Raw genomic sequence first — 57,671 nt, forward strand, 5'->3', positions numbered from 1 at the left:
CGAGCAAAGCTCGCCCTTGACATCCCCAAAGGTAGTGGTTCTGAATTAAGAATATCTATAAACACCAGGAAAGGAGGACCTAACTTAAGTCAGCCAAAAATTTGTCTTGACAATGGGGAGCACCGTAATGTTCCACTGCTTGAGATAAAATGTCAACAACAAAGTCTATATCATTTTCCGTATTTTCATTTCCAAATGTAAATCTCAATGAACTAAGTGCAACTTCTTGTGGTAAGTTCATGGCCAAAAGTACATGTGATGGCCTCAGTGATGCGCAACTACATGCGGAACCACTGGAAACATAAATTCCCCTTTCATCTAAAAATGACAATAGGTTTTTTGCATTTACAAGTTCAAATGAAATATTCGCATTGCCAGGAAGCCTTTTGGTAGGATGGCCGTTTATCCTTACATCAGGTATTTTCTGTGATACTAGATTAACAAATCGATCCCTCAGCGCTTTAATCACCTTGTTATTCTTATCCATATCCTTTGAGGTGATTTCTATTGCCTTTCCAAACCCCACAATACCGGCTACATTTTCAGTTCCGGCTCTCTTGTCCTTTTCTTGGGAACCCCCATGCATAATTTTATCAATATTAGTACGATTCTTAATGAAAAGCGCCCCAATGCCTTTCGGACCATATATTTTATGTGCAGATAGAGAAAGCAAATCTATATTAAGATCTTTGATATCTATAGGTATATGGCCTATTGCTTGTACCGCATCCGTATGAAAATATACATTCTTTTCTTCCGCAATTTGCCCTATTTCTTGGATAGGCTGAATAGTTCCGACTTCATTGTTGGCATACATAACGGATATAAGAATGGTATTTTTCTTAATGGAAGCTTTCAGTTGAGCGATTGATATCATTCCGTACTCATTTACCGGAAGATAGGTAACTTCAAAGCCATTTTGTTCCAGAAACTTACATGAATGAATTACCGCAGGATGCTCAATGGCTGAAGTAATGATATGGTTTCCTCTGGAGTGGTTTGCTAGAGCAACTCCTTTAATAGCCCAATTATCAGATTCTGTTCCCCCTGATGTAAAAAAAATCTCTTCCGCTTGACAGTTTAAGGAACTGGCTATTTTAGCGCGCGCGTTTTCAATAGCTGTTTTACTTTCGTTCCCTAGATTATAAACGCTGGAAGCGTTCCCGAAAAATTCCTTGAGGTATGGATACATTTCTGCAAGAACTTCTTTTTTAACATATGTCGTCGCCGCGTGATCTAAATAAATATATCTATTCATAACAAAATTACTCCATTCTCAAAAGTTTTTATTATTAGTAAAGATAAAAAATTGTTTAATTTGTAAACACGTATTCAGGCATAAACAAAAAAATTTTTTACAAAATCTGTTGCAAAAACCTTATCTCATTGTCTTATATAGAGAGAAAGGATAGGTAAGTGCAATAAATGATATAAATATATGGAAATTATTTACAAGAAACAAATTGCCATAAGACCGCCATTCTTAATGTGGCAATGGATGCCAATATTTTGCTGAAAGCAAATTTTTAAGCCTTTCACGAAGAAGGAAATCGGTATGCTTCTGTGAAAGAATGGCGATGTAAAAAATGAGTAAACGGCGGAAGTTTCTCACATCTATAGGAAACGCAAAGGAGGATGTTAATAAATGCATAATAAAAAAATCTATATCTTAACAACAATTTGCCTTATAGCTCTTCTATTAAGCGGTTGCAACAATAATCCAGCTAAGGGAAAAGATCCGGCAAATAAATCAGCAGAAAAGTCCCCAATACTCTTGAACGCTGAAATAGCAGATGCCAAATTTTCTTTTCTTGACGATAAGGTTGTTTGGATAGGGCTAAATGTTGACAAACAAGATTCGCCCTCTACGTTACTATTTTCTTCCTCCGATCATGGCCAAACATGGTCGAGTACTCAGTTAGATGATTATAGTATTGTATCAATGCAGTTTGTTGATCGTGAACATGGTTGGGCGATTGGGAATGTGAAATCCCAGTCTGCAGAAAAAGCTTATTGTATCTTAGCTACCCAAGACGGCGGCAACAATTGGGTAAAAAAATACGAAACGTTACAAGCTTCGAGAATATCACCTTGTCAGATTCAATTCTTGAACACCAATGATGGGTTTGCCAGATTCAATAACGAACTACTCAGTACAACCGATGGTGGTGAATCCTGGAAACAAATTTGGTCCATAGAGGACCTTATGTCAGTCGATTTTAAAGACAACAAGGAAGGATGGGCATCGAGCAGAAATTCTATCTGGCATACGATTGATGGTGGCAATACCTGGAACAAAGAATGGTCAGTACCCGAAAATATTAAAAAAAGGCTTGAACCAATCAGCAGCAAGGTTATCATTAATTCAACTTCGGAGGGGTGGGCTTTGTTTTCCAGCGAGGGGACAATGTCGCAATCTTCAAAGATTGTTTTGCACAAGGATCAATCTAATCACTGGACAATCGAGAGCGGTTATTACATGGCTGAACCTTCTTTTTCCAGAAATCCTGCTCCCTCTGAAGCCGGTGATCTTTTCCCCATAAGCGGCACAAGCGCTTTTCTGATAGCTTATACACCATCCACATATCCAGTTACTGTACTGAAAACAAACGATCAAGGTAAAACATGGTCAAAAATAATGAATGAGTCAAAACCGAAAGGTTTTCCTGTCATGCTGCCTGGAGATCTCGCCAGAATTAATTTTGTCAATGAGCAACTGGGCTGGGGTGTTATTGTTAATACATCACAGAGTAATAAATTAAACATTGTGAGAACCGAAGATGGTGGGGCAAATTGGAGAACTATCCTGCAAAAATAATAAGCGCCCTGCGGGACGCTCGGGCGCTTATTAATCACCAAAAACTTCTTAATATTATGGTGTTATTAGATGGTTTAACAAGCTAGACTGATTTGGATTGATTTCGTCCAGATCCATATTATTGCAATATGCAGCGAACTGCCAGAGCAGAACAGGTGTTGAAATTGAATAGGAAGGGGTATGCATGCTTGAGTACGTATCCCAGTCAGGTAAGCTGTAACAACCAGATCCGAACCATCCGGCTATCCATAATCCGTTGCATCCCATTCCATAGTCATTGAGTGCTTTTTCAAGTGCCTTGAAAGTAGCAGTATCGCTCCGCGAGGCATAAATGCAAGGGGTTACATAGTCCGAAGTGGACATGATTCCCCGCGCCCATCCAAAATAGTATTCGGCTGAGAGCGGAGTGCCATATTCAACGTCTAAGAAGAAATATGCACCAGCACTGGGTATCTTCGATGATCCAAATGTTAATATGAGATCATTGACGTTTTTTACACCATCGGAATAGCCCTGTTGTTCTGTTCCACCAACGTTGGCTGTTTGACGAGCTATTGGTAAAACCTTGATTCCTGCATTACGCAGGAGACTGCTTTCGGCACTGGCACTATACTCGCAGTCTGAACCTGTAGTATAATCCGTAAAGTATCGTCCCCAAAACGCTGGATTCCTGCCGAATTGGTTATAAGCGTTTGTTATCATTGTACTTGTTACACGGCTGCAACTATCGACACCAGGTAAGCCTGTTGCCATTGTTATCCACCTTCTCCTTAAATTATTCATTTGACTTGCAAGTCTGCTTAATTAAGGAGATCATAAGTCTCAATTTGTAAACCGCATCCTTAAAATTTTTTCAAAAAACATGTTGCATATAGACCGTGATTATTGTCTTATCTTATTGAAAGTAAAGTATTCCATAAACAGAAAGGATGTTGAATATGGTTAAGAAGCTTACTGTTATTTTATTCGCAATCGTTTTTACAACGTTTGGAGCTTGTTGGGCAATAGCTGAAGAGCAAGTTCCAGCCATGACCCTTAATGGTGAGCCGCTGCATTTTGTCAACAATGTCCATCCCATAATCCAAAATGGTTCAATATTAGTGCCCCTACGCCAATTTACGGAAATACTAGGGGGGCAGATAAACTGGAACAGCTCTACCAATACGGTTGATATTGAAATACCGCATGCTATCGCCAGCAATCCTCAAAACAGAGTATTCCTGTATCCTTTTGAATACAGCAAAGCGGCCTACCAAGGATTTATTTTGGAATCCAACGGGCAACGAAAGTATTTTGATTGGGAAAATACAGCTAACCCGTCCTTTATCCCTCAGCTTGAATGTTTGGATATAAATTATGATGATAAGAATGAAATTGTTGTGATTTTATGCAAAGGGACCGGTACTGGTGTAGCCCAATACGAAATTCATATTTTGGATATGGAAACGTTTGAAGAAATACCGGTGGAAAATCCACTGGATTATATTAACCAAGAGGTACGTACCTCGATAACCAAAACCTCCACCGAACTTTTAATAGACATAAAGATAGGCGACAATGAGTCACATCTGTGCAGACGCGAACTTCCCGTTTCCGCTAATGAGAATATTTATTTTGGAAATATTATTCGCTACGAGACAGAAGGGCCAAATATTTATTGCACTGTAGCCGGCCAGTATTCTCCAGCGGGCTTTGTGGGCGATTTCAGAGTATATTATGAATATGACCCAGCAACCAATGAAATGAAGGCTTCTAAAGTTGTATTTGAAGAGTATGATATATAATAAAAAAAAGGGCGTGTCGCAAAACGTTGATTAGAAAACGTAGGGCGACACGCTCCTTTTTGTTTGAAACAGACAAAACATTAGATCTACACGGGTTAATTTCACCATTTGAACCCTGTTTTGGGCACAACAAAAACAAGGGAAGGTCTTTTCCCTGTGAATAACTTTGCGGTTTTGGTCAGGCCGCTTGGGGAAAATGTAAATATGCTCCGCAGCGGTTGGATTGGATCTTGTTGTGGAGTTTGTTTATGTTAAATGCACTGGCCAGCAACAGGAACTCCTGTCTGCACTTTTACCTGGCCTCGCAGGAGAAAACGCCGAAAGCTCATGTCCTGTTTCAGAACGCCGAAGGCACCCTCGACTTGAATGGAACGGTTTACCCGTAAAAGAATGCCTTCGTCGGTATTGATCCGGGCTTCCATCTCCATACGTTGTCTCTGAAAGTTCTTAGAGACATAAAGGTTCTTACTGCGCTCCTCCAGCGGTGTCTTGCTTGCTCCTTTGATGCACTTGGTCTTATGCGGACATCCATCGCAGTGGGTACAGGAATATACGGTGGTCACGAGGGGGTATCCGGTCTTTGATTTGGTTTTTTTCTCATACGCAGCCTGGATCGGATAACCTGCGTGACAGATGTAGGCGTCATTTTCGGCATCGTAAGGCATGTTCTCCCGTTTGCCGATGTCGCTTTTGTATTTCCTGGTCTTGGCCTGGTCATGGTTGGCGGGCTTGATGAAGGCCATCTGTCCGTTCTCCTCGCACCAGGTATAGTTTTCTTCACTCTCGAATCCTGCATTTTACGGCAAAAGACGGCTTCTGGCATCTGCCAGTCGCCGCCTTTTGCTGTTTTTTGGGGCTGTTAGTGCAACAGCCCCTTCTGCAGTGGGCTATACCATCATCGGCATGCCTGGTTCTCCGACCCCGGGGAAGCCCTGCGTAGCTCGCCATATCGCTACACAGGATGTGGTTTTCCGGACTTTCGACGCCGTCAACCTTCCCGGTTTACTCTTTTCGAGGCTCAGTCACTTTCAGGCCTACTACCTGACTGTCTACGCTTAGTGTCTGCGATTACTCCCAGACACCCAAGACTCGCTATTGGTGACTCGGTTGGTGTCTTTCCAAGCAGGATTTCCACCTGCTAAACTTCACAACCTGGGCTTGGTCGCACCGAAAGTTGAGTTAATTATTTGAATAGCGTTTACAAATCACTTATCTTGATCTCTTTAGTAAGTAGGTTTGCAAGCCAACATTATTAAAGTGGGTGAGACTTTATCGAATACTCAGCGCAGGGTCCCAGCTGATCGGCAGAGCCCAACCCACAGGAAGACGCAAAAAACGAGATGAAAGGGGGTAATTCCAATGTTTCTGTAAATGCGCTCATACACAGCAGCTTTATAACACTTTCATCATTATCCAAATAATAAAGAAAGGAGAATTTCAATGAAAAAATCTATAAAAGCAGTCATGGCTCTGACCATGGTCATTACCATTCTGTCCGCAGGTACGGCTTTCGCTGCTCAAAGTTTTTCTAGGCCTACTCTGCAAAACGGCACCCTTAGTGGACTAACGGATTGCGGAGCTCCCGGCTCGCCTAATCTTAGTTACTCAGAAACAGCTCTATCGTCCCCTACCTCAAGCTCCTATATCAGAGCAACTCACCAAGTGGTAGATTATTATACGGGAGCTACTGTTGCGACACCAAGTCCTGATTCCGGGTTTGGGAAGAGTTACGTTTCGTCATATGTCTTTTTGAGCCCTGGAAGATACTCTTCTTTCGGTGCGCATGATTTCTATAACGGCTCTGAGACAATTGCCGAATATACGAATTATTACGGATTTTACGTCTATTAGCATTTATGTTGTCTGGCAGGAACGCGCGTTGCGCGTTCCTGCCAAACAACCAAAAAAGAAGATATTCCAGAAATGGTTCATTGCTACACCCCATGGAGAGATGTATAGCTTTGCTATATTTAGATTTACCTACACACTGCGTTGTTTGTGTACAAATCTTCCTGTCTTACGTATTGTCTATTAAAACAAAACCTACTTGCAATTTACTCGGGGACAAGTGTGGACATTTTGGTTAATCATATCGCATAGATAATCCAGCATACAAAAATCTTTATAATTTGAAAGGAATGACCATTAACATGAGAAAGATAGTAGTATCTCTGGTGATGAGCATCTTATTTTTGTTTTCATCTTGCGCGAAGGAACCCATTCCGTCGGAATCACTGCCGACGGGTATAGATCCCCTTGATACTTCGGTGAGTAGTAATTATGGTCAATTATCGGCAATAGGAAAACCACTGCCGGAGGGTATGATATTGCGTGAAAGGGTAAACTATCCGCATACCTTGGGATACGATATATACAACGGCGAGCCTATCGAGGTTTCACTCGAAGTCTTAGCAAGCAAAACTCCAATTTACACAGAGGGTTACATGGTTTTTGTCGAGGGTATACCTATACTTTCCAGAATTAAGGTAGACGGTGTTATGCGCGAAAAAGAGAAATATATGCACATTGTTCATCATCGCGAGGAAACCACGACAAATGTGAATTTGTATTTTGAGCCGCTTGGATTTCAAGAGGGAGAAATTGTGGAGTTTTATATTGCGTATATATTTACTCCCTCCTATATTCCATACGAGTATTATCCTTTATATGGAAACACGCATAAGATAATGAGATCTCCTTCGAGCCCTGTTAAAATAAAAAGAGGAAGCGATTCCACAACGGAAAAAACGGCATTGTTCCCCTCAAGAATATATGATATTCCTAATGAAATATATAAAATGTATGAGTATGAAGACGGGACGAATTATTTAGACACAAACCCAATTGTCGAATTATGCGATGGTAGCGGGAGTCAGATTGTACAACAAATGGGTGCGAAAGGCTATACAGATTTAAAGATCAAACTATATGGAGGAAATTCAACCCAATATAGAATTACACTATTAATCGACCAACAGCCGGTTTTGGTATCGGGTAAAGACTATCTTGAGGTTACGCTTGAGAAAGGCACGACGGTAGAATTTGATTTTACGATAGACATATCTGAACTTGATAGAAAAAATACAATTATGGCAGTTGCTGTTCCTTTTGGAGATACATTTCAGAGGTATATTACACATTCTGATCCGGTGTTGCTGATAAATCTGGACAAACCACAAGCAGAAGAGGACATCGTCCCATCTGATTATAAATATGCTGAAGGAGACGACTGAGCCAGTTGTGATTTGAAGCCCGTCACACCAAATATTTGTTTGATATCTTTGGCTATGCATGCGAGCCGAGCTGAATCTTGCTAAACCACTGATTCCATGGATAGGTAGACTATATAATCCCGTCGTCTACCACATTGAGGGCAAGGAGGTTATTGAGACTTCTGTTCAACCAGTCTGCAACGTACGTCCGGCTTCGCTATCAACAGCTCCCATTCGTAGTTATTATTCTACGAATGGGAGCTTCTTGCAATGGTCGTTTTTTACGACGCAGTGCAATATGACCGCAGGCTTTCTGATTGTTATACTAAAACTAAGCAGAAACTGCTTGTGGGGATCAACCGTTTTTTAAATGCCTAGGAGTATCGAGTAGACGACCAATGAACGGCAATATTTTTTTGATTGCCTGTTGACAAACTTGGATTACGGGTGTAATATCATGTTAGACTTACAGATGTAGTCAAGGGAGGCGATATATTGTGATTCCGAAAATATCGGAAGCAGAACTTGAGGTCATGAAGATTCTTTGGGAAAGAGGGACCGCTACTAGTACGCAAATTATTGATGTATTGTTGAAAACAACGGACTGGAAGCCCAAAACCATACAGACTCTGATAACAAGACTTGTATCTAAGGCTGCGGTCGCGGCAGACAAGACAAACCCCAAGATGTTCTTATACCGTGCGGAGGTAAGTCGTGAACAGTACATGGCAGCAGAGAACCAATCGTTTTTGCGGCGGGTGTATGACAACTCCATGAAAATGATGCTTGCCACTTTTGTTCGAGAGCAAAAACTCACAGATGAAGATTTTGCAGACTTACAAGCCCTGCTTAAAAGCGAGAAAAAAATATGAGTGCGCTATGGAATGCCGTTCTAACAGCATCACTTTATGGCGGAGTTGTCGGGCTTATACTACTTGCAGTCAAACAGGCACTATTCGGTAAAATCAGCGCAAAATGGCAGCTTGGCTTGTGGATGATTCTTATACTAAAATTGGTTATCCCTATTGGCCCATCAAGCGAATTAAGCCTGTTTAATTGGATACCACAACACCCCGTTACGCCGATTGTTTCCTATACGCCGCCTGTATCCATCCCCGACGACATTATCACACATGAAAACGTGATGCAAACAACCCCAGAATTGGTGGTTGAATATCCATCACCAAAATCCGACACCCCTATAATATCGGTGTTGCCATATGTGTGGTTGGGCGGCGCAATGCTCACATTATGCTGGTTCTTTCTCGGTTCACTATTCTTGCGCCGAAAACTTAGGACATCAAGCCATGCTGCCGATAGCCGGATTATAAGAATATTCCATCAATGCGCAGATGAATTGAATCTCCGGCGCATGCCTGATATCATAACACAAGATACTGTAAAAACACCGTCGTTGTTCGGTCTGTTACGACCGGTGATTCTGCTTGGCGAAAACATCAATGACATGAACGATGAGCATATACGGTATATATTGTTACATGAACTATTGCACTATAAACGCCGCGATAATATTCTTAACATCTTACTCGTCGTTTTACAATCAATACACTGGTTCAATCCCGTTCTCTGGTTCTGCTTTTATAAAATACGAGAGGATATGGAGCAAGCGAACGACCATGCCACTTTACACTATATCAACTCTACGGAACATACATACTACGCCGATGCGCTTTTAGCGGTACTTAGATATGTGTCTTGGTTATCGCCACCTCTTTTGAACGCAATAGGCAGTAAGAAAGTTTTGACAAGGAGGATTCAGATGATTAAGCTAAATGGATTACTAAATCGGAGAAAAAGAGTTATTTCAACATTATGTATTGTTCTTGGTGCATCTTTATGTGCGGTCTTGTTAACCGGAGCGATGGAGAAATCGATTTTTGATTCCACAGTACTCAATGAACAGGACTATATAGTGCCGCAAACGGATGATAGCCTACAATCGTCTGTTGATTTATCGGGTGAAGAATCTTCCTCGCCGGAAATGAGTGCGCCAAACGATAGCAATATCGACGGGAAATATCTGTGGCCTGTAACGGGGTATAATCATATTTCCGCTGCATATGGTTCATCCATGCATCCCATAAAGAAGGAAATGGTGTTTCATAACGGGATTGATATTCCGGCACCTGAAGGCACACCTGTACTTGCCGCCGATAAGGGAACAGTCGTCGAGATAGGAGATAATGAAACAGATGGTAATTATGTCATTTTGAATCACGGCGGCGATATTCAGACTTTTTACTCGCAATTGTTTGGATTTGCAGAAGGACTTGCAGAGGGCGATACCGTGCAACAAGGCGACGTTATCGGCTATGTTGGCTCGACCGGCGAATCAACAGGCAATCATCTACACTTTGAGTTGAGCGTCGATGGTGAGAGTGTTAACCCGACGAGCGTTTTTGCATCGGAGGATTGATTTTTCCGCAGTGTCACGGATGGTGTGTTTACCTAATAACCATTCTTGGAGACATTCTGGCGACGTGGTAGTTGTTAAATATGTGTGGGTTCCGTGAAAATGCGGAGCCCACATTTTTTTATGGACTACCCACAACTATATTTTACGGCAAAAAACGGCTTCTGGCATCTGCCAATCGCCGCCTTTTGCTGTTTTTGGGGCTGTTAGTGCAACAGCCCCTTTTTAAATGATTTAGTAGCCTGCAACTCTGAAGAAAGTATGGTCTTGAAGAACAACCTTTTCGACTACATTTTTCCAACCAGTGCCGAAACCATTGTATTGTTCTACACCCTCGCTTATCCTGGAATGGTTGTTATAATAAGTATTTGTGTTGAACCATAAGCAAGTCCCAATGGGGTTATACTGGGTAGTATGGTTTTGCGCAATATATAAGCTAGAAGTCCATCCATACTCAGTGGTATTAGGGCAACGAGCAGCATAAGTATACATTCCTGCAAAACCGCCTGACAATATTACTCCTGCAAATGTATTTCCCCCAAATTCAGATAAGTTCTTTGCAATACGGTTTTTGACAACCCAGCAGACACCTTGCCTTCCCACATATTCTTGGTTCCCTGCCTCTGAATACATAACTCGGGCCAGTAGATCAACGCTATCTTTCCCATTAAATTCCGATAGTCCGGATTGATCTGTTAAACAATCACCATAGGCCATTTTAAATTCCCCTTTCCAACTTTTTTTAACACATGCATGCATTTGTTAAATAAAGAGAAAGGGAAGTCTTATTTGTAAACCTGGCATCATAATTTTTTATCAGTATCTTCGATTTTTACGAGGACATCTTTCAAATGGTATTTCCTAATGCAACAGCAAGTATAAATATTTTTTAGCAAATACCTGTAAATACGGACTCAAAACTTTTTTTGTAATCGCTCAATAGAATGCCGCTTACATTTTGCTTCAAATGAGACAGTATATAAGCTAGAAAATAAAAGTTCTTTTGTCCTCCTGTGTAATGCTTGTTTGCAACCATTTTTCTAATTTTTGCAAAGCTCGTTTTTTCGTCTGATTGACTGCTTGTCTACTAATTCCATAAATATCTGCGGTTTCGGTTACGGTATAGTCCAATAGATAGATCATTTTAATTATTGATAATTCAGATTGGGTCAGCAATTTTTCAAAACCTGTTATTTCAAGTTTTAAATATGGGTCAGAGGTAGTTGACGCAGCTTCAGCATAATAAAGTTGACCCTCACTAAGGGCCGAATATGGTATATAATTGCGAAGTTTCTTTAAGGATATTAGCCTTCTTATATAGCTGCTGCGGATAGATGTGCATATGTAGGAAACGAGGAATTTTTCGTTTGGTCCGCGTATACGATCAAGCCGAATATTATGGAGAAGCTCGATAAAATCTAAAAGAAGGTCGTTATATGCATCGTCATAATAAAGCTTTTTGGCATATTTTTTTAATAACGGGTTGAATTTCTTTATGAGCGTTAAAGTTGCCTCGCTATCGCCTGCCTGTGATTGGTTAATCAGTTCCTCAATCATTAGGCATACCACCCTTCGACTGCTAAAGAGATGGAATGCCTGATTTTGTAAACATTAAAAATATTTTTTTTGCATCAGTTTCACCTTCCCAAATAGAAAAAAGAACAGGAAATGCAGCAAATAAACTGCTTATCCTGCCCTGTTACATTCTTTTTGGAGAGATGATGCTTTTCTATATTTTAGGGAAAGCAATTCATTGCTAGCAATAAATAAAAAGGGTTGATTTTATTTGGCATAAATAGAATCACTCCGCACTTGATTTTGTTGGCATGGTTATTAATGCCAAAATTTTCCTTTGTGTATTTAAAAGACAATTTAATAAAGATTTTGCAACACTTCATTTTTAAATTTTTATCCCACTGCAAAAGGGGTTGCCTGATAATTCTCCGGATCATTGCGGTTGGCATGGCCAAAGGCAAAAAAGCCCGACTGGAAAAAATAATCGGGCGCGGAAGCGTGTATTTCTTAATGAGTGATGTGTGTATGTAATCTCATGGCCGTAAGAGTCCCGTAAAACGTCAAGGCTTTTTGATAGAGCAGAAGCAGATTATCAAAAAAATAGACACTGCATCCTCCCTAGGCCGCCGTGTCCGGAAATATTTTGCCTGTGCCATTGATATAATAGGATTTATAAAACTACACAGTGTATGACACCACATCGTTTAGATTTTGTGATGCGCATTGTAAAATGACAAAGGGTGATATGACTATGTCAATGCGCAACACAAAAAAGTTATATGATTTTAAGGCTTTCGGTCAAGTCATAAAATCAGCACGGGAAAACAAAGGATGGACACGAGAGGTATTAGCCGGAAAAGTTAATCTTGCCCCTAGGTACATCATGTCAATTGAGAACAAGGGACAGCACCCGAGTTTTCAGGTTTTTTATGAGCTTGTCACTCTTTTCAATATTTCGGTAGACCAGTTTTTCTTTCCTGATACCGGGGCTGAAAAAAGCACACGCCGCAGACAGCTTGAAAAACAATTGGACGAATTGGACGACAAAGACCTTATCATCATAGAGGCTACCGCAAAGGGAATAATCAAAACAAAGGAAGCGGAAAAATAAAAGACCTCCGCTTCCTTTGCTGTCAGCCTAGAAAAGCTCACCGGCAACCGATGGGCTTTTATAGACAGACAAAATAAAAAGGCCCGCCATGGGGCAAGCGCTCCCGTGGCGGGCCTACCCGAAACAGGATTTTGACGTTTCGTTTCCAGTCTACAGCGCAAGTCAGACAATCCTTACCATGCCGCCGTATAATTGGAGAAGTACAGCAGGGGGTCAACCCTTGTACCGTCGATAAAAATTTCAAAGTGCAGGTGCGGGCCTGTGGACAGTCCCGTGCTGCCCACGAAGCCGATGGTCTGGCCCTGCTTCACCGTCTGCCCGGTGCTGGCGCTCATTTGGCTCATGTGGGCGTAAAGGGTCATATTGCCGTTGCCGTGGTCAATGATGAGATAGTTTCCATAGCCGCCCGCGTCGTAAGCGGCGGTTGTGACCACGCCGTCCGCAACAGCCAAGATCGCCGTTCCGTATCCCGCCCCGATGTCAATGCCGCTGTGGGTTTTGTAGACGCCCAGGATGGGGTGCAGCCTGGTGCCAAAAAAGGAAGTTACATAGTCGCTGGCGGCGCTGGGCCAGATATAAAGGCCCTCCGCAATAACCTCCGTCCCGTCCCCCAGGTGTCTGAAACCCGTGATCAGGGCTATAAAATACTGGTCATAGTCGCCGCTCAGAAGGTCCTCCAGTACTTCCCTCTGGTCGCCGTTAAAGCGGTAGATTTCCGCCTGCTCCCCTGCGGTTCGCTGGGTGATGATGATATGCAGAATGCGCTCGTACCACGTTCCCCCGTCGCTGTCGGTATGTGCCACGGTTTCTATCCAGTGGTCAATCTCCGTCATATCCCAAAACACTTCCCGGATGAGGTCAACACGGGTCTGGTCGATGGTGACAACATCCGTGCCGTCGTCGGTCAGGGCGGTTTTAACGGCGAACACGGCCAGAATATCTATCCAGATATTGCCCCGGCTGCCGCCGGTGCCGACGTACTGAACATCCAGCGTGTCCCAGGTGTTGTCGTTCTTGATTTCCTCTATCCGCTGGTTGTATTCCTCATTCACTTCCTGTATCACCACGGAGACGGGCGTTACTCCCGCGTCCTTGTTCTCATCGGAAAAGAGAAGGCCAAAGGGAGACGCGAATAGGGCGGACACGGCGATAATAATCAGGAACAGGGCAAGGACGGCTCCGCCTGAGCCCACCACGGCGATCAGTCCTTTGGTCAGCGCGGCGGCGGTTTTGACGGTCAGCTTTGCCATATGAATCGTGAGTTTGGCGGCGGCCCTTGCTGTCTGCGCTGACCGTTGCGCCGCTTTAGCGGTGGTCTGTGCGGTTTTAGCCGCCGTTTGAGAGGTTCTTACCCCGGTCTTGGCAGTTTGCCCGGCGGTCTTAACCGATTTTTGCGCCGTTTTAATGGTGCCCTTGGCAGTTTCCTTTACCGCTTTGCTGCCGGACCGGGCAGATTGCCGGACGGTGCGGCCAGTGCCGCCGATGCCAGTTTGAGCGGTATGCCGTGTCATATTTCCGCCTGATCTGAACACGGGACTTGGGATGGCCTGCGCGGTTTTGGCTTCCGCCGCCTGAATTTCTCTGTTTTGGGTAAACCGTGCCTTTGCCCGGCTCTGAACAAACCGGCGTTTAGCCAACTCGTTGGGCTTGGCCAAGGTATATTTTCGTTTGCTCCTTTCCTTTGCTTTGAATGGGGCGGCTTTTCGTTGGGCCGATTGTTTGGCCTGCGCGGGAGCGGGGTACTGCTCTGGTGCTTTTCCGGCCTTGGTCGAGGCAATTTGCTTTCCCTGGGAAGCGGCGCTTTGGCGTGTTGGGGGACGCCCGGCTTTGGAAGGGGAGGAGGTCTGCTCCGCCGCATGACCGTCGTCGGCGGCGTGATGGCTGTCCGAAGGAGGATTGCGGCGTTCCTTAATTTTTTGAACCGTCTTTTTGCCCTGACGCCCCATCGTGTGAACAGCTTCATTGCCGACCATTTCCGCGCTTTCCTTTGCCTTATCCTCGGCATACGCCAGATAGCTGTCGTGTTCCGGCTCCTGCGTCCGCTCGGCCCGCTCCTTGGTCCGGATAAAAGCGTTTTTCGCCCTGCGGGTCACATCGAGGCTTTTGTCCAGCGTCTTAATATCCTTGACGGTGGCTTTGGTCTTGATGTCTTTCAACGCGCCCACCTCCTTTCGGTGTTTCGCTGGTTGTTACCGCGCTTTTTCGTAAAGCTGGGGCACGGTGCGTTCCAAGCTCCGGCAATATTCGGGATAGCGAAGCCGGATGGCTTCAAAAAAGTAGGGGGCAAAGCCGCAGTCAAACAGCTCGTAGGGAGTGGAACGGTTTTCTTTTCCTTCCTCTGTCCAGCCGTTCCAGAGGTTGAAGGCCAGGCGGCACAGGCGGCGGGTTCCGCCCGTCTGCCACGCCGCCGCAAGACCCTCCGGTCTGATGCCGTCCTCGTTAAAATCAAAGAGGGTATGGATATTACACCTCGTTTCCGGGCAGATGCCCATTGCGTAAAAAAACGCCTGGTGATAGGGGTCATTATTGTGGGTTTTGGCCAGCATTTCGCTAAAAAAAGCCTTGTGTTCCCTGTCTGCAAACCGGATAGATTCCATTGTGTTTTCCTCCTTCAAAACAAATGAACGGCTGGCCGGGAAATTACGGCCAGCCGTTGGTGCTTGGCGGCCTGATTCAGCCCTGGGCCTGTTCGCCCGGCTTGGTAGTCATCAGGTTGTAGAGCTTGGTGTTGCGCGGAAACTGGTCGGTGAAGGGCACCAGGGAGCTGCCCACCTTGATGAGGCCGTTGCCCGCGTCCACGTTGGTGATATAGCTGAGCTGCAGGTCGGAAATGTTCAGGAGCTTGGCAAGCTCTCTTCTGTCCGTGGAAGCCTGGTTGAGCATGACAATGAATTCGCTGTTGGCCAGCATGGTCCGGGCCGTATGGCTCTGTAAAAGATCGTCCACGTTCTGGGTGATCCCCGTACAAAACGCGCCGTACTTACGCACCCGCTTCCAGAGGGTGAACAGGAAGTTGGCGCTGTACTCATGCTGAAAGAGCAAGTAGATTTCATCAATAATAATGAAGGTGTTTTTTCCCTTGGCTCGGTTCTGGGTGATGCGGTTCAGGATGCTATCCAGCACGACCAGCATCCCGATGGGCAGAAGCTGCTTGCCGAGATCCAGAATGTCGTAGCAGATCAGGCGGCTGGTCACGTCCACGTTGGTAGGCTTGGCGAAGGTGTTCAGGCTGCCTGAGGTAAAAAGCTCAATGGCCAAGGCGATTTCCTGAGCCTCCGGCTCCGCCTGCTTTAAAAGCTCCCCGTGGAAGTCCTGCAAGGTGGGCGTTTTCCCCTTGAAATTGCTTTGCAGGTATTTTCGGTAGACATTGGCGGTGCAGCGGTCGATCAGGGATTTCTGCTTCGCCCCCAGATTCTGGCCGCCAATAAGCTGCTCGCATAAGGACAGGACGAATTCGGATTTTAAGATGACCGGGTTTGCGCCGTCGCCATAGTCCTTGCTCATATCCATTGCGTTAATATGATTCGGGGAAGTCGCGGAAATATGGACGATCTCGCCGCCCAACGCCTTCACCAGCGAAGAATACTCGCGCTCCGGGTCGATGAGGATAATGTCGTCGTCACCAACCAGCATCTGGTTGACGATTTCCCGCTTGGCCGTGAAGGATTTGCCGGAGCCGGAAACGCCTAAAATGAAGCTGTTTCCGTTAAGCAGCAGCTTGCGGCTCGCGATAATCATATTTTTAGAGATCACGTTCTGCCCGTAGTAAATGCCGCCGCTATGGGCGATTTCCTGCGCCCGGAAAGGGATGAACACCGCCGTGCTTTCGGTGGTCAGGGTCCGGATGGCGTGGATTTTGCGCAGGCCGTAAGGCAGCGCCGTGTTCAGGCCGTCCATCTGCTGCCAGGTCAGGGGGGAAAACTGGCACAGGTGCTTTCTGGCCGTGGTCAGGAGGGTTTCCGTGTCGCTGTCCAGTTGCTCCTTACTGTCCGCCACATGCACCATTGTGAGGACGGTGAACATCATGCGCTGGTCGCGGGTGGTCAGGTCGTCCAGAAATTCTTTGCTCTCTTTCCTTTGCTGTTCCATATCATAGGGCACGACGGCGGAAAAGTTGTTGTTTTGGTTCTGCCGCCGCTGCCAGTTCGTTATGTTCGTTTCCACGCCCAGCAGCCGGTTTTCCACCTCCCGCACGGCCTCGTCGGTAGGGATGGGGATGATGTCCAAGGACAGCATCATGCTGCGGTTTAAGTCGCACAGCTCGGCCACCATGCTGTCCTTGATGAAGCTGGCGTATTCCCGCAGGAAAATGACGCGTCCGAACCTGTTGCCCATGCGGAAATAATCGCGTTCAAACTCCAGGGTGTCGGGGCAGATGTAGTCCTTGAAATCATGCCCCTTGCGCATGGTTTCGGACAGGTCGAAACGGAAAAACGTTTCCTCACCGGCCCGGAAAAAGTCGTGCAGGATTCTCAGGCGGTCGGTGGTGTCCAGCTCCGCGCATTTGGAGCCCAAGTGGGAAAAATGGGTGATGAGGTCGGTGCCGATGCGGGAAAAATAGTTCCGCGCTTCCTCAATGTTCTTTTTCGCCACCGACACGGTGACGTATTTGTCCTGCACGATGCTGTTCGCGCCGGTGGCCTTCTCTAAAAGCATCCGGTTGTATTCCCGGCGGTACTCGTCCAGCCCATCCTCCCGGAGGGGGATCAGAATGGAGCTTTCAAAGTCCGTCTTGTTCAGGCGGCGGTTGTTGATGGTGATCTTGGTGGTCGCGCCGCTGTCAAAGGAATTCAAAAGCTCCGAATAGGAGAGGAACATGGCTTCCTTGTCTTCCTTGGAGGCCACGGCGTAATTGATGTCCGCAAAGCGAAAGGTCCGGGAGAACTTGTTCCCTACCTGAAAAATCCCCTCCGGCCAGATGGCGCGGATGGGGATGGCCTGCTGCACGCCCTTGGGGACGACAAACCTTTCCTTGTCCTGCTTCATGATTTTTTGCAGGGTTTTAATCATGGTGTTTCCATGCCTCCTTTTCGCGTTTTTCCAGGGCGGGCTTCAGGGCTTCGTAATAGATGTTGGTCGGATGAAAGGTCAGGCGCTTGGGCAGGAGAAATTCCGATTTTATCCACGCCCAAATAAATTGTTCTGCCGTCATGCCGTGGTATTGAATAAAGCCGAGAGCGGCAAAGGGGGCGGCCCCCAGAATGCATATCCAGCTTACGGTTTCCGTGCCGAAGAAGCTGCGCAGGCCGAAGTAGATGCCGATGGCCACGATGACGGCCAGGACAGAGAAAATGAACTGCCGCATGGACAGTCCAAAAAACAAACTTTCGGTATAGTCCCGGATTTCCCGGTTGATCTTGACTTCCAAATATCATCACCTCCACAAAAATAGCGCCTCTTTCACGAAGCGCCAGTAGATTGGTTGCCTATCGTTCCCGCTGTTTTTTCCTGTGCCGTTCTTGCTCCTTAGTTACCTTGACTACCAAAGCGTCAACCTTGCGGTTCTGCGCCATAAGCGCCTCATCCTGGGTGAGGGGGATGCCGTTTTTCAATGCTTCATCCGCAAGCCTGTTGAGTTTTTCCTTCTCTTTTTCCAGTTCTTCATGGTAATTCACCCGTTTCACAGTGAAGCCTCCTTTGCCTCGGTCGCTGCGGCAGCATTCCATTTCTTTTTTACATGCGTGATATGGACCAGAAGGAGGGGTTGTTCGTGCCGTAGCCATCCATCTTCATCTTCCTGGTGATGCTCCTGCTAAACTTCATGTTCAAGATTGCCTCGATTTTTCGGCCTTATTTGTATATTTGCGCCGCGTGATATAATGGAAATATACGGTTTATGGGGAGAGGAGTGACCATTATGGCAGCCGCGGCCCTTATTTCTCTTTGTCTTACGGTGGGGTTGCTCATTCTTTCTTTCATATTCAAAGCGGCAGGAAAGCTCCGGCTGACGATTCCCGTCCTTTGCTTCCTGCTTTTCGGCACCGTGCTGAACAAGTGGGCGCTGGAGCATGAGACCTTGGCGTATATCATCCTGTTCTCGTTGCTCGGCCTGACCGTGTTGAGCTGGATTGTATCGCTGATAAAGGCGATACGGCGCAAACGGGACGAGAAATACCTTGAAGATGACGTCGTGTGGCAGATTCGCCGGGCCAGAGAGATGGGCGTACCCCTTGACAAGGTTCAGTTCAACGAGCAGGGGGATTTGCTTGACCCCAGAACAGGGAAACCTGTTGTTTACGGGGATGGCGTTCCGTTCAAGGACATGTGAGGATACCGGATTTTCGTGTCCGGTATCCCTTTTATAATCCCCATCACTTCACACACCGCATCATCTGTCGTTATCACCGCGCCCCGGTATCCCGCTGCGGAGCTTTCGGCTGCAAGTCCGTCGGCCTCCTGCCGTCAAGCGGCTTGACAAAATCGACATAGTTCACGGCATAGATAGCATTGTCGTTTAGCTGCCGCTGCCATGCGCCTTCTCGCGGCGACCAGTGAAAGCCCTTGTGTTTCAAAACGGAACATCTTTCTTTATCCGGTCTCTCGTCGAAAAAAAGCTGCAGGCGATTGATGTTATTGTTGACGACCGCCTCGCCGCCCGCAAATTTCCATCCGACAAAACCGACCTCGCGATGTCTTTCAATCTCATTGATCCGCTGCTTGATCCGTCTTATCTCGGAATTGTTGCTGGTCAGTTCATAGCTTGCAAACGGCTGCTTATCCCAAGAATAAGACGAGCTTTCGATTTTCACGTCAATTTTCGCGGCCATCTCGTCCGGCACACCGGGGCAGCCCTTGCAAGTGCCGAACTTTCGGTAATAGGCGTTGACTTCTTTCATGAACGTCTGCCGTTTCTCGCAGGCTTCCAGCTTCGCGTTCAGCTTTTCCAGAGCATTGGGATCGCTGCTTGAAATCGCTTTATTACTCATTTTGTTTTCCTCCCATCCAAAAATTATAGTCCCATCATCTCTCGCACCACCCGGTCGGCCATCTTCACCGCGCCGACCAGGATCAGCATGTTGAAAACTAGTTCCCCGATATAGCTCCACACCATCGTCACGGCGCTGGCGCTGGCGTCCACCACCGGCGGGGCGGCCGCAAAGACGGAAAAGATGACGCAGGCCAGGACGATGATGGCCCCCTCCAGGCAGACGGCGGTATAGCTTTTGAGGAAGGCTTTGCCAATGCTCTGGCTGGGCTCCCCGGCAAAGGAGGCCAGCGGCACGGGAGCGATGGCGGTATAAAGATAGAGCTTGAAGAATCTGCCGTACACCGACAGAATCATGATGAAGGACAATACCGTGATGAACAGGCTGCCGATAATCGTCACCGCCCACAGAGGAATGCTCGCCAAGAAGCTGCACTCCTCGACGGCCTGCACGATGGCCTGCGGCAAAACGGCTTGGCTGGTGGTTCCGAAGCCAACGCTGCCCATGATGGTGGAGACAATCCCCTGGGCAATGTCAAAGAGCGCCATCATCAATTCCAGCCCGTAGGTCACAACGCCTTTGGCCAAAGCGAAGCGGATGAACAGCTTCAGAGCATGCTCCGGCTTTTTCACTTCCGCAAAGCTGCCGCAGGTCTTGACCACACCGATGACAAAAAACAAGACCAGCAGGGCCAGACCGATGGCCTGCAACGCGCCGTGGATATCGGCAATGACGTTCCAGATGCCGCCGCCCCGGAATTCCGTGGGGGACTGGGTGACAAGCTGCCAGATTTCCGCCAGCTTTTCGTTCCAGGTTCCCAGGGCGCTGTTCAGGTTCTCAATCACCCAGTTGCCGCTTTCCAAATAAACTCACCTCGTTTCCAAGGCAAAGCCCGCGTTTCAGGCGCGGACTTTACTTCCATGATCGTTACCGGCATGGTTCGTCCCTGCCGGGCTTTTTGTCTTTGATGACGCCATACTTGTCATCCACATAGAAATGATTGACAAACGGGTTGTAGATCGCATGGCACTTAACGCCGTTATATTCGGCAAGATAATCGTTGTTGCCCAGCCGCCCCAGGATGGTAGCTTCCCGCAGTTCGCCGTCCAGTGAATGAATGTGCATTTTTTCCGTGATCGGGAATTTGTTAAACATGGTAATCAACCTCCTGTAATGAGATTAAGGATTTCCTTGACAAAGGTGATGATGACGCCGCCCGCCAGGGTCAGGAAGCCGTTGGCACGCTGGCTTGGGTCGTGGGATTTCAGCGACAGGCCGATCTGCACGATGCCGAAACCCAGCAGGATCATTCCGATGGCGCGGATCAGCCCGAAGATAAATTCCGACAGATTGTTGACCACCTGAAGCGGGTCGCCGGCCGCGTAAGCGGGGACGGCGAAAAGGGCCAGCAGCAGCGCCAGTGCGCAGCAAACCGCAAAAACCCTTTTGGTTTTTCCAAACATTTTCATCAAGATAATTCCTCCTCGTTTTTATGATAGGGACAGGCTTTCGAGTTCTTCCTCGGAAAGCAGCTCGTAATCGCCGTCTTCCTTTAAGGCCACGGCCTGCCAGTCTAAGGCGTGCTCCGTGGTGCCGTGCCGGTAGGATTGGCCGCCGCCGTCAACCGTCAGCTTTAAATTCGGGTGCTTGAGAATATCGTACTTGTCGTCCATCACGGCGTGTTCGCCCCGGATGAACAGCAGGGCGTAGCGGTTGTCCAGCATCCGCACCTCGTCGGGGGTAAGAAGCTCCCGGCCCGACAACTGATAATTGGTGGAATAGCTGCCGTTTCTTCCCGCGCTCTTTCCGTAGGTGTTCAGGTCGATGGTTTCTTTGCCTAAAAGCTCGGACACATACTTGTGGGTGGATTGCTCGTTGCCGCCTAAATACAAAAATTCATCGCAGTTGCCGACAATGGATTCCCAGGTGTCTTTGAACAGGGCTTTGAGCTGAGCCAGGTTTTGCAGGATGATGGAGACACTGACCTCCCGGCTGCGCATGGTGGAAAGCAGCTTGTCGAATTCATCCGGCAGGGCGACGTTGCTGAATTCGTCCATCACGAAATGGACGTGCAGGGGCAGCCTGCCGCCGTAAACATGGTCGGCCAGATAGTAAAGCTGTTGAAAAAGCTGCGTGTAGAGCATCCCCACGATGAAATTGAAGCTGCTGTCGTTGTCGGGGATCACCGCGAACAGGGCCGTCTTTTTCTCCCCGATGGCGGGCAGCGCCATTTCATCCACCGTGGTAATTCCGGCAATGGTGGACAGGTTGAACTTTTCCAGCCGGACGCCCAGGCTGATAAGAATGCTTTTCGCCGTCTTCCCCGCCGCCAGCTTGAAGATGTTGTACTGTTTGACCGCCAGATGCTCCGGCTCCCGCATGGCCAGCCGCTCAAACAGCTCGTCCAGGGGGCTTTGGTAGGTTTCGTCCTCTTCCCGCACCTCGGCGGCGGCGATCATCTCCATGACCATCGGGAAGTTTCGCTCATCCTCCGGCGCTTCGTAGAGGAGGTAGAGGATGAGGGCCTCCAGCAGGGCGGTTTCGGAGCGTTCCCAAAAGGGGTCGTTGGTGTTGGAGCCCTTGGGTGTGGTGTTGCGGATCAGGTTGGTGACCAGCTTCAGCACGTCCTTGTCGTCCTGCAAATAGGTAAAGGGATTGTAGCAGTGGGACAGATGCATGTTGATTAAATCCAGCACCTTGATGTCATAGCCCTTGGCTTGGAGCAGGTTTCCGGTATCCCGTAAAATCTCTCCCTTGGGATCGAGGATCACAAAAGAGGTGTTGGCCTGCATCACGTTGGGCTTAGCGTAAAATCGGGTCTTGCCGGAGCCGGAGCCGCCCACCACCAGGACATTCAGGTTGCGCCGGTGCTTCCTGCCGTCCAGCCCGATGCGGACGTTCTGGGTCAGGATTTTGTTCTTCTGCGGATTCTTGTCCCGGTATTTCTTATCGACAGCCGCCGCGCCGCCCCAGCGGGCGCTGCCGTGTTCCTCCCTGGGCCGGTAATTGCGCTTGGTGGACAGGTATATCCCGATGCCCATACCGTAGGCGGCGACAAAGAGCAAAACGCACTTGGGCGAATTGTCTACCCATCGGATATGAAACGGATCGTTCATCGCCGCCGTGAGGTTTTCCAGGATTTCGGGCAGGCCGCCGGAAAGGGAGGGGGCGACCAACAAGGCCGCCCACACCACCGGAATTAAAAAAACCGCCCAGAGGATGAGATTGCTCTTGGCGGTTTCATCGCGCCTCATCGTGGTTCCTGCGCTTCTGTTTTTTGGTCGGGGCGTCGATGGTTTTCAAAAGCAGTTCGTCCACGGCGTCGGTGGGCCGTTCCTCTTTAATCAGGTCGTTTCGCAGTTCGTTCAAAGCGTTCACCACCACGCCGTATTCGTAGTCGTCCAGGGTCAGCACCCTTTCTTCTTCCTTCACGGGCGATCCCTCCTAACGTTCCGGTTCCTGCCGCTTTTGCTGACGCTGCTGGTTGAGCATCCGGTTCATGCAGCCGGAAATTTCGTTGGCGGCCTCGCGTATAACGGACAACTCGGTGCGGATTTCTTGCGGCTCTAAAGTCTCCAGCATTTGAGGGACCCCCTCGAAGTGATAGAAGCCATCCGTTTCCACGCCGTACTGCTTGCAGAGCATATACGACACGCAATAGGCGCGGAAGCCCTGCTCGGAACGGTTGTAGCTCCCGTCGCCCTGGTCCATTTCCGCCTGGGCCAGCTCCTGGGCGAGGGCGCGGAAAATATGATTGGCGTCCAGGCCGCGCCGGATTTGGATTTCCCGCGTGTCCGGCTGGTACAGGGCGTTCACGCCGCTCGGCAGCGTGTCGCTGATGCGGACGGGCACGGGGGCGTGGGCCAGCAGTGCCTTGATGCGGGTACGCTCGTCAGGATGGACGGGGGTTTCCCGTTTGCGGCTGTTTCCGGTTTGGGAAATGTCGAACATCTTTTTGGGGTTGTAGCTGATGCCGGTGGAACCGTCCGCGCGCCGGTATTCCTCGCCCGGCTCGATGATGTAAAAGCCGGATTCCTTTTTGCGGATGTACGCGCCCTGCTCCTTCCAGGTGTCAAAGTCCGCGATGCGGGTGGCCTCCGGCTTCTGCGCCAGGATTAGCAGGGCGTTGGAAACGCTGTAGCGGTCAAAGCGGCTCTGCACGTTCAGATACTTCTGGAAGGTGTCGCCGTCCCGCGCCACGGCTGTCGCTGTTTCATCGATCAAGGCGTACACCGCTTCCCGCTGCTCCTGCTTTTTCTGCGCCCAGGCTTCCTTGTCGAAAGGCTGGTCGCTTATGGGCGCGGCTTGGCTTTGTTCCTGCCGGAAAAGATCGTCAAAATTGCTCATCTCACTTTACCTCTCTTTCGGTTTTTTAGATTTGGATTTTGCTTTCGGTTGACCAGATTTGGCGGGCTGGCCGGTGGATTTGGATTGCTCCTTGGATTGTTCGCGCTTGGGTTCCGCCTGCTCCCTGTGGGCTTCCCGGATTTCCTTCAGTTCCTGCCGGACGGATTTTCGCTCCGGCTCACTCGTACCCTCGGCGGCTTTCCCGCTGCGCTCGTAAGTAGGCTCGGACGGACGGGATTTCTCCGCCTTCGCCGCCGTAGGGTCCGTCGTGGGGTTTGGGTTGTCGGTCCGCTCCTGGTCCGGCTCCGGTTGCTCGGGCTTGGCCATCAGTTCGTCCAGAAAATCGTCCGCGCTTTTTTCGGCGGGCGTTTCCTTTTCGGCGGGTGCTTTTTCTTCTTGTTTGGCGGCCCTGGATTTCTGGATTTCGCTCTTGATGCTGGCGGTGTCCACGGTGGCCAGCTTGAAGCGTTCCACGATGCGGTTAATCTTGGAGGCGTCCTCGGCCCGCACCATGATGTCGCACATGCCATCCGTGTCCTTTTTATCGCGGAGGGCGCAATAGAGGACGCCGTAGCGTTTGGCCTCCTGGGTGAATTTCTGCAGGTCCTCGTTCCTGACCGCGAAGACTTTCAGCTCCTTGCCGCTGCGCAACAGCCCCTCCAGCCGGATTTTCCCCCTGGTTTTCTTTTGGCCGGTGAGAACGGCATACAAATAGGTGGCGAGGTTTTTGGCTCCCTCGCCGGAGATTTTGGCCATTACCTCGATCCCTTTAAGAGTCATGTTGACGACTTGATCTGCGGCGGCGGCTTCGCTGTTCATAGGCTTTTGCCTCCTTTCGCTGCTGGATTTCTTCCTGCTTGATCCGGGACAGCTTTTCCTGCATTTCCCCGGAACGGGACAGGATGCCCGCGCAGAGCTTCACCTCCTTGCGAAGCTGGCTGATTTGGCCGGCCAGCCCGGCAATTTGCTCCTTATAGGCTGTCGCCTGCTCCTCATCCCCGCACCGGCGGATGCGGTTGTAAAGGGACTTGCGTTGGGCGGACAGGGTGCTCATTTCCTGCTCCACGGTTGAGCGGTAGGCGAAAAGCTGTTCCTTGCTGGAAATACGGTTTTTGCAGAGAAGCTTGGTTTGGGCGGTGATTTCCTCCAGATGCCGGAGGTCCTCGCGCAATAAAAAATGCGTCCTTTTGCTGGACGCGCGGGGCTTGGGCAGGATGCCCATTTTATAGAGGTAGTGGAAGTATAACGCTTGCAGGCCGGTGAGCTTTTTCGCTGTCTTGAGAGAACCTTTGAAGGCACAGCGTTTTCGCTTCGGCTCCGGCAAGGGGGGTGGCCGCCGGGGTGTGCGGTTTTGCAGGATGCGCCGTTTGATAGCTTCCTCGGCGTAATCGTCGCCCAGGATTTTCAGCCGGACAAACCGCTCCTTGCCTAAAGGACGCACCGCCAGGTGTTTCACGCCGGTTTTGACTTCATAGCCCTGTTTGCGCAGGGCGGCGATAAACTGGGTGAAGGTCATGGCGGCGGCAATGGCTTGGTCCACGTCCTCCCGGATCAGGCCCCGCCAGGTGGGTTTGCCTTCCCGCTCGGCCTTCCATTCGGCGTAGTGCTTGGACTTGCCGCGCTGCGGGTTTTCGATGACGGACAGGGCATATTCCCGGCACAGCCGGTCGGAGGTCTTGCGCATGAGAGCGTAGCTGGCGTTGTTGTCGTAATATTTTTTCCCATCGACAAAGGACACGGAATTCAGGACGAAATGGTTATGAAGATGCTGCTTGTCCAGGTGGGTGGATACCACCACCTCAAAGCGGTCGCCCCAAAGCTCTTTTGCCAGTTTCACGCCGATGGCGTGGGCGGTTTCGGGGGTGGCCTCTCCCGGCGCGAAGGCTTGGTAGCCATGAAAGGCCAGGATGCCGTCCTGCTTCTGATATTGCCGCTTTGTGCGGCCCATCTGCTCGCAGGCGGTGGCCGGGTCGCAGTTAATGCCGGTCACATAGAACTGCTTTTCGGTTTTGACATCCTGCTGGGTATAATCCAGCACCTTGCGTAAGCCCTGAAAGTCGGGACTGGTAAAATCGGGGTTTTCGGTTTTTTCAGGGTTGGCGGCGTAGTTGATTACTCGGTCAAGGCGGTCGGTCACGTCCCATATTGCTGTGGTTGCCATCGGTCATCGCTCCGGCTCCCCGTGCTTTTTCATCAAAGGGTGATTTCCAAAGCCATCTTGTTTATTGCAAGCCCTTACAATAAGCTCAAGCACGTCGTTCACACACCGCACTTCATTTTGGTATTTGTCGGTCACAACCTCCAGGGGGTTTTGAAACAGCAGGAGGCAATCCAGTTCCTCCGGTTCATAGTGATGGTCTACTGTCAAATACCAGTGGGCCTGGGTATAGGCGGCGATTTCCTCCGCTTTTTCAAAGATGCGCTGGCCGTTCAGTCTAAGCATTTTTGCCTTGTAATCCATAAAGTTTCGGTTGATGCGGTTTATTAGTTGTGCTTCCTTATTCATCGGTTCTCCTTTCCGGCGCTGTGACCGCCTCCATAATATCCTGTACCGCCTTTCTGAGCCGGTTGGCTTCATATTGAAACGCCGTCTTGTCAATATGCCCGGTGGCATTGGCCTTGGCCGCAATCTGGTTTAGGTTGCTGCCGATGGCGTGCAGTTCCCGTGTCATGGAAAAATAGTCGGGAGGGGGTAGCTCCTTGGGCACATAGCCGTTGATGAGGGAACGGAGATAGCCTTCCTGTGAAAGCCCCGATTTTTTTACCTGCTTGGCAAGATTCTGCTGTTCTTTGGCATTCAGCCGTATAATGATTTGGATATTCCGTTTTCTCATCGTTCCGGCTCCTTTCGCGTAGGATGGGTGTCCTTGCACTCAATGAGGGCGCGAAATTCCTCCCGCCACTTTTGTTGCAGTTTGTTCATTCATAGCACCTCTTTTCTTGATAATAGGAGTGCAGCATGAAGGGGGTATTAGGGGCGAAAGCCCCTAACAAGCGAATTTGGCTAGCCAAATTCAGTGCTTGCTGCAACACACAAGACCACTGTCTTGTGTTGGGTGTGGGTTATGATTGTTCTTATATCACCAGCCGAAAAGAAAAGGCAGGAGGTCATCGCTCCTGCCCGTGTGTGTCCATTTCCTTTTCCCGTGTGCTAAAATCCACGCCAGCGAAGTGTTCCGCATCAAGTGCTTAATCTGGCCGATTCGGCCGGCAATCTGGTCACATTCGGCCTCCGAATCCGATAGGATTCGGCCACCTCGTGAAGTGTTTTCAGTTTAACAAAAATTAATTAGCGTTTGCAATATCACCATCGCTATTTGAGTCTTGATAATCATTTAGGGCACGTTTTGAAGGGCCGTAAAGCTCGAATCGGTAGGCATTGTGTACGAGTCGATCCAGTACGGCATCAGCCACTGTGCTGTCCTCAAAGAGTTCATGCCACTCTTTAACGGGAAGTTGTCCAGAAATAATTGTCGACCGGTATCCAAACCTATCCTCAACAACTTCAAGTAGATCCCGTCCGGAAACCGGGTCAAGGACAGCCATGCCCCAATCATCAAGGATTAACAGGTCAGTTTTCTTGAGTTCACGCATCAACCGATTGTAAGAACCGTCGCCACGGCTAATGGCAAGGTCTGTAAGCAGCCGATTAACGCGGTAGTATTTTGTTTTTAACCCCTGACGGCAGGCGGAATTGCCGAAAGCACAAGCAAGATAAGTCTTGCCCGTACCGGTTGCACCAGTAACAATAAGATTCCGATGTTCTTTTATCCATGTGCCGTCAGCAAGCCTGGCCACATAAGCACGGTCGAGCTTTCGGCGAGGATCGTAATCCAAGTCTTCCAGGCATGCCCCTTGAATACGGAGATTGGCTAGACGTAGCAGCTTGGTTAACCGGCTATTATGGCGTGAAGTCCATTCAGCATCAACCAGCATACCAAAGCGTTCTTCAAAACTCAGGGCAGTTGTATCAGGGCTTTCCAATTGTCGGCGGTATTCCCTGCCCATAGATGACAGTTTCATTGACACAAGTTTCTCCAAGGTCTGATTATTCAGCATCCTGTTCACCTCCCCTCTATGTATAGTAAGCCGCACCGCGCACATTTTCATGGCTAGGCGTAGCTTTTTGGGGAGCCGAAACTTGTGGTTTGACAAAATCCTGTCCATTTTTCAGGATATTAGCCACTGTTGTATAGGTGCAAGAATTCATGGCTTTTGCTTTGGTACAGGCGGTTTCCAGACGTTCAGGGCTATACTTTTTGGACATCTGTAAAAGTCCCATGCAGGACTTATAGGCCTGTTCCTCTATCTTCTGGGCCGTAAGCATCTTGTCTATGACATACAATGTGTTTTCCCCGATATTCTCAGCCCATAAGCGGTATCTGCTGCCGTTGAATTGCTTGGCATCCCAGTATTTTCGGTGATGCTCTGGCATATGAGCCGGGTCGGTTACATATCTTTTTCCGCAATATCTGCGGGCGTGAGAGGCAATCCTTATACGGTTCGAATCAAATACCTCTATGCTGGTTGAGGTTGCTCTTATGGTTACTTTTTGCCGATAGGACGTATAAGGAACCGAGTAGTAGAACCCGTCATATTCCACATGATAATTATCTGGTACAGTACGCAACTTCATATCGGCAGTTTCAAAGGGTGAAAGAGCTAAAGGCCGTAGTTTCGGACGGTCAAGCTCATTGAATACTGAAAGTCTGGTTCCTGGCCGTTTCTGGTATGGCCGCCGTACCAGTTCTGAAAGCCTGTATCTTATGGCTGAATTGAGTTCGCCAAAACTAAAAAACTGCTGATTTCTAAGCCAGCCCAAAAGCCATGTTTCCAGCCAGCGAACCCCTTCTTCGACAGGTGCTTTGTCTTGCGGCTCTCGGATCCTGGCTGGTATGACTGCCACATTGTAATGTTTAGCAAGTTCCCAGTAGGCTGGGTTGATTACCGGATCATAATGCTGTGGTTTGGTTACAGCTGTTTTACAGTTATCTGGCACGACAATACGAGGTACGCCGCCATAGTATTCAAAAGCGTGTGTATGGGCGAGCAACCATTTGTCCAGTTTCTCGTCAGGAAAGGCTTCAACATACGGGTACCCACTGTTACCCAAGGTGCATACGAAAAAATGAGCATCGCAGATTTCACCAGTTGATGGGTCTATGATAAGCGGCAACGTGACGCCCATCCAATCTACAAACAATTCCTTGCCAGCTTCACGTTCCTGATGCATAGTGAGGTTTTTACCAGAATACCCTTTCCAACGATTGTATCGTTCGCAAAATTGGCTGTATTCCAATCCATTTGGATTCTGGGCCTTATATTCTTCCCACAGAAACCGCAGATTTAGGTTCGGGTGTTTCTGCAGTTCTTTGTAAATGTAATCATAATCTGGCTCAGGTTTTATGTATTTCTTTCCTGCAGAAGCTGGATACAGAAGCTTCTGTAGGGCTTCACTGGTCATAACTGATGCTTTTTCGTAGCAAAGGCCTATTTCACGACAGCGTCGCTGCACCTCTCCTACGGTTGATCTGGCACAACCAATACTGGTTGATATTTCGCGTTGGCTGTGGCCATTTTCGGTTAGTCTTAGTATTTCAAGTATTTTCACAGGTTCCTCACACCTCATTGCTTTCTCCCCCTACGATGCTTATTAAAGAATTGTAGGGGATTTCCCTCACGAGGTGGTAGAACCCTTTAACCTGGCCGAATGTCTCCAGATTTACCGGCCGAATGTGAGCGGAATCAGTGGCCGAATGTCTCCAGATTCACCGGCCGAATGTGGGCGGAATCACCGGCGGCCGAATGTGAACGGAATATGCATCAAGGACATAGTCCTCGTTTTTGTACGCGTCCGTACCATCGCTTCGGCTTGTTCTGCGTTCGCTTTGATCTCAATGGTTATGAAAAAGCGTTTCCTTGATTTCCACCTGATAGATTTTCATAGGGACAGTCCTCTTTCTTTAATTTTGGGCAAAAGAAAAAGGCACTGATTTTAGCACCTTTAACAACAATTAAAAACTGATTATATTGTATAGATAATGCAAATGTATCCGTATGAAGTTCAGCTATAACCTATACCAGATAAATTCCATTTTATTGCCTTCATTATCAACCAAATCATTTATAACACTATAATCAGGGAATTGTTCATCCAATATAATACCAAATCTATCCTGTCCAATATCAAAAATAAATAAACGAGTGTTATATCTTATTAGGTCATATATACCATACCTATATAGCGTACGCGTTTCCATAGAATCATTATCTTCATCTATTTTAAAATTAATTAGTGACTTATTCAATGAGCTATGTAGAACTGGCCAAATAGTTTTAACTGTACCATATCTAGCGTACTTCCTTATATCATCATATCTTTTATCAAAAACTTCATCTCCATAAGCTTTATATAAGAATTCAAGTGCCATTTTCCCTAAAAATCTGCCTATTTGTATCAGCATCTTTGGAGTCATCATAATATTAATTTTGTTTTTATTTCCACTCAAAATACTATTTTGCAATTCCTTATCATTTATTTCAACTTCAACAATTGATTCTTCCGAGATATTTGCAGGATGAAAAATAATATTGTTATCATTATATATGTGAGTATCTGGAATAGAACCTTTTTGTATTAAAGGTAGCGTAGTATCATAATAAGGCGATTTTCCTTTTTTACTCTTTAAATTATACAGAACACGCCAAAAAGCAAAAGGTGACTTACTCAATACATACGACTCTACCTCTTTACCAAAGTAATTCTGGCACTTGTCGCACACAACTCCTGTTAAAATATTTTCAGTATTTCCTAATGATTCTGGGATTATATGTTCAACTGTAGTATATGGACCATCTGACATACAGAAAATACAACTCATTTTGACCACCTATTAAAAATTTTTCATTTCCTCATATAGGCAAACCCTATCCAGTTTATGGGAAGTTAACTTAAGAGATAGTAGTCTTCAAAGGAGTTAGTTGATAGAGGAACCTCGTGAGAGATAGCTTCTTTATTTTATATCGTAGAGAACTGACAATGTCTTGTCGCTTTCTTATTCCAGTTTCAAACAGGTTAGGCTACAGGTTAAATGATCTTACTTTAACTTTTCATTACTATATAAGGTATTTCGTCCAGAGCGGAAATGCGAAGTTAGCCGCCGTTAGCTATGATTGATAGTGGATTTTTATGTCCTCGTAGGCATTTAGAAGCAACCCATAAATAGTGATTATATGATCGACAAAACGTAACATATGGGGATATACGCTCCCGGTATTCATTTCTTTATGTCCATTAATCGATTCACGGGTGTCCGAAATATTTTCTCCCAGTTTGTGAAGAGTATCTTTAATTAAAAAATCAGTTTCGTAATACACTATTTGAGGAATTAAGCTTAAAATTTCTGAAAAACGCACTTTAAAGTCCGTAGTCTCATATAATTCTATTGCAATGTCGCTCAAAGATTTTTCGTATGCAATTTGAGGATCACTATGAAATTTTGAGTATTTTTTAATATCGTAGTCTTTCATTGCTTCATATAGGTGTTTCAATCCTTCATGTCCTTCTTGTTTCAACTCAAAAGCACTGAAAAGGTTTGTATGGTATTTAAATCCACTCCCTTTTACCTGATCAATCAGTTGAAACTTCATTTCGATATCCGTTGTACACTCACATAAACGTTTCACGAGCATTCTATACAAATTTTTGAGCAGCTCTTTTTTCAAACTTTCTTCGCGCTTTTGAAAAATATGATTGATGAGCTTAAAGAAAATGAATGAAACTATATACCCTATTGATATCTGATAAATAAAGTTGAATAAAGCCCCTCCATGAATTGGCCCTATTACATATTCCGGCAAATCAAAGGTAAATATATATACCACACATATCAGTAGGGCAAGGTATAAGATTTTGATTAATATTTTTTCGTCCTTCATGTATTTGCTTCTCCTCTTTGCTAATGGCGGCTAACGGTCCCGCATTGCCGACGTCTTCCGACCTTAAAGCGAAGGCCAAGCCCTAGAAAGCTCTTTTCTTGGGCTTGGGCGAGCCGGCCGCTGCCGCGGTTAGGTCGGGAGATGTGGCGCGCCCGCCCGTGAGAACCGCTACCCGCGCCCTCGCCAATGCATGGTTAGACGACGTATGAGTAAAATTTAACACACGATTATTATTTTATTTTTGATTTCTAATCTCTTTAGTTAGTTTCCATAAAAAATATGATGAATTCTGTTTTACTGCAGATGAATAATCTAAAATATCTTTATAACCTTTAGCTAACGCTATCGCAGCAGTATATAAACTATAACCTCCTGTTTGAATAACAGGCAATAAACTCGCTCCTAAAATAATCAAATCTGCTAAGAATGCCTTCTTAAGATGGCTTATTTTTTTATTTATTTCATTAACTTGTACTTCCATTAACTCATGAGATACATTTTCTATTTTCTTCCTTAATACGTCTCTATCATCAATAAACCTTAATTCTCTTAATTGCTTCCTCAATTCTGTCCTAAAATTATAAAATGCCTCCCCATCTTTATTACGTATATCCATCAGTTTTTCAACAGGACAATCATTTATTATTGGTAAGTCAATCTGCATTATTATATTTGACAAAAAGTTTTCAAGATTATCATCGGTTTTATATTTCAAGTTTATAAGTTCTGAGATAAACGACGAAATTGTTAAATATGAACTCCCGAGTTTCCCACTATAAATTAATTCCGTAAAGACATCTTGAAATAATCTTATTGCAGATCTATTTATTGATTGATAAACCCATCTGTTGAATTCAGCTTCTGTGGGTGGTTCATCCGGTAGCCAATTTCTAAATTGAGCAAGTCCAGTTTGCTCATCAAATGATACTACTTCTGTTTTGAAAAGCATATATGTATATCCAACTGGAGAGTTATGACCTCTAAAATTGACTTCTATCCCTCTTGATATCTCAAGAGCCTGACCAGAAGTTATATGCCAGCCATCTTTGGCTTTTTTTACAGAATTAACAAACGCCTTATCTTTGAAATACTCCATTATTTCTTTAGGTAAATCGTCAGCAAAATAGTTTTTAGAATAATATAAAGGAATATCTTTGGGGGGCTCATGCAAAATACTCAATGGAAAAAATTTCACAAACTGTCCTGCAACTAAAGGTGTACATTTTTTCATATATTCTATATTTCGAACAAGTTTTTTCTTATCTATGGTCTCATCACTTGAGAAACCCAAATATTGGTTCATTGCTTTTGACATGTTTCCTTGGGTAACCGTCATCTCAAATATAGGGTCGTCAATAATTAGCTTGTCAAAATATAATGCATGTTGTTTTACCAATTTATCATTTGGTAAATAAGATTGAAAAGACTGCATCAAAACAGATAGTTCCTCTTTATTACATCCTGCCTCACCTTGAATATCGTCAATATTTCTAAGTATGTATTCACGATAACTTTGAAGTTCTTTCTTAATCTCTTCATCGCTCGTGTCAGAAAATTCATTCTCAAGATTTCGGTCACAAAAAAGAGGACTTTCTGTTAAGAAATCATACATAATATTTGACATGTAAATCACTCCCGTATACTGATATGTCGTCTAACGGGGCGCGGGTTTACGAAGTCCTTGAGCCTTAGAGTTGCTTGCAACTCTTGGCGAAAGGATTTTGTAAACCTGCTGATAGGTGGCGTCGCGAGCGCTTTGCGCGAGCGAGCCTATCAGCAGGCGAAGCCCGCGCCCCGATAATCGGACGAGCGAGCGCAGCGAGCGATGTCCGCTTATCTACTGAATAAACGAAGTTGTTTCGTCTATCTGTACTATATCTAACTTCACGTTATAGACATACCCCCGAAAGCTCAGTAATTTCCTAATTTTTAATCTAACAACCATTTACACCATATATCGAAATCTACCGTACCAGCCACCCATAATCCTATCTGCAATCCACGATATAGTCAACGTACACCGTCTGATCCTTGATTTGATACAGAATAAGATACCACTTTTCTACGAACATCTTATGGTATTTATTGAGCGGTATAAACTCGGCATTGAGAAATGGACAACGCTCCGGCAATTGATGCAGGAAATGGATGGCGTCCATCAGGTCGTTTTTGATTTTGTGGGTAGCGGCGGTGTTTTTCTGCGCCAGAAAACAGGCATGGCCCACCAGCATTTAGCGGAAGCGGTCGGAAACAATCACCTTATACTGAGGCTTCTTTTCCATGCTCCACCTCAACAATGATGCTTTCCAGATAATTGTCCAGTTCATCCGGCATCGTTCCGGCGCGTCCGGCCAGACGGTCTTCCTCGACGGCCAGCAGTTCTTCCCGCAGCTTCAGCATTTTTTCACGGCGAGTAAACGCCTCTATATCCATAACCCCAAGATCCCCCTCGCCATTTTTGTAAGATATACCGGCTTTCCGGTTAACTTACGCAAAGTCGCAAATCCATTGTAATTGCGCCAAATACTCACATAGGGTTTTAATCTGTTATATTCCTTATATTTACAATCTAATCATATTATACTTCTTTGCTCGAATCAATGAATAAAGCAGCGGCAAAGCGCATTTATTCGTTTCAGTACTATAAAAAAAGGCGCTGATCTCTCAGTGCCTTAATTAGTGCCATCTGTGCTATCACGCACTTCTTTATAACTTCTTACAATAGTTATTTCAACGTAACCTGCACCTCTTTCCCAAGGGAGCGGGCAACCTTAGACAGAAAGTCCAGTGATGGATTGTACGTTCCGCTTTCCAGGCGGCTGATATTGGATTTTTGGGTCCCAACCCGAAGCGCCAATTCTTCCTGGGTAATATTTTGGCTGGTTCGCGCTTCAATGATTTGCGAAATCACATCATAGCGCGGTTTCAACTTTTCGTACTCCGTTTTGAATTCTTCGTCTTTCTTTAGAAGCTCTTTTACTTCGGAAGACTTAGCTCCTGCTTTACCCATTGCCACACCTTCTAAAAAATCCCCGATATTACCCGAGAATTAAATTTAATATTTTCTATTTATCTAATAATCTTACCATTTGAACTAAACCATCATCCGGGTCTTTTCTGAAGTATTTAAACCCATTTCTGGTATAGAAGTTTATCAATTGGGGCTTGTCCTGGCATTCGATAAAAGCCACCCTCCCGCCGACAATTCCCTGTGCTTTACTGATCACCGAAAGGGCATATTCTAACAATTCATCACCAGCTATTTTATCTGCATACTCATCATTCTTGCTTAGTTGACCAATAAGATATGATGGAATTTCCGTTAGTGCTTCGGATCCCTTTTTGGCATACAGACCATCCAGTTTTCTTATTTGAGACGCTGCCGTACCATTCGGAATTTTTAAAGTCTGTATAGCAATCGTAAAATATGCCAGAAGAACAAAGCTTCCATTTTCTAAACCATCTTCATCAAAAATAAGATATGTACGACTTTTGGATTTTCTCTCGTATAAAATAGCTTTGTTTTCATTTTTTAAAAAGCTCTCTATATCATGGTCTTTAGAACAATAAAAAGTAGAAATGACTTCCTTTACTGTTTCTTTGGAAGTCATTTCTAAAAACGTTTCGAGTGGGATAAGCACTGTTTTAATAACTTCTCACCCCTTGCCATAGCCTCATCGGAAGCAAGTTTTCTGTTTATTGGCTTTGCTTCCTTTGATGACGAAAGCACTTCAACGAGTCTTTCTATTGCTTCCGGTTCCTTTACGACAATGTTCTTGTCAAATGAAACGGTTGCCATAGGTATCACCTCTTTCAATCATCCTACTACTATTATTATACATCAAATCACGCGAACATCCATGAGTAAATTTTCCTCTTTACCATTTATTCATTTAAACTTGCTATATATTATACCCCAATTCTTTGAAAATGTGTTTTTTATTTTATTCTCTTCCTTGCTGTTTTTTGTCATCATTGCCATCGCTGCTATCGCTCCTGCCCGTGCCGCCCCCTCAACACTATTCTCAAATAATCGTTATAATCCTTTCCGCGCTTAGGCGGCTCGTCGAATACGGCGTAGGTGGAGGGAAGGAGGACCTTGATGGTCTGTGCCGCCAGCCGTCCGGCTGCGTCGTTGTCCAAATGCAGGGCAATTGCGGTTATTTGCGGGTAATCCTTGAGGTACTGCATCAAAGCGGCGGGCGGGGTGCTTTCCTCGATGTTCTTTTTCGGCTTGTAAATACCCGCCAGGGACAGGCAATTTTCCTTCCGCCAATCCCTGCCGGCAAGCAACTCCAACGTGCCGTAGGACAAAAGGTCGATGGCGCTTTCAAACAAATGCAGTTTTGTGGATTTACCCCTTGCCAGTATGGAGAAGGAGAAGTGCTTGTCGCTGCCGCTTACGTCCCCCATAAACCGGCTGCCGGACGTGCCCCGGAGCGCACCGTAGCGGGGAACGCCCTGCGGGTCGAAGCCGACAAAGACCGCGTTGTGGCGGTAGCAGCTTTCATACAGCCGCCCGGTTTGAAGGCAGTAATCAATTAAAGTACGGTGTATGCCGCGCCCGGTGAGATAGGCAGCCACGCGGTCGTTATTTTTGTTTTTCTCCGGCAACAGCAACCTTCTCGGCTCGGCGGGTTCCCGCGCCTTTGACGGGACAGGCGGCTCAACAACTGCCTGCCCGTCTATCTGTATGACCGCCTCGGGAAGCGTCATGCCCCGGACTTTGATGAGATAATCCAGAGCGGAGCGCCCGCCGATGCCGCGGGACCACCAGCACCACTTTCCGTTGGAGATTTTCAGGCTGTCATGGCTGCGGGTGGTATAGACGTTGCCGGAAAAGCGAACCAGCTCCTGCGGTTCGTAATGCTGCAAATAGGTCAGCAGATCCATCTGTTTGGCGCGCTTAATCTGTTCCGGGGCCACATAGGGCATAGCGATCACCTCCAAACGTGAAAAAGCACCGGATTTTGTCTTCCGATGCTTTTCACGAAATTTTTGCAATGCGACTATATCGCGTCGATTTTTTTGAGATAGGAAAAGCCGTCCGTATGCCCGCGAAAATAAAGCTGCATACGCTCCATGTCCTCCATGCGGGTTGCTACATCCAGATAGTCCGTAAGGATTTTATGTTCTTCCGCGCTCAGAGCAATCGGCCCCTCGCCCTCCAGGACAGCCGAAATGAAAGGGTGCCGCTCCGTGAGTTCCCCTTTCCTTTGATGGAGTTGGCCATACTCGTCATTGTTGTGCAGCAAGTCAATGGCGGTGTCGCTGTCAATTTCGGGGAACAGCGCCGCAATCCGCTCCGGCAGGGTCTGGAATATAAAAGGTTCGTTCATCACGCGCCTCCTTCCTGGTTTTTTGTTTTACTGTAAGCCTGGGGGAATGGAAAGTCAAAACTGCTAAAGAGTATTTTCAGCCATTACCGTTCATAGCCCACGGCCTTTTTTTCGGGGATATCCATACCCTCGTCCGGCTCGTCCATTATCTCGTTTTCCGGCTTGTCCATATTCAGCAGGATGTTCAGATCATGCAGCCGCGCGGATTTACTTTGCAGCTCCTGCTCCTTTTCAAAGGGGATGTCAATTTCTTTCTTCGCCGTTTCCATCTGCTGGCGGAGGGTTTTTAGCTGCTCCCGGCAATGCTCCAGTTTCTTGGGCATTTCGGCAAAAGCGTTGTTGAGCCTTGTGATGTTGCCGTGCACGTCCGCGCCCAAGGCCACCGTATGGCTGAGAGCGCCCTGGAGCGTGATTTGATACTTCTTGTTGAAGCTGTCGAAAGAAAACAGCATCGGAAAGCCCAGATAGCTGCCCATTTCCTGCGGCTCCGGCGAGGTCATCAGCTTGCAGGCTTCCAAGATGGCCGCGCCCGCCTTGGCCTTTTCGGGGTAAGAAATGCCTTTGACCGTCATGCCCGCGAATTTGCTTTCTTCGGCTTTCTCCCCGACGGGTTCCTTTGCGCTGTACTTTTCATACTGGGCAATGTCCTTCTCATAGCCCGCAATGCGTTCCTCGGTGAATTTGATCTGCTGGGGGAATTGTTTGAGCAATCTGTCCTCCAAAGCGTAACGCTGGCTGAGGTGGTTCGCTTTCAATAGCTTCAGCTTGGAAACCTGGATGTCTAAATCCATCTTCTCCTTGATGAGCGGGTTGCCCGTCGCCAGCGCCTTGACTTCCGCGTAGGAAAGGGCCGTTTCGTCAATGTCCTCGGCGCTTCTTACGGGGGATTTGCTGGTCATGATCTGTGAGATAAACCGCTGTTTATTCTCCAAAATCTGATAGAGATAGGCGTCAAAGGTATTTTCCGTCACATAGCGAAAGATATGCACCTCGTCGTTTTTGTTGCCCTGGCGGACAATCCTACCGCTGCGCTGCTCCAGGTCGCGGGGCCGCCAGGGGCAGTCCAGGTCGTGCAGCGCGATCAGGCGGTCCTGGACATTGGTGCCCGCCCCCATCTTAAAGGTGCTTCCAACAAGGACGCGCACCTGTCCCGCGCGCACCCTGGCAAACAGCTCCTTTTTGCGGGTTTCCGTGTTGGCGTCGTGGATGAAGGCGATCTCGTCGGTGGGAACGCCGCGGGCCGTGAGCTTTTGGCGCACATCGTCGTAGACGTTGAAATTCCCGTCGTTCTTGGGGGTGGACAGGTCGCAGAAGACAAGCTGGGTCAGCTTTTGGTCGCGGTGCTCCTGCCAGAAGCGGAAAATATTATCCACGCAGGCGTTCACCTTGCTTTCCTCATGGTCGGGCAGCATGGGATTGGCCAACCGCTGGTCAAGGGCCAGCTTGCGTCCGTCGTTGGTGATTTTCAGCATGTTGTCTTCGTGTGGTTCCACCATGCGGTTGCGCACCTTTTCGGCGCGCTCGCCAAGCTCGGCCACCATGTCCCGCTGAAACTTGCTCGGCTTAACAGCCACGTTGTGATAATTGGCTTTGGGCACGGGGAGGTCCAGCATGTCGGCTGTCTTGATATCTGCGACCTCCTTAAACATGCTCATGAGTTCAGGCAGGTTGTAGAACCTCGCAAACCTTGTTTTGGCCCGGTAGCCCGTGCCCTCCGGCGCAAGCTCGATGGCGGTCACGGTTTCCCCGAAGGTGGAGGCCCAGCAGTCAAAATGCTGGAGTCCCTGTTTGCATAGAGCTTCGTATTGCAGGTATCTTTGCATGGTGTACATCTCGGTCATGGAGTTGGAAATGGGCGTGCCCGTGGCAAAAACAATGCCGCGGCCTTCCGTCAGTTCGTCCAGGTAGCGGCATTTGGCAAACAGGTCGCTGGATTTCTGGGCCTCGGTCTGGGCCAGGCCCGCCACGTTGCGCATCTTGGTGTAGAGGAACAGGTTTTTGTAAAAGTCCGCCTCGTCCACGAACAGCCGGTCAACGCCCAGTTCCTCAAAGGTGACGACATCATCCTTGCGGCTGGTGTCGTTGAGCTTTTTCAGCTTCAATTCCAGGTTCTTCTTGGTTTTTTCAAGCTGCTTGATGGCGTAGCGTTCGCCGCGCTCCGCCTTGAGTTCCCGGATGCCGTCGGTAATCTCCCATATTTGTTCCTGCAATTGGCGCTTTTGGCGTTCTGCGGAAATGGGGATTTTCTCAAACTGGCTGTGCCCGATGATCACCGCGTCGTAGTCGCCGGTGGCGATGCGGGCGCAGAATTTCTTGCGGTTCTTGGTCTCAAAGTCCTTTTTGGTGGCCACAAGGATGTTGGCCGATGGGTAAAGCTGCAAGAATTCCCCGGCCCATTGTTCCGTCAGGTGGTTGGGCACAACAAACAGGCTTTTTTGGCACAGCCCCAAATGCTTGCCTTCCATCGCGGCGGCGGCCATCTCGTAGGTCTTGCCCGCCCCTACGCAATGGGCCAGCAGGGTGTTGCCGCCGTAGAGGATATGGGCCACCGCGTCCACCTGATGCTGGCGCAGGCTGATTTCCGGGTTCATGCCGGTGAATTTGATGTGGCTGCCGTCGTATTCGCGGGGCCGGATGGCGTTGAAGCGGTCGTTGTAGATTCGGGTCAGCCGTTCCCGGCGCTGGGGGTCTTTCCATACCCAATCCCGGAACGCTTCCTTGATGGCCTCCTGCTTCTGCTGGGCGATGGCGGTTTCTTTTTTGTTGAGGACGCGCGTTTCCCTGCCGTCTGCATCGTATCTGGTGTCAAAGATGCGCACGTCCTTGAGATTCAAGGTTTCTTCGATGATTTTATAGGCGTTGACACGGTTCGTGCCGTAAGTCATTGCCGCTTTGATGTTTGTGCTGTCGGCGTTTTTGCCGGAAATATTCCACATCGCGGTATAGCTTGAAAAGCTCACGTGAATTTTGGATTTTATATAATACGGAGGCTCAAGCAGCTCAAACATGAATTGCTCTACAACATCAGGAGGCAGCCAGGTCGCGCCCAAACGCACGTCGATTTCAGAGGCGGACAGGTCTTTGGGCTGCACCGCTTCCAGCGCCTTGATGTTGGGGGCGATCTGCTCCGCAAGGTCGGGTCGCATTTCGGCAAGCCCTCTGGCCAGGCGGAGCTTATTCCGCACATTCCCCGAAAGGTATTCATCGGCGGTAACGAAGGGGCAACGGGTGATGTCAAAAAAGGCTTTCGGCACTTGAGCCGGGTCTTGGTCGCCGAGGTTGCGGAAGATTACGCCCTGCAGGTCGTCGGCAAGCTGTTCCTCGGAAAGCCCGGTCAGGTCATGCATGAAACCTAAGTCCACGCGGGCTTTTTCCGCGATGGAGATGGCCAGTGCTTCGGCGGCGGTGTCCACATGGGTCACGGTGGCGCGCCGCCGGATGGTGCGCTTGGTAAACATGTCCGCCTTGCGCTCCATCTCGCCGTTTTCGTCCAGCACCTCCAAAGAGCAGAGCAGGCAGTAGGCGCTGTCGTCAGCAAAGGCCATGCTGTTGCCCCGGCTGTTGATCAGGCCGTATTTGGCGGTAAAGGCATCGTAGAGGCGGTTCAGCTTGCGCTGCTGCGCCCGGATGGTTTCGTCGCCGTAGTCCTCGGTCTGGTATTCGATCAGGTCGCGGACGCAGTCCCGCAGCTCGATCATGCCCTTGATGCGGCCCTGGGCCGTGACGGAGGTTTCCACCCGGTTCATCCGGCTGTTTTCCCGGTAGTAAATCTGGCCGTCCACCAGGCAATAGCTGAAATTGCGGACGCTGGGGTCCGCCGGGATGGAGGAGGTATCCGCATCCTCGCTGATGTCGTCCATCTCGTAGTCGCTAATCTCGGCGTGGATGTTTTCCAGCGCCTCCCGCAAAAGCTCGGCAAGGTCGACATCCTCATGAGGCAGGCAGGCGGTCTCGGATTCGTTGCCGTACATGCTTTTGTCAAAGACCATCCTGCCCAGCACCATGTCCGGGTTGTCGGCAAAATATTGGTTGACGGGCACGCCGTCCCCGGTGGCGGAAAGATGCACCCAGTCCGGTTCCACGTCCATCACGCGGTCGCGCTTCTGCAAAAAGAGGATGTCGGTGGTAACCTCGGTTCCGGCGTTGGCCAGAAACGCGTTGTTGGGCAATCTGACCGCCCCTAAAAGCTCGGCCCGCTGCGCGATGTATTTGCGCACCTCGGGGTTTTGCTTATCCATCGTGCCTTTGGACGTGATGAAGGCAATAATGCCGCCGGGCCGCACCTTGTCCAAGGTCTTGGCAAAGAAATAGTCGTGGATGTAAAACTTGTATTTGTCATATTTCTTATCTGCTACGCCATAGCTGCCGAAAGGCACGTTGCCCACGGCCAGGTCGAAAAAGCTGTCGGGCAGGTTGGTTTCCTCAAAGCCCTGCACCGCGATATTGGCTTGCTGATAAAGCTGCTTGGCGATCCGGCCCGTGACGCCGTCCAGCTCCACGCCGTATAGCCTGGATTCTTTCATGCTCTCGGGCACCAGGCCGAAAAAGTTGCCGCTACCGCAGGCGGGCTCCAAAATGTTGCCGGTCTGAAAGCCCATGTTTTCCAAACAGGTGTAGATGGCTTTAATCACGACGGGCGACGTGTAGTGGGCATTGAGGGTGGAGGCCCGCGCGGAATTGTATTCATCCTCGTCCAGCAATTCCTTCAGCTCCGCGTATTCCTTCGCCCACTGGGGGTTGGCCTCGTCAAAGGCTTGCGGCAGGCCGCCCCAGCCGACGTATTTTGACAGGATCTCCTGTTCTTGCGGGGTGGCCAGCCGGTTTTCTTCCTCCAGTTGGCTGACCAGACGGATGGCCGCGACATTCCAGGCGTACTTGGTCTTTTGGCCGCCCACGCCCAGGTTGTCGTCGGTGATCCGGAAATTGACGCGGGGCTGCTTCGCTGGTTCCGGCGCAAGGTGCAGGCGGGCTTTGGCAGCCTCGCCGCCCTGGGCCTTCTGCTGCTCCAAAAGGCGGCGCACGAAGCCGACGCTCTCCCGGCGGAAGATGGGGAAGCCCACGCCGTTTTGAAAGGTGATGTCCCGCAGGCTGACCGTGCCGGTTTCCTCGTCGATGGTGTCAATGGCAAAGCGGCGGCCGTCGATGGACAATTCCAGGCCCGCGGCCATTTCTTTTTCGGCTGGTTGTTTAATATCCGTGTCGGGATAGATGCCGATCCTGAAGTCTTGAAAGTATTCGAGGGCCGCGTCGTCATTTAAAAAAGAGCCCTGCATCCGCCGGGCAATTCCGTGGATGTCAAGGGCCTCCAGACGCACCGTGAGCTGTTGGGGAGAATTCAAGTCCTGTAGAACTACCGTTCCCGCTTCTTTATCAATACTGAACAGATAGAACGGCGGGGAGCGGTCTTCTTTCCGCGTCGGGGATTCGCCCTCGCCGCCGCTGCCGATGGTGACGGTATCCTGGCGGGTGACGCTGGCATCCCCGGTTTGCCGCGCCCAATCCAGCGCGGCGGAGTCGTCGGCGTGGATGGCCGCCAGGTCGCGGGTTTCCGTCAGGTGATCCTGATAGGTCCGCTGGAACACGTCCTCCTGGAGCCATTCCCGAAACCGCGGCAGGGTGGCGTAGGCTTCGTAAAAGTCCTGGTGTTCCTCCCGCATGGAAAGGGCGATCCGGTCAAGGGCCTCGTCCAGCTCCCGCTTGGCGCTGTCGGGATCGGTGTCTCTGTCCCGCAAGAAGGAGAATATCTCATCCTGCTGCACCCGGCTGACCAGCTCCGGTAGATATGTCCGGTACAGGTCGCGGGGGGATGGCGCTTGCTCTTTTTCGGCTGGTTGCTCTGCAGGAGCTTCCGTCTGCATTGCAGCAGTTTCCTGCTTGTTGGCGATCAGATGGTCGTTGAGGGGATTTTCCCGCAGCCTCCGGTCAAAGTCGCTCCGCGCAAGCTCCTTGTTGAAAAGCGGAAAGCTCGCGTCCCGGAGCTGCACGGTGCTGTTGTCAAAAGCCAAAACTTCGTATTCGTCCGCGCCAATGTAGACCGTGCTGCCAAGGGAAAAGGCGTAACGCGCCTTCTCCCGCGACGGCGGTGTTGCCTCGGCGGGGGCGGGCTCCCGGTTCAGAATTTCGCGGGCGTAGACTTCCTCGGCAAGCTGCTGGCGGCGTTCCTCCGTCTGCCGCCGGTAGGCGGGCAGATACTCTTTTTCTTTGTCGCTTAAATAGCGTCCGACGGCAATCAACTCGCCGATTCGCTTCTGCACCTTCATCCAGGGCAGAAGGATTTTGGCATCCGGCCCGGTGCGCTTTCCCCTGGTGAGGGTGATGCCTTTGACATCATGCCATTCGTCAATGTCCAGGTCGAACAGGGCAGGGGCGCGTCCGCCTGTGCCGTACTCCTTTTTCAGAAATTCGGCGTTTTCTTTGGCGGAGGCGTTTTGTTGGAAGTGGAGATAAATCCGGTACTTGCCGTCCTGGACGCCGCTGCCTTGCCGCAAAACCGCGTCAATGGCTTCCTGGGGAATAGAGAAAGCGGAGGATTTTTCGTCCTCCGCCTGTTCTATGGCCGCTGTTTGCTGTTCCTCTGTTGGCAGCAGGGTTAGCTGTAAATAAGCTCCGTCAGTACGCTTTCCTCCGCCTGGTGCTTGAGGGTGTTCATGTGTCCCGTCCAACCCAGCGGGTCGGTCGCCTTGTCCGGCGCGGGGTTCTTTGCCAGGAGCTGCGCCGTGATCCGCTCGACGCGCTCCCGCGCCATCCGGTCGATCTCCGCCAGGTGGCTGTTCAGGTCCCCGGACAGCATCAGGCTGGCGTACATTCCTTTCCGGTGGTTTTTCAGGTATGTTCTGCGCAACATCCCATATTTGCCGATGTGCGTTTGTTCTTCCGGCAGGGCCAAGTCGGGCAGCAGGTAATCGCCCTGCTGCGTGTAGGTCAGTTCCATGCTCACCGCTCCTTTCATCACTTTGCTTTACGGTTTTATTGTGCACTTCGCCTCGACTTTTGGCAAATGTGCGGCTTTGCTTTCGCTCCGCTTTTTGCATGTCCTTGACCGTGGCCTCGATTTCCCGCAGGAGCATTTCGGCTATGTCGCTGGTGGCCGCACCCAGGCGGGAAACGGTGTCGAGGGTATTGAAATTAAGGACGCTCTGAAAATCCTCAAAGGTCAGGTATTCGTCGGCGTTGTAGCCGCAACGGGTTAAGAGCATGCAGGCCACGGAGCTTTTCAGGGCGTCCTTGAAAAACACCTCGACGTTCAGCTCGTCCAGTTCTTCCAAAAGGCTGCCTTCCCGGAAAGGAAGGAGTTCGGACAGGTAATCCGTGAAATTGTCGTCCACCGCGTTTGCGGCGGCACTGAGCAGGGCATGGGGCAGACCGCTTTTTTCGGCCAACTCCCCAAAGGTGTTTTCCAGGGATTCCGTTACCGCCTCGGCATATTTGTCCCGCATTTCCCACAGCGGGACGGGACGGTTGTAGCGGCTGTTGGTGTCGCTTACGTCAAACACATGGCGGAGCCTTAAGCGACTGCCGCTGTCGTCGATGAGGGCAATGCCCTTTGCACCTTTGTTTACCCACCGTCCCAGTTTCCCGTTCCACACTTCAATGGGAGCACAGGCCGTCGCGCCGGGCCGCTGGGCGTAAATCAAAAGCTGGTCTTGAAAGGGATATTTATAGCTCCAGGCCGCGGTTTTCAGGAAGGAAGTCCATTTGGCATGATTTCTGGTGACGCTGCGGGCCGTCCTTTCGGAAAGCTCTGTGATCAGTTGCAGCTTGGTCGCCAATGCGCATCCCTCCTTATTTTAATGTATATTGGTTGGACAGCCTGCCGCCGTCCTCGGAGTACCGGGGAACAATGCCGATCATGTCCAACCGCCGCAAGCGGTTCAGATTGCGGCTGGTGGCCGAACGGGACAGGCCCACGCTTTTACCAAGGCTCTTAATGGATATGACCGCGCTGTGGTGGCGGCCTCCCGCCATGTCCAGCAGATAGCAGTACAGGAGCTTTGCCGACGCGGGGGCGTGGAGGCCCGCGCACAGCCTGTATCTCGTCAGAACGTTCATCTTTTCCCTCCCTCCTTAAAAGCACTGGGCCTTACCGTTCCGGTTCGTGCTTTTTCTTATGGATTGGTTTGCTCTGTGTTTGCTCGCGTAGTCGTTCCTTTTCATCACCGGTGTCCTTTTGGGGCTGGAGGGAGCGCAAGTACTCGATTTCTTCCAGGGCGCGCTTGCATAAATCCTCCACGGCGGCCAGCCGGTCCCCCAGGTAATGCCCCCAAAAGTATTCCTTTTCGTCCTTTCTGCATTTCCAGGTGACAAACTGCGCGGGCGCTTTCTCACTGTGCCCGATGACGAATTCCGCGTTGCCCACGGCCAGCCGGTCGGTAATGACATACCCGGCGTTGATCTCTTTTTCCATATCCTGAAAGCCTCCTAACGCTCCTGTACTTGTTTTTTGTGCTTGGCCTGTTGCCCGGCCAGTATCTGTTTTAGCTGTTCCTTTGCCCAATCGGGCATATATTCGGTTTTCAAAACGCCCAGGATGTCCTCCCGATTCCAGCGGTATTCCTTGCCGGAGTATAGATTGACGGTGTAGACCGCCCGGCCCCTGGCGTTGGCGTAAGCGCCAAAGCCGCCCACGGCCAGCACAAGCTGCTTGTCGGCGGTGCGGTATTCGGGACGCAGGCGTTCCGCCCTGATGACCACCACCTTGTTTTCAATGCTTTCGCCGTAATCGTTTGGTGTGCAATGTTCTAGCGCGAAGGGCGAAAGCGGAACGGTGATTTTATCCCGTTCCGCTTTGACCGCCTCAAGCTGCGCCCGCACCCGGTTGGTAAACTCGCTCATCATTTCCAGGTAGTCCGCGCTTCCCACGACGTTAAAATAGTGGTCGATGCCCAACGGGTTATCCCAGGTGCAGTCGCATACCATGTACGGACAGTCGGTTTTCCCGTCGTCAACCGCAAAAAGGATTTCTCTATCACCAACATGGATGGCGTGTGTCACCTCGTAGGTATCCACCATGCGTTTTTCTTCAGCCATTTTCATGCTCACGCTCCTTTGCGGGCAGCGGAAAAGGGACGGCTATCCGTCCTTTTTCCGCAGGTCCGTTATTTCTCTTTCCGATTTAGGTGCAGGTACACCGCGCCGCTGATAATCATCAGGCAAAGCACAGCGGCTAAAATCGTCTTCAACTCCACAAAAAACACCTCCTTATATATAAGTCAGCAGGTTAGTCCGTATAAAAAAAGAACACCGGCGTACATAAAAGCTCCAATGCACAAAAAGACGGCCAGCGGTACGCTTCTCTGCCGTGTCGCCAACCCATAGACGAGGGCGGGGGGCAGGCTGAAAAAGAGGATGGCCGCCAGCGCGTTCAGTCCGAGATAAAAGCCCAGCGCCGCCGTCAGCTTGATGTCGCCGCCGCCCACGCCGCCGTATTTCATGGCCAGAAAGAGCAGGCAAACACCCGGCAGCAGAAATCCCGCAATCCGCTGGGCCGGGGCCGGTTCTGGAAACAAAAAAGCGGATACGCCGCCGATGGCAAGGATTGTTATCCATGTCCAATCGGGGATAATCCGCTTTTTCCAATCCATGAAAGCCGCCCACAGGAGAGGGATAACACAAAGCGGCAGCATATCAATTTCCCGTGGTGACATCATCGTCATACATGCTGTCCACCACATAGATTTTCAGCGCCCCGCCGGTAATCCACTTTGATAGTGTTCCGCCGGGGGTATGCGCATCGGTGACAAGGAGTTGCACGATGTAGTCCTTATCGTCGGGGAACCAGATGGGGACGTACTGCTTTCTATATAAAAAGGGGGAGGTGGGATTCTCCCGAAAAACAAATTGGCCGCCTTCCTTCTCTAAGGGAATGGCGGTTTCATAGCGGTGCTCGGGCAGATAAACCTCCGCCGTCTGCGGGGCGGTAATCAGTTCCGGCCTGTCGTAGTTGGTATCCACGGTGGCGGTGACACGGATGGCATAGCCGTAGCCCGACTTGAGATAGCCGCGGGATTTGGTTTCGTAGTCCAATGCAGCGGTAACTTTCAGCTCCGCGTAAAACTGCCGCCATACAAACTGGCCGTTTTCGTAGCGTTGCTCCCACCATGTCACCCTGGGCTGCTCGCTTCTTTGCGGCGGGTCGGGCAGTGTCCGGCTTTCCTCCGGTTCCGTATAGGTTACATTTTTAATGACGGCCTGTTGGGTATAGGTGTTGTTGCTTGTAGAAGTTTCATTATCCAAAACCTCATCGGGGTTGATGGTGGCAATCAGGGTAACGCCCTTATCGGCCTGCACATGGGGGGTATCCCATTTGACCGACACGGTATTCCAGGTATTCTGCTCCATGACTACCGCATCCACACGCTTTTTTAGCGAAAGCTCCGGGATTTCAAACAGCACGGAAACCTTCTGTCCGGGCGTAAAGTCCAGACTGCCTTTGTTGGACACCTTGATGGTGGTGATAACCGACTGGTTTTCCTTATACTGATCCGGGGTAATACGCTGCACGTCCAGGTCATAGGGGCGCTCCAACACCATGATTTCCGCCGCCGCCCGGTTGTTGCCCATGTTGGCGTCCGTGTAATCCGTAGGCGGCGACACCTGCGCCGCAAGCCGGATGGTTGTGCCTTTTTCGCCCGCCGTGCCAGTAACAAGGTAGGATTTTTTCTCATAGGCCCCGAAATTGGCCGTGGCGGGCACAGCGGGAACCGTCTGGCCGTCGATGGCGGCATTCAGGTACACATCAGTCAAGGCCTTGCCGGTGGAGTTGGCAAAGTACACGGTAAAGCTGTATTCCTCCTGCTGGTAGGCTATGGGAGGCGAGGACAAATTCACCCATACGTCGCACAACAGGTTATCCGGGTTATCGGGATTATTGGGATTGTTCGGGTCGTCGGGATTGTCGGGTTCCTCGGGATTATCCGGGTTGTCAGGGTCCGGGGGGTTATGCGGGTTGTCAGGGCTGCCGGCAGGTCTTGCCACTACCGTGATGCTTGAAACGGCGGTGTTATTGCTGAGATTTCTGTCAATAAAGCCCTCCGGCGCTTGAACGTTGGCCCACAAATGATATATCTCTCCTGCCTTCCCCGCCGTGCCCTCAATCGTAAAGGACTTGGTTTCGCCTGGCTGGAAGGCTGCTGTTTGCGGAATTTGCACCAGCGTATTTTCATCGCTTTTCACTGCCAGGGGTACAGCGTTCAGTTCCCTGCCGGAATGATTGGTGAAACTCACGGTATAGGCGTATTTTTCGTATTCGTAAACGGTTGGCGGGGCAAGAATGGCAGCCGACAGGTCGCAGGATTCCTTCAGGCCGGGCGGTTCATCCGAGGGATTGTCAGGGTTGTCGGGATTATCCGGCGTGTCCGGCTCGTCGGGCGTGTCGTTGTTGCCGGGTGTTGACTCCGGCGCGGGGTCAACGATTCGTATAACCGCCGTGGCTGTGTTGTTGTTAAGATTTCCATCATGGAAGCCCTCGGGCACGCCGATATGCGCCCAGAGACGGATTTCGTCGGCGGCGGTGTCCGCCGTGCGCTTCACTTCATGGGCTTTGCTGGTGTTGGCAGGGAAGTCCTGCGTGACCGGTATTTCCTCGATGGTTACGCCGTCCACCGTACCCTTTAATGGCACATCATAGGCCGGGCTGCTTCCGCTGTTCATGTAAATCACGGTAAAAGAATAATTGTCGCCCCGGTTCACCGTGGCGGGGGCGCGGATGGCAACCGACAGGTCGTTTCCGTCACATGCTTTGAACTTAAAATAGAAATTGGCAGCGGGAATTTGATAGTGGATTTTCTGCGTGATTTCGGTCTGCGTTTCGCTTTCCCCATCGGTGTATTCGGCTGTTTCCGGGGTGTAATCCCATTCAAGGCCGCAATAAATGAAATTGCGGGACAGCTTAATGTCGTCCTTGTGGAAGGTGACGGAGGTGGTCTGATAGGGATATAGCAATTCCGGTATACCTTTGTCCTGCGCGGTGAGCTTCCCGAAAATCTCCTGTTTGCTTTCGTCGCACCAGGTTGCTTCTACATCAATCTTTACCGGGGCTTGATAGGATAGCACCGTGTCCCGCATGGTTTCAAAGGCGATGAGCGTCTTTGCCGTCCAGCCGTAACGGGTGGTCAGCGGTTCAAAATCGGTGTCCGTGTCATAGGTTCCGTACAGCCTGCCGGAAGCATAGCCGTAGATTTCCACCACCAGGCTGCCTTTCAGAGTGTAGGTACCGCCGTCACAGCGGTTGATCCAGGCGGCGATCCGCTCCTGTTCATGGTCGGCCACAGTGTTGGCGCTGACGAGATCGATGCGTTGCGGCTCTGGGAAGGCTTTCAGCAGCGTTTCGCCCTCGTAGATTTCTTTCACGTTCATGCCGATGGTGCGGTATCGGGTGTCATATGTGGCGGGGACTTGGAAAACCACATTGGCCGTAACGACAAGAACGGCCCCTTTATCTGTCTGGGCGGTCACGGTGCAAGGGCCGCAAGCCTCTTTGTTCTCAATGGTCAATGTATAGTTTGGGGTTATTGCTTGACTTTGGCCGCCGTACTCCAGCCGAACCTCGGTGAGGCTGCCGGTTTTGGCCGTGGTGTTTATCGAAATCCGGGCCGGGAATTGTTCCACGGCGATCACTCCGCTTTCACTGGCCAGGCTGTCTATGGGGGAAGCGATATTGATGGCAATGTCGCTCTCCGACAGGGCGAAGGCTTGTGCCGACATCAACAGGCAGCAGACCAGCACAAGCGGAATGGCAAGGATGAACTTTTTAATCATGGGAACCTCCTTCCTCAATGCGGATGTTGACGCTGGATATGGTAAAGGGAAGCCGGATCGTGCCGCTCAGAAAGTTAAAAACGCTGCGGGTTTTCAGCGCCCCGGTCAGCGTCAGGCAGGGGGGGCTGTCGGTGGCGTCGATGCGCTCAACTTCAAGCTGGTAAACCCACTGATTTCCGGCATACTTGTTTAGTCCAGAATCCAGCCCCATATTTTCGTAGAAATAGGCGTATAGCGTCTCTTCGGCCAGGGCGCTGTCCATCCGGGAATAGCCGTCCCTGCGGTAATCGTCCCGCATGGCGTATTCCACGGAGCTGTTTACGCCCCGTTGAATGACATACTCCGCTTGCTGGTAGAGACTTTCTATACGGAAATATTCGCTTAGGATCACGGCAAGGGTCAAAATGAAAAAGACGAGGATCAGGATAAACAAAAAAACGTCGCCCTTCCGGTTGTTCATCATTCGCTTGAAATGGCCCACGGCTTTTCTCCTTTCCAGCGATTATTCGGGCAGCTTCCAGTATTTTTCCGACATGCCTGCGATACTTACGCGCATGGGAATATGGATTTGAACGGGGGCCGTAAAGGACGGCCTGAAAAGGGTAAAGGCGTAGCTGTATTCCATTGTGATGGTGAAAGTGTCCCTTAACTGGATTTTTTGGTTTTGCTCGTCGCAATACGCCACGTCCTCGACGGTCATTTCCGGCGACAGGCCGGTTTGCTGCTTCAACCGATAAAACACGTCATAGGCAGCGTCGGCTACCTGGCCTTCCAGCTCAACCACACGCACAACGCGGCGGCACATGTGATTTAAATTCAAATAGGTCGTGAAAACGCCCAAAAAACTGATCACCGTGGCCATGAGCGTAATCACCACCAGCGTTTTGATGATTAAATCGACATAACTGCTGCCTTTTTTGTTCAAAAGCAGCTTTGGAAAAGGCCGGGGGAGAGAAGCTCTCCCCCCCATGCCCCGGTGCCGGTTGCTCATTGGTCTTGCACCTCCCGCGTCTGCGGATATGCTTTTTGCGGTTTTCATCAGTTTAATAGGTTGGTAATTTTGGTGACGATGCTGTTCCAAATTTGCGTGATAGAGCCTTGATAGAGGGTCATAAAGACCGCGCCCACGACCACGACAATGAGCACCACGATGAGCCAGCCGGTCATTTGGTCCCCGGACGGGTTTGCCAGTACGTTTCGGGCTTTCAGGCCCACCATTCTGATTTTGTTTTTCAAAGTAGTCATCATCATAAATACCTCCGTTTGTTTTTAGATTTGGTTGGAAAGGGGAAGCGATACTTCCCCTGCACCGCTGCCTTTTGGCTGCAATTAGTTCAAAAGGCCGGTGATTTTGTCCACGATGCTGTTCCAAATGTCGGTGATGGAGCCCTGATACAGGGTCATGAATATTGCGCCTACCACCACGACAACCAGCACCACAATCAGCCAGCCGGTCATTTGGTCGCCGTCGCGCTTTGCCAGCACGTTTCCGGCTTTCACCAGAGCGGTTGCCATCCTTTTTCTCATGGATTTTCCTCCTTTCTTCGGTAATGAGGGGGTCCGCGGCTTTTTGTTTTACATGCTCTACCTCCTGAAAACGGCTTATTTGAAAGGGGTTTTCCCCGTTTCAGCGCACTAAAAGAGGCCCCCCATTGATCTGGTCATGTGGGAGCCGATGACGTAGAGCAGGGTAGCCAGGGTCACGGCCACTAGAGGGATGGATGCGATTTTGACCCGGCGGGGCAGCAGATTCAGTTTTGTCTTGAGGGCTTCCCTGGCTTTGATGTCCATGTCCCGGGCGAGATAGGCCAAGGCGTCCCCTTGACGTTCTCCTCGGTGCAGCCCGATGAGGGCGTTGACGAGAAAGGAAATATCGGTCAGGCCGAGGCGTGTGTTGAAGTTGCGCAACGCGGCTTCAATGCTGATGGATTTCATCTCCAGGACCAGGATGGAGATGTCGTCATAGAACACATCGCTGGCAACGCGCAGGTAATCTTCAAAGATTTGCACCAGGTCTGCCTGGACGGCGGTTTTTTGATTGCCCTCCCGCATGTCGTCCAGTTTGTACAGGATGGAACGGATAAAACCCGGCATTTCCATTTCAATGCGCTTCTTTTTCGCTTTCAGTTGGTCTTTCAGGTCGGACGTGAAATGAAAATAGACGACCACCGCAAAAATGACAATGATCGGGGTAAGGCTTGCCGCGCCGATGAGCAAAAGCGGAATCAGGAGCAGCAGGGTGAAGGCGGCGCAGATAAGCGCCCTGGCTTGGTATTCCTGGGGTGTGAGGGCCAGCCCGCCGCGCCGCAGCATGGAGAGCATCCTTGCCTCCTGTACGAGATCGAGCCGGATCAGCCGGGCAACCGGCTTGACCAGGGGCATGACAAAGCGGTTCAGCAGCCGTCTGCCCGGTTTCTCTTTTTGGGTCCGCAAATTTCTCAGGTTTTTCTTCATGCTGGCCCTGGGGATTTGCCAAAGCTCCCGGCACATAAAAAATCCTGCCGTAAGCAGCAGGATGAAAACGACAATTTGGTAAAACAACGGTACACCTCCTTTGCTATCGGTTGGCCGGTTTCGTCGCCCGCAGCACGTAAAAGGCCGTGCCAAGGGCGGCCAACAGCATGAAGACAACCAGCAGCTTGCCGACGGCGGTGGTGGTCAGAATGGAAAACCATTCGGCGTTGGAGAAACGCATGAGGGGAATCACACTGAACATCAGGCCCGCCGTCAATAAATAGTCCCGCCAGACGCGCACCATCATGCCGTCGCTCTCCACCTGCATGGACTTGGCGTCGTTCATGGCCTTTACCACCGGGAACAGGGCGAACTTCAATCGCCGGTCGTAATGGCACAGGATAAGTATTTTGGTCCACTCGGCGAAATAGCGGTTGCGTATCTTGGCCGCCAGACGGTACAGCCCGTGTTCGATGTTGGGATTGATGTATTTTATTTCCGAAACAAACTCGTCAAAGGGTGTGACGGTTCTCAGATGGGGCGGAAGGTAACGGTTTTTTTCTTCAACGTACAGCTCGATTGCCTTGACAACATCGTCGCAGGAGGCATAGGCGTTGGTGATGACAGACATGGTATTCTCCAAACCTTCTATTTCCTCACGCGCCACCGTTGCGCTTTTTACGGTCAGGTAGATGTAGGGGGCGGGAAGCAGACATCCCGCCGCTACCGCTGCCAGGTCGATGCTGTTAAACAGCATTATTCCGGCCAGAAAACCACCTGCCGCCGCCGCCAGCATCATTATGAGAAATTTCTTCCGCGTGCAGCGGGTCTGGCGGAACAGGGTTTGCAAGCGGATGGCGATCCGCTCGGCGGTTTTCAGCTTTGCGCCTGCCAGATAGAGGCGGCGTTTTTTCAGCGGGTTCTGCTCCACCGCAAAAGGGTTCAGCTTTAATAGAAGGAACAGGGCAAGGCTTACAAGTAAAAACACAAGCATAAGGGATGTATGAATGGGGCTCATGCGGCAGGCCCTCCTTCCGCAAAACGGCCGATTTCCTTTTGCGGGACGCCGCCCACCAAGAGCTTTTCGGCCAGCGCCGGGGAGATGTTTCCCAAACGCTGGTGGCTCCCCGCTACTTTGGTAATTCTCCCGGATTTGTCATGCTCATAGTGGTCCACCGCATAGCGGTAAAGGGTGGTGCCGGTAACTTCGCCGTTCTGCACGCCGGTGGCTTCAAAAATCTCCATGTATTTGCGGGATTTGTCCGGGAGCTGCCGTTTGAAAACCATAATCGGAAACGCTTCAACTATATTGCGCAGCAATCGTTCCTCCGACAGGGAGGTCCCTGCTTCCAGGCACATGGTCAGGATGCGGTCGTAAGCGGATCTGGCGCTGTTGGCATGCAGGGTGCTGACAATGGTGTGCCCCGTCCGCCCGGCCTCCTGTACGGTCAAGGCCTCCGCGCCGCGCATTTCCGCCGGGACAAGTATTTCCGGGTGCAGTCGTAACGAGAGTTTTAATAAGTCCAGCATGGTGACGGGATTCGGCGCTTCTTTTGTCAAAAGGTGAATCACGTCATTTGTCATGATGCCGTTTTCATCATACTTTGCCAGGGATAATTCCCGCGTGTCCTCGATGGTGACGATGCGCTTCTCGGGAGCCACGGTGCTGAGGATGTAGCCCATGTCCGCCGTTTTACCGCTGCCGGTGGCTCCGGCAATGGCTATGGAAACGCCATTGTTGACGCAAATAGTCAGAAAGTCCAATTCCTCCGCCGTCGCCGTCCCCCAGCGAATCAGGTTCTGCCTGGTGATGAAAGATGGCTTTTGCTTGCGGATGGAGGCGACGCCCCCGGCATTCGCGTCAACGCAAGGCTCTATTGCCCCTGACATCCTGACGCCCCGTGAAATATAACTGTCCCCGACAGGCTTGGAGCCGTCCAGGATTACGCCGCCAAACCTGCTCATTTTCCTGACGATGTTGGCGCAGGCTTCCGGACTGCCGAAGGTTTCCGGCAGGCGCACCTTTTTGTCCTTGTACTGCACCCAGACGCCGCTATAGCCGTTGACGTTGATCTCCTCAGTATCGGCGTCCTGCAAATAGGGGGATAAAAGCCCCATAAAGGCCATATCGTTATATACCGCGTCCACCAGCTCGGAAATGTTCCGCACGTCCTTGGCTACCAGTTGTTCGCTGGCTAAGTAGCGCATAATCAGGTCCTTAAGTTTGGCTTCAGCTTCTTGGGAGTACAGGACCTGGGCCAGCTCCGTGGAATGGTTTTGGGCAATAATGCGCTGCAGTCTGTCCAAGATTTCACCGTAGTCCCGCGCTTCCAGGCCGCTTTCCTCAGTGGCGGAACGCCGCTTATTGGCGCGGTAGATCAGGTCATGGATGGAAAATCGGCTGTTCATGGCTTGCCACCTCCGCAGATTCTGTCGGCAATCTGTTCCAACACCTTGCCGTAATACCGGCAGGCCCGGTCGCGGTGGAAATACAAGGGCGTTCCGGCGTTTTGCAGCTCGCTTGCCCGCTTAACGTAAGTCAGCTCAAAGGGAAAGGAAAGCCCGGTCATCTCCCGGTAGGTCTGATCATCGAATTCACCGTCCGGAGCCAGCAGGATATGGATTTGCTTCTCCGCTATGTGCAGTTCCCGCACAAAATCGGAAACGGATTGATGCCACATCTGCGCTGCAATGGAGGGGCGGTGCAGGGTGCAAACTGTTTCCGCCAGCCACAGGCCCACGCCCGACACCGGGTTTGTCAGTTCCGCGGCTCCGTCGATGACCAGAATGTCGAACGCTACGGACGCCGCGTTTATCATTTGTTCTACTTGCTCAAGGGTTACGGTGTCGCAGAGAAGCCCGGTATAGCGGGTGGGCGCGGACAGGAAAAACAGGTTTTTGCTCTCCCCCGACTCCACGAATTTCTCCCCGATGTTGGGGTTGTCTTCGCTTAGCGCCCGGAACAGGCCCTTTTCCGGGGGAACGTTCTGGCCGAAGAAAATTTGCAGCTCTCCGAAGACCAAATTGGTGGAAATGAGGCCCACCAGACGGTCACGGGCGGAAAGGGCGCAGGCCAGGTTGGTGGCGAAGGTGCTTTTTCCGCTGTTGCTGCCGCCCCAGACGGCGATGATTTTACTGTTCACGGCTCACACCCCGTTTCTCAAAGATCAAATGCAGCTTGCCGGTGTATTCGGCCTGGATGAGCCTTTCCGCTTGCGCTTCGGTGACAATCAGTGTCACAGCTTTCACGATGGGGTCGCTTGTGGAGGACTGGCTTTCGGCCTGCTGCTTCCGAACCTGGGCGGCGTCCTGGGCGCGGGCGTTCTCCACGCTGTAAACCTCCAGTCCCTTTAATTCGGGATAGATGATCACCTGCGGAGAGGCGCTTTGGCCGTCGGGCGATTTATCCGTAAACACGGCCACCGTCACGATGTCGCCGCTTCTCAGGTGGGAGGATAATCCCGCCGCGATGCTGGGCACGCTGATGGTGACCAAACGCTGATTGTTTGCGGCAACGCGGTCAAGCAACTCGCTGGCAATCGCTCCGCCGAGTTTTTGGGGAAACAAAAAATCCCCCTTTGTGATGTTGGTCTGCGCGATTTTTCCGATAATCAGGGACTTGTCATTCATGACATTTTCCGGCAGGCCATAGCTTCCGACTTCCACTGAAACAAGGTGCTTGTCCTGGATTGCCGTCCCTGCCGGAATGTCCGCTGCCGCCCGCAACACTGCCACGGTCGCGTTTTTGCTTTCGTAAAAGCGAGGCAGGAGAAAAAACGAAACGCCCGCCGCCAGGATTAGGCAAAGGGCGCTTAAAAATATCCGATTCTTGAGTAGTTGCTTCAAGTTGTTCTGTTCCTCCTTCCGGAAATTTTAGATGGAGGACGGCTTTACCTTCCGAAAAAGAAGGCGGACGCCCGTCTGTTTTTCATTTTCCCGGCAGCCTGTCCATTGCTGCCGAGTGATGGTTTATCGTCCATGAGGATGCGCCGGAACAGGGTTCGGAACACCCTGTGGCTGTTCGTTCTACCGCTTCATGCAAAGCCTATTTTGTGTATTACCTGCCAAAAGACAAGGATATTTTCTTTTTCGGCTGGTAGTTTTTAAGGAGCGAGGCATGGAGAAGGGCGAAGGAAGGCGGCGCTGTCTGCGTGTTTTATAAGCAGGCTGACTACCTCCTTAGTGTAAAATGGCACCTTATTCCCTAAAAACAATACATCTTTCTTTGCCGCATTTCTCATGCTGCGTATCGTAATGAAGGCAATGCTTGCAATCCTGATCCGGCATAGTCTTTACGGGATCGTGTTCATGCCTCGGCTTCTCCTGCATCATGCGCTCATAGGCCCGCAACCGCCCTTCCGTAAAGTACATCTAAGCGCCTCCTTTCCAAAGGGCATAAAAAATCGCTCTCCTTTAAGAGCGAAGCTGCCGCGTTTTAGCGTTCCTGTTCCCGCTGCCGCTTTTTGTACCAGCTTTCAAGAAGCTGAACGATTAGGTCCTCTTTCTGTTTTTCGGTAAAGTTACTAGGGAAAAAACGGTCGATGCGTTCCCGCCGAATATTGAATTTTTCCTTTTGATTGGGCTTTTCCTCGGTGAGAATGGAAAAGATGACATCCATGTTCAGCCTGCCGTCCTGACTGAGCTTTTTCATCCGCTGCGCCTGGGCCAAAGACGGGGTGCAGTCTTCCGATTGCATGGTTTCATAAAGCTCTTGCTGTTCCTTTTCGGTCAAATAGGAAAGCTCCACAGCAGGATTAAAGGCGATCTGCTTTTCGTCTACCATCTCAAGGATGGAGGGGAGCAAGGAGGTAAGGCGAATATGGCGGAAAATTTGATTTTTACTTTCGCCCATTTGTTCTGCTAAAATTTCACTTGATTTTTTACCGTCTAACTTGTTCCCAAGTTGGGAACAAGTTAAATCTGTTCTTTGTCCCTGCCTGTTCATGGCTTCTAGCTTCATTTTATATGCGAAGGCTTTTTCACTCGGCAGGATGCTTTCCCTTTGCAGATTGCTGTCAACCATGATGATTGTCGCGG

At 49.8% G+C, this 57,671-nt stretch carries 55 protein-coding genes and 2 pseudogenes (1 of these 57 running past the window's edge); 7 read left to right on the plus strand and 50 right to left on the minus strand.

The window, feature by feature from the left end:
• Positions 1-79: 79 nt before the first annotated feature.
• Positions 80-1,258, minus strand: coding sequence for a cysteine desulfurase NifS (gene nifS / locus L9W92_RS09865; RefSeq protein ID WP_240083595.1), 1,179 nt, complete (start codon positions 1,256-1,258; stop codon positions 80-82).
• 387 nt (positions 1,259-1,645) lie between these two features.
• Here nifS and L9W92_RS09870 point away from each other — a divergent pair, with 387 nt between their 5' ends.
• Positions 1,646-2,818, plus strand: coding sequence for a WD40/YVTN/BNR-like repeat-containing protein (locus tag L9W92_RS09870; protein ID WP_240083596.1), 1,173 nt, complete (start codon positions 1,646-1,648; stop codon positions 2,816-2,818).
• A 54-nt stretch (positions 2,819-2,872) separates the two neighbouring features.
• Here L9W92_RS09870 and L9W92_RS09875 read toward each other — a convergent pair whose 3' ends face one another.
• Positions 2,873-3,571, minus strand: a complete 699-nt coding sequence (locus L9W92_RS09875; RefSeq protein ID WP_240083597.1) for a glycoside hydrolase family 25 domain-containing protein — start codon at positions 3,569-3,571, stop codon at positions 2,873-2,875.
• A 185-nt stretch (positions 3,572-3,756) separates the two neighbouring features.
• Between L9W92_RS09875 and L9W92_RS09880 the strand changes: the two genes are divergently transcribed.
• On the plus strand, positions 3,757-4,602 hold the full coding sequence (locus tag L9W92_RS09880; RefSeq protein ID WP_240083598.1) for a stalk domain-containing protein: 846 nt from the start codon (positions 3,757-3,759) through the stop codon (positions 4,600-4,602).
• A gap of 178 nt (positions 4,603-4,780) precedes the next feature.
• On the opposite strand, the pseudogene L9W92_RS09885 reads toward L9W92_RS09880, so the two are convergent.
• Positions 4,781-5,399: pseudogene (locus L9W92_RS09885) on the minus strand (transposase); the annotation flags it as partial.
• A gap of 1,470 nt (positions 5,400-6,869) precedes the next feature.
• Here L9W92_RS09885 and L9W92_RS09890 point away from each other — a divergent pair.
• The 3 genes from L9W92_RS09890 to L9W92_RS09900 all read left to right on the plus strand — a co-directional run bounded on the left by L9W92_RS09890 (position 6,870) and on the right by L9W92_RS09900 (position 10,251).
• The gene (locus L9W92_RS09890; RefSeq protein WP_240083600.1) at positions 6,870-7,835 is read left to right on the plus strand and encodes a hypothetical protein; all 966 of its coding nucleotides are present in this window, start codon (positions 6,870-6,872) and stop codon (positions 7,833-7,835) included.
• Between the two features lie 476 nt (positions 7,836-8,311).
• Positions 8,312-8,686, plus strand: a complete 375-nt coding sequence (locus tag L9W92_RS09895; protein WP_312038085.1) for a BlaI/MecI/CopY family transcriptional regulator — start codon at positions 8,312-8,314, stop codon at positions 8,684-8,686.
• Positions 8,683-10,251 (plus strand): M56 family metallopeptidase, encoded by a 1,569-nt coding sequence (locus tag L9W92_RS09900; RefSeq protein ID WP_240083601.1) that lies wholly within the window; start codon positions 8,683-8,685, stop codon positions 10,249-10,251. The genes L9W92_RS09895 and L9W92_RS09900 overlap by 4 nt, the downstream gene beginning before the upstream one ends.
• A gap of 231 nt (positions 10,252-10,482) precedes the next feature.
• Here the strand turns inward: L9W92_RS09900 and L9W92_RS09905 are convergent, their stop codons facing one another.
• Entirely contained in the window at positions 10,483-10,965 is a 483-nt protein-coding gene (locus L9W92_RS09905) for a cell wall hydrolase (RefSeq protein WP_240083602.1), read from the minus strand.
• Between the two features lie 267 nt (positions 10,966-11,232).
• Positions 11,233-11,805 (minus strand): RNA polymerase sigma factor, encoded by a 573-nt coding sequence (locus L9W92_RS09910; RefSeq protein WP_240083603.1) that lies wholly within the window; start codon positions 11,803-11,805, stop codon positions 11,233-11,235.
• Positions 11,806-12,520: 715 nt separating this feature from the next.
• On the opposite strand from L9W92_RS09910, the gene L9W92_RS09915 reads away from it, so the two are divergent.
• On the plus strand, positions 12,521-12,874 hold the full coding sequence (locus tag L9W92_RS09915) for a helix-turn-helix transcriptional regulator (RefSeq protein ID WP_240083670.1): 354 nt from the start codon (positions 12,521-12,523) through the stop codon (positions 12,872-12,874).
• Positions 12,875-13,047: 173 nt separating this feature from the next.
• On the opposite strand, the gene L9W92_RS09920 is transcribed toward L9W92_RS09915, so the two are convergent.
• The 5 genes from L9W92_RS09920 to L9W92_RS09940 all read right to left on the minus strand — a co-directional run bounded on the left by L9W92_RS09920 (position 13,048) and on the right by L9W92_RS09940 (position 18,498).
• Positions 13,048-15,030: a peptidoglycan DD-metalloendopeptidase family protein gene (locus L9W92_RS09920; RefSeq protein ID WP_240083604.1), complete on the minus strand. Its 1,983-nt coding sequence runs from the start codon at positions 15,028-15,030 to the stop codon at positions 13,048-13,050.
• Between the two features lie 33 nt (positions 15,031-15,063).
• Positions 15,064-15,471 (minus strand): DUF6075 family protein, encoded by a 408-nt coding sequence (locus L9W92_RS09925; RefSeq protein WP_240083605.1) that lies wholly within the window; start codon positions 15,469-15,471, stop codon positions 15,064-15,066.
• A gap of 76 nt (positions 15,472-15,547) precedes the next feature.
• Positions 15,548-17,884 (minus strand): VirB4-like conjugal transfer ATPase, CD1110 family, encoded by a 2,337-nt coding sequence (locus tag L9W92_RS09930; RefSeq protein ID WP_240083606.1) that lies wholly within the window; start codon positions 17,882-17,884, stop codon positions 15,548-15,550.
• On the minus strand, positions 17,877-18,242 hold the full coding sequence (locus tag L9W92_RS09935; RefSeq protein ID WP_240083607.1) for a PrgI family protein: 366 nt from the start codon (positions 18,240-18,242) through the stop codon (positions 17,877-17,879). The genes L9W92_RS09930 and L9W92_RS09935 overlap by 8 nt, the downstream gene beginning before the upstream one ends.
• Before the next feature lie 58 nt (positions 18,243-18,300).
• Positions 18,301-18,498 (minus strand): hypothetical protein, encoded by a 198-nt coding sequence (locus tag L9W92_RS09940; RefSeq protein ID WP_240083608.1) that lies wholly within the window; start codon positions 18,496-18,498, stop codon positions 18,301-18,303.
• A 233-nt stretch (positions 18,499-18,731) separates the two neighbouring features.
• On the opposite strand from L9W92_RS09940, the gene L9W92_RS09945 reads away from it, so the two are divergent.
• Positions 18,732-19,142, plus strand: a complete 411-nt coding sequence (locus tag L9W92_RS09945) for a hypothetical protein (RefSeq protein ID WP_240083609.1) — start codon at positions 18,732-18,734, stop codon at positions 19,140-19,142.
• A 73-nt stretch (positions 19,143-19,215) separates the two neighbouring features.
• On the opposite strand, the gene L9W92_RS09950 is transcribed toward L9W92_RS09945, so the two are convergent.
• From L9W92_RS09950 to L9W92_RS10160, 40 genes and pseudogenes are all read right to left on the minus strand, one after another.
• Positions 19,216-19,800 carry a DUF3560 domain-containing protein gene (locus L9W92_RS09950; RefSeq protein WP_240083610.1) on the minus strand — a complete coding sequence of 195 codons (585 nt, stop codon included), beginning with the start codon at positions 19,798-19,800 and terminating at the stop codon, positions 19,216-19,218.
• 23 nt (positions 19,801-19,823) lie between these two features.
• Entirely contained in the window at positions 19,824-20,663 is an 840-nt protein-coding gene (locus L9W92_RS09955; protein WP_240083611.1) for a VirB6/TrbL-like conjugal transfer protein, CD1112 family, read from the minus strand.
• Between the two features lie 64 nt (positions 20,664-20,727).
• Positions 20,728-20,955 carry a hypothetical protein gene (locus L9W92_RS09960; protein ID WP_240083612.1) on the minus strand — a complete coding sequence of 76 codons (228 nt, stop codon included), beginning with the start codon at positions 20,953-20,955 and terminating at the stop codon, positions 20,728-20,730.
• Between the two features lie 5 nt (positions 20,956-20,960).
• Positions 20,961-21,269 carry a glutamyl-tRNA amidotransferase gene (locus tag L9W92_RS09965; protein WP_240083671.1) on the minus strand — a complete coding sequence of 103 codons (309 nt, stop codon included), beginning with the start codon at positions 21,267-21,269 and terminating at the stop codon, positions 20,961-20,963.
• Positions 21,270-21,290: 21 nt separating this feature from the next.
• A complete protein-coding gene (locus L9W92_RS09970) occupies positions 21,291-23,054 on the minus strand; it encodes a VirD4-like conjugal transfer protein, CD1115 family (RefSeq protein WP_240083613.1) in 1,764 nt (587 codons plus the stop codon).
• Entirely contained in the window at positions 23,041-23,232 is a 192-nt protein-coding gene (locus L9W92_RS09975; protein ID WP_092475092.1) for a hypothetical protein, read from the minus strand. The genes L9W92_RS09970 and L9W92_RS09975 overlap by 14 nt, the downstream gene beginning before the upstream one ends.
• A 12-nt stretch (positions 23,233-23,244) precedes the next feature.
• Positions 23,245-24,147, minus strand: coding sequence for an ArdC-like ssDNA-binding domain-containing protein (locus L9W92_RS09980; RefSeq protein ID WP_240083614.1), 903 nt, complete (start codon positions 24,145-24,147; stop codon positions 23,245-23,247).
• Between the two features lie 6 nt (positions 24,148-24,153).
• Positions 24,154-24,966, minus strand: coding sequence for a DUF3801 domain-containing protein (locus L9W92_RS09985; RefSeq protein ID WP_376741800.1), 813 nt, complete (start codon positions 24,964-24,966; stop codon positions 24,154-24,156).
• Positions 24,917-26,308, minus strand: a complete 1,392-nt coding sequence (locus tag L9W92_RS09990; protein ID WP_240083616.1) for a relaxase/mobilization nuclease domain-containing protein — start codon at positions 26,306-26,308, stop codon at positions 24,917-24,919. The genes L9W92_RS09985 and L9W92_RS09990 overlap by 50 nt, the downstream gene beginning before the upstream one ends.
• 3 nt (positions 26,309-26,311) lie before the next feature.
• The gene (locus L9W92_RS09995; protein WP_240083617.1) at positions 26,312-26,653 is read right to left on the minus strand and encodes a hypothetical protein; all 342 of its coding nucleotides are present in this window, start codon (positions 26,651-26,653) and stop codon (positions 26,312-26,314) included.
• Positions 26,646-26,981, minus strand: a complete 336-nt coding sequence (locus L9W92_RS10000; protein WP_240083618.1) for a plasmid mobilization protein — start codon at positions 26,979-26,981, stop codon at positions 26,646-26,648. Before L9W92_RS10000 ends, L9W92_RS09995 begins: the two co-directional genes overlap by 8 nt.
• Before the next feature lie 451 nt (positions 26,982-27,432).
• The gene (gene istB, locus L9W92_RS10005; RefSeq protein WP_240083619.1) at positions 27,433-28,206 is read right to left on the minus strand and encodes an IS21-like element helper ATPase IstB; all 774 of its coding nucleotides are present in this window, start codon (positions 28,204-28,206) and stop codon (positions 27,433-27,435) included.
• Between the two features lie 16 nt (positions 28,207-28,222).
• Complete coding sequence (gene istA, locus L9W92_RS10010; RefSeq protein WP_240083620.1) at positions 28,223-29,776, minus strand: IS21 family transposase; 1,554 nt, start codon at positions 29,774-29,776, stop codon at positions 28,223-28,225.
• 439 nt (positions 29,777-30,215) lie between these two features.
• Positions 30,216-31,028, minus strand: coding sequence for an HNH endonuclease (locus L9W92_RS10015; RefSeq protein ID WP_240083621.1), 813 nt, complete (start codon positions 31,026-31,028; stop codon positions 30,216-30,218).
• Positions 31,029-31,314: 286 nt separating this feature from the next.
• On the minus strand, positions 31,315-32,085 hold the full coding sequence (locus L9W92_RS10020; RefSeq protein ID WP_240083622.1) for a hypothetical protein: 771 nt from the start codon (positions 32,083-32,085) through the stop codon (positions 31,315-31,317).
• A gap of 235 nt (positions 32,086-32,320) precedes the next feature.
• Positions 32,321-33,709: a hypothetical protein gene (locus L9W92_RS10025; RefSeq protein ID WP_240083623.1), complete on the minus strand. Its 1,389-nt coding sequence runs from the start codon at positions 33,707-33,709 to the stop codon at positions 32,321-32,323.
• Between the two features lie 364 nt (positions 33,710-34,073).
• A complete protein-coding gene (locus tag L9W92_RS10030) occupies positions 34,074-34,316 on the minus strand; it encodes a type II toxin-antitoxin system RelE/ParE family toxin (protein ID WP_240083624.1) in 243 nt (80 codons plus the stop codon).
• A 28-nt stretch (positions 34,317-34,344) separates the two neighbouring features.
• Positions 34,345-34,616 (minus strand): annotated as a pseudogene (locus L9W92_RS10035) (prevent-host-death protein).
• Positions 34,617-34,810: 194 nt separating this feature from the next.
• A complete protein-coding gene (locus L9W92_RS10040) occupies positions 34,811-35,095 on the minus strand; it encodes a helix-turn-helix transcriptional regulator (protein WP_240083625.1) in 285 nt (94 codons plus the stop codon).
• Between the two features lie 55 nt (positions 35,096-35,150).
• Entirely contained in the window at positions 35,151-35,726 is a 576-nt protein-coding gene (locus L9W92_RS10045) for a hypothetical protein (protein WP_240083626.1), read from the minus strand.
• Positions 35,699-35,884, minus strand: coding sequence for a hypothetical protein (locus tag L9W92_RS10050; protein ID WP_134216076.1), 186 nt, complete (start codon positions 35,882-35,884; stop codon positions 35,699-35,701). The genes L9W92_RS10045 and L9W92_RS10050 overlap by 28 nt, the downstream gene beginning before the upstream one ends.
• A 188-nt stretch (positions 35,885-36,072) precedes the next feature.
• Positions 36,073-37,020, minus strand: a complete 948-nt coding sequence (locus tag L9W92_RS10055) for a DUF3991 and TOPRIM domain-containing protein (RefSeq protein ID WP_240083627.1) — start codon at positions 37,018-37,020, stop codon at positions 36,073-36,075.
• 74 nt (positions 37,021-37,094) lie between these two features.
• Entirely contained in the window at positions 37,095-37,424 is a 330-nt protein-coding gene (locus L9W92_RS10060) for a DUF6664 family protein (protein ID WP_240083628.1), read from the minus strand.
• A gap of 83 nt (positions 37,425-37,507) precedes the next feature.
• Positions 37,508-45,193: a helicase-like domain-containing protein gene (locus L9W92_RS10065; protein ID WP_446676305.1), complete on the minus strand. Its 7,686-nt coding sequence runs from the start codon at positions 45,191-45,193 to the stop codon at positions 37,508-37,510.
• A 13-nt stretch (positions 45,194-45,206) separates the two neighbouring features.
• On the minus strand, positions 45,207-45,473 hold the full coding sequence (locus L9W92_RS10085) for a helix-turn-helix domain-containing protein (RefSeq protein WP_240083632.1): 267 nt from the start codon (positions 45,471-45,473) through the stop codon (positions 45,207-45,209).
• A gap of 31 nt (positions 45,474-45,504) precedes the next feature.
• Positions 45,505-45,828 carry a hypothetical protein gene (locus tag L9W92_RS10090; RefSeq protein ID WP_240083633.1) on the minus strand — a complete coding sequence of 108 codons (324 nt, stop codon included), beginning with the start codon at positions 45,826-45,828 and terminating at the stop codon, positions 45,505-45,507.
• 14 nt (positions 45,829-45,842) lie between these two features.
• Positions 45,843-46,457 (minus strand): hypothetical protein, encoded by a 615-nt coding sequence (locus tag L9W92_RS10095; RefSeq protein WP_240083634.1) that lies wholly within the window; start codon positions 46,455-46,457, stop codon positions 45,843-45,845.
• 176 nt (positions 46,458-46,633) lie between these two features.
• Complete coding sequence (locus tag L9W92_RS10100) at positions 46,634-47,077, minus strand: prepilin peptidase (protein WP_240083635.1); 444 nt, start codon at positions 47,075-47,077, stop codon at positions 46,634-46,636.
• Positions 47,049-50,180, minus strand: a complete 3,132-nt coding sequence (locus tag L9W92_RS10105) for a DUF8195 domain-containing protein (RefSeq protein ID WP_240083636.1) — start codon at positions 50,178-50,180, stop codon at positions 47,049-47,051. The genes L9W92_RS10100 and L9W92_RS10105 overlap by 29 nt, the downstream gene beginning before the upstream one ends.
• Positions 50,173-50,661 carry a hypothetical protein gene (locus L9W92_RS10110; RefSeq protein WP_240083637.1) on the minus strand — a complete coding sequence of 163 codons (489 nt, stop codon included), beginning with the start codon at positions 50,659-50,661 and terminating at the stop codon, positions 50,173-50,175. Before L9W92_RS10110 ends, L9W92_RS10105 begins: the two co-directional genes overlap by 8 nt.
• 21 nt (positions 50,662-50,682) lie before the next feature.
• Positions 50,683-51,171: a DUF4320 family protein gene (locus L9W92_RS10115; protein WP_240083638.1), complete on the minus strand. Its 489-nt coding sequence runs from the start codon at positions 51,169-51,171 to the stop codon at positions 50,683-50,685.
• A 47-nt stretch (positions 51,172-51,218) separates the two neighbouring features.
• Positions 51,219-51,431 (minus strand): hypothetical protein, encoded by a 213-nt coding sequence (locus L9W92_RS10120; RefSeq protein WP_240083639.1) that lies wholly within the window; start codon positions 51,429-51,431, stop codon positions 51,219-51,221.
• A gap of 78 nt (positions 51,432-51,509) precedes the next feature.
• Complete coding sequence (locus tag L9W92_RS10125) at positions 51,510-51,707, minus strand: hypothetical protein (RefSeq protein ID WP_099082893.1); 198 nt, start codon at positions 51,705-51,707, stop codon at positions 51,510-51,512.
• 108 nt (positions 51,708-51,815) lie between these two features.
• Positions 51,816-52,721: a type II secretion system F family protein gene (locus L9W92_RS10130; protein ID WP_240083640.1), complete on the minus strand. Its 906-nt coding sequence runs from the start codon at positions 52,719-52,721 to the stop codon at positions 51,816-51,818.
• A 16-nt stretch (positions 52,722-52,737) separates the two neighbouring features.
• Entirely contained in the window at positions 52,738-53,652 is a 915-nt protein-coding gene (locus L9W92_RS10135; RefSeq protein WP_240083641.1) for a hypothetical protein, read from the minus strand.
• Positions 53,649-55,043 (minus strand): ATPase, T2SS/T4P/T4SS family, encoded by a 1,395-nt coding sequence (locus L9W92_RS10140; RefSeq protein ID WP_240083642.1) that lies wholly within the window; start codon positions 55,041-55,043, stop codon positions 53,649-53,651. The genes L9W92_RS10135 and L9W92_RS10140 overlap by 4 nt, the downstream gene beginning before the upstream one ends.
• A complete protein-coding gene (locus L9W92_RS10145; RefSeq protein WP_240083643.1) occupies positions 55,040-55,777 on the minus strand; it encodes a CpaE/TadZ family protein in 738 nt (245 codons plus the stop codon). The genes L9W92_RS10140 and L9W92_RS10145 overlap by 4 nt, the downstream gene beginning before the upstream one ends.
• On the minus strand, positions 55,767-56,480 hold the full coding sequence (gene cpaB / locus L9W92_RS10150) for a Flp pilus assembly protein CpaB (protein WP_240083644.1): 714 nt from the start codon (positions 56,478-56,480) through the stop codon (positions 55,767-55,769). Before cpaB ends, L9W92_RS10145 begins: the two co-directional genes overlap by 11 nt.
• 351 nt (positions 56,481-56,831) lie before the next feature.
• Complete coding sequence (locus tag L9W92_RS10155) at positions 56,832-57,005, minus strand: hypothetical protein (RefSeq protein WP_240083645.1); 174 nt, start codon at positions 57,003-57,005, stop codon at positions 56,832-56,834.
• Between the two features lie 64 nt (positions 57,006-57,069).
• Positions 57,070-57,671, minus strand: the 3' portion of a protein-coding gene (locus L9W92_RS10160) for a ParB/RepB/Spo0J family partition protein (RefSeq protein ID WP_240083646.1). It continues 340 nt past the right edge of the window; only the last 602 of its 942 coding nucleotides appear in the window; its start codon lies beyond the right edge, outside the window; its stop codon occupies positions 57,070-57,072.

It is taken from the genome of Pelotomaculum terephthalicicum JT, from assembly GCF_022410535.1.
In the GTDB taxonomy this organism is placed as follows: Bacteria; Bacillota; Desulfotomaculia; order Desulfotomaculales; family Pelotomaculaceae; genus Pelotomaculum_D; species Pelotomaculum_D terephthalicicum.

Bases quoted from the DNA above. Each gene is read 5' to 3' on its own strand.
- nifS (WP_240083595.1), bottom strand. From the start codon at position 1,258: ATGAATAGATATATTTATTTAGATCACGCGGCGACGACATATGTTAAA.
- L9W92_RS09870 (WP_240083596.1), top strand. From the start codon at position 1,646: ATGCATAATAAAAAAATCTATATCTTAACAACAATTTGCCTTATAGCT.
- L9W92_RS09875 (WP_240083597.1), bottom strand. From the start codon at position 3,571: ATGGCAACAGGCTTACCTGGTGTCGATAGTTGCAGCCGTGTAACAAGT.
- L9W92_RS09880 (WP_240083598.1), top strand. From the start codon at position 3,757: ATGGTTAAGAAGCTTACTGTTATTTTATTCGCAATCGTTTTTACAACG.
- L9W92_RS09900 (WP_240083601.1), top strand. From the start codon at position 8,683: ATGAGTGCGCTATGGAATGCCGTTCTAACAGCATCACTTTATGGCGGA.
- L9W92_RS09905 (WP_240083602.1), bottom strand. From the start codon at position 10,965: ATGGCCTATGGTGATTGTTTAACAGATCAATCCGGACTATCGGAATTT.
- L9W92_RS09910 (WP_240083603.1), bottom strand. From the start codon at position 11,805: ATGATTGAGGAACTGATTAACCAATCACAGGCAGGCGATAGCGAGGCA.
- L9W92_RS09915 (WP_240083670.1), top strand. From the start codon at position 12,521: ATGCGCAACACAAAAAAGTTATATGATTTTAAGGCTTTCGGTCAAGTC.
- L9W92_RS09925 (WP_240083605.1), bottom strand. From the start codon at position 15,471: ATGGAATCTATCCGGTTTGCAGACAGGGAACACAAGGCTTTTTTTAGC.
- L9W92_RS09930 (WP_240083606.1), bottom strand. From the start codon at position 17,884: ATGATTAAAACCCTGCAAAAAATCATGAAGCAGGACAAGGAAAGGTTT.
- L9W92_RS09945 (WP_240083609.1), top strand. From the start codon at position 18,732: ATGGCAGCCGCGGCCCTTATTTCTCTTTGTCTTACGGTGGGGTTGCTC.
- L9W92_RS09950 (WP_240083610.1), bottom strand. From the start codon at position 19,800: ATGAGTAATAAAGCGATTTCAAGCAGCGATCCCAATGCTCTGGAAAAG.
- L9W92_RS09960 (WP_240083612.1), bottom strand. From the start codon at position 20,955: ATGTTTAACAAATTCCCGATCACGGAAAAAATGCACATTCATTCACTG.
- L9W92_RS09965 (WP_240083671.1), bottom strand. From the start codon at position 21,269: ATGAAAATGTTTGGAAAAACCAAAAGGGTTTTTGCGGTTTGCTGCGCA.
- L9W92_RS09970 (WP_240083613.1), bottom strand. From the start codon at position 23,054: ATGAGGCGCGATGAAACCGCCAAGAGCAATCTCATCCTCTGGGCGGTT.
- L9W92_RS09980 (WP_240083614.1), bottom strand. From the start codon at position 24,147: ATGAGCAATTTTGACGATCTTTTCCGGCAGGAACAAAGCCAAGCCGCG.
- L9W92_RS09985 (WP_376741800.1), bottom strand. From the start codon at position 24,966: ATGAACAGCGAAGCCGCCGCCGCAGATCAAGTCGTCAACATGACTCTT.
- L9W92_RS09990 (WP_240083616.1), bottom strand. From the start codon at position 26,308: ATGGCAACCACAGCAATATGGGACGTGACCGACCGCCTTGACCGAGTA.
- L9W92_RS09995 (WP_240083617.1), bottom strand. From the start codon at position 26,653: ATGAATAAGGAAGCACAACTAATAAACCGCATCAACCGAAACTTTATG.
- L9W92_RS10000 (WP_240083618.1), bottom strand. From the start codon at position 26,981: ATGAGAAAACGGAATATCCAAATCATTATACGGCTGAATGCCAAAGAA.
- istB (WP_240083619.1), bottom strand. From the start codon at position 28,206: ATGCTGAATAATCAGACCTTGGAGAAACTTGTGTCAATGAAACTGTCA.
- istA (WP_240083620.1), bottom strand. From the start codon at position 29,776: ATGAGGTGTGAGGAACCTGTGAAAATACTTGAAATACTAAGACTAACC.
- L9W92_RS10015 (WP_240083621.1), bottom strand. From the start codon at position 31,028: ATGAGTTGTATTTTCTGTATGTCAGATGGTCCATATACTACAGTTGAA.
- L9W92_RS10020 (WP_240083622.1), bottom strand. From the start codon at position 32,085: ATGAAGGACGAAAAAATATTAATCAAAATCTTATACCTTGCCCTACTG.
- L9W92_RS10025 (WP_240083623.1), bottom strand. From the start codon at position 33,709: ATGTCAAATATTATGTATGATTTCTTAACAGAAAGTCCTCTTTTTTGT.
- L9W92_RS10030 (WP_240083624.1), bottom strand. From the start codon at position 34,316: ATGCTGGTGGGCCATGCCTGTTTTCTGGCGCAGAAAAACACCGCCGCT.
- L9W92_RS10040 (WP_240083625.1), bottom strand. From the start codon at position 35,095: ATGGGTAAAGCAGGAGCTAAGTCTTCCGAAGTAAAAGAGCTTCTAAAG.
- L9W92_RS10050 (WP_134216076.1), bottom strand. From the start codon at position 35,884: ATGGCAACCGTTTCATTTGACAAGAACATTGTCGTAAAGGAACCGGAA.
- L9W92_RS10055 (WP_240083627.1), bottom strand. From the start codon at position 37,020: ATGCCCTATGTGGCCCCGGAACAGATTAAGCGCGCCAAACAGATGGAT.
- L9W92_RS10060 (WP_240083628.1), bottom strand. From the start codon at position 37,424: ATGAACGAACCTTTTATATTCCAGACCCTGCCGGAGCGGATTGCGGCG.
- L9W92_RS10085 (WP_240083632.1), bottom strand. From the start codon at position 45,473: ATGAACGTTCTGACGAGATACAGGCTGTGCGCGGGCCTCCACGCCCCC.
- L9W92_RS10090 (WP_240083633.1), bottom strand. From the start codon at position 45,828: ATGGAAAAAGAGATCAACGCCGGGTATGTCATTACCGACCGGCTGGCC.
- L9W92_RS10095 (WP_240083634.1), bottom strand. From the start codon at position 46,457: ATGAAAATGGCTGAAGAAAAACGCATGGTGGATACCTACGAGGTGACA.
- L9W92_RS10100 (WP_240083635.1), bottom strand. From the start codon at position 47,077: ATGACGATGATGTCACCACGGGAAATTGATATGCTGCCGCTTTGTGTT.
- L9W92_RS10105 (WP_240083636.1), bottom strand. From the start codon at position 50,180: ATGATTAAAAAGTTCATCCTTGCCATTCCGCTTGTGCTGGTCTGCTGC.
- L9W92_RS10115 (WP_240083638.1), bottom strand. From the start codon at position 51,171: ATGAGCAACCGGCACCGGGGCATGGGGGGGAGAGCTTCTCTCCCCCGG.
- L9W92_RS10120 (WP_240083639.1), bottom strand. From the start codon at position 51,431: ATGATGATGACTACTTTGAAAAACAAAATCAGAATGGTGGGCCTGAAA.
- L9W92_RS10125 (WP_099082893.1), bottom strand. From the start codon at position 51,707: ATGAGAAAAAGGATGGCAACCGCTCTGGTGAAAGCCGGAAACGTGCTG.
- L9W92_RS10135 (WP_240083641.1), bottom strand. From the start codon at position 53,652: ATGAGCCCCATTCATACATCCCTTATGCTTGTGTTTTTACTTGTAAGC.
- L9W92_RS10140 (WP_240083642.1), bottom strand. From the start codon at position 55,043: ATGAACAGCCGATTTTCCATCCATGACCTGATCTACCGCGCCAATAAG.
- L9W92_RS10155 (WP_240083645.1), bottom strand. From the start codon at position 57,005: ATGTACTTTACGGAAGGGCGGTTGCGGGCCTATGAGCGCATGATGCAG.